Raw genomic sequence first — 51065 nt, forward strand, 5'->3', positions numbered from 1 at the left:
TGTCGGATGCGAAGACGGCCTTCCGCAAGGACATCCACAACTACGTCGAGGAGAACCTCCCGGCCCCGCACACCAAGCTCGACGAGGCCGACGAGGAATCCTTCCCGGCCAGCGACCCGGCGGCACTGTCCTTCGCCGACAACGGTGCGGTGGACATGCGCCCGTCGGCGGCCGGCGGCTCGCACGGCCGGCCCAGCAGGCCGGTCGAGGTGCGCTCGGCCGAGCGCGGCGAGTTCGTCCTCGACCACGGCGCCGTGGTGGTCGCCGGCATCACCTCGTGCACCAACACCTCCAACCCCTCGGTCATGCTCGGCGCTGCGCTGCTGGCGAAGAAGGCCGTCGAGAAGGGGCTGACCACCAAACCGTGGGTCAAGACCAACATGGCGCCCGGCTCGCAGGTGGTCACCGACTATTACGAGAAGGCCGGGCTGTGGCCGTATCTGGAGAAGCTCGGGTACTACCTGGGCGGCTACGGGTGCACGACCTGCATCGGCAACACCGGTCCGCTGCCCGACGAGATCTCCGCCGCGGTCAACGACAACGACCTCTCGGTGGTCGCGGTGCTCTCGGGCAACCGCAACTTCGAGGGCCGCATCTCCCCCGACGTCAAGATGAACTACCTGGCCTCACCGCCGCTGGTGATCGCCTACGGCATCGCCGGCACCATGGACTTCGACTTCGCCTCCGACCCGCTGGGCAAGGACGAGAACGGCAACGACGTCTTCCTCTCCGACATCTGGCCGTCGCAGAAGGAGATCGAGGAGACCATCGCCTCCTCGATCAACCGGGAGATGTTCGCCCAGAGCTATGCCGACGTGTTCAAGGGCGACGAGCATTGGCGCAACCTGCCCACCCCGTCGGGTAACACCTTCGCGTGGGACCCGAAGTCCACCTACGTGCGCAAGGCGCCCTACTTCGACGGCATGCCGGCCGAACCGCGGCCCGTCACCGACATCAAGGGCGCCAGAGTCCTTGCGCTGCTCGGCGATTCGGTCACCACCGACCACATCTCCCCGGCCGGCGCCATCAAGAAGGGCACCCCGGCCGCGCTCTACCTCGAGGCCAACGAGGTGCAGCCGGCCGACTTCAACTCGCTGGGCTCCCGGCGCGGCACCCACGAGGTGATGATCCGCGGCACCTTCGCCAACATCCGGCTGCGCAACCAGTTGCTCGACGACGTCTCCGGCGGCTACACCCGCGACTTCACCCTGCCCGGCGCCCCGCAGGCGTTCATCTACGACGCCGCGCAGAACTACGCCGCGGCCGGTGTCCCGCTGGTGGTCCTCGGCGGCAAGGAGTACGGCTCCGGATCGTCGCGCGACTGGGCGGCCAAGGGCACCCGGCTGCTGGGGGTCAAGGCGGTGATCACCGAGTCCTTCGAGCGCATCCACCGCTCGAATCTGATCGGCATGGGGGTGATCCCGCTGCAGTTCCCGGCCGGGGAGTCCGCGTCGTCGCTGAAGCTGGACGGCACCGAGGTCTTCGACATCACCGGGATCGAGGCGCTCAACACCGGCAAGACCCCGAAGACGGTGCGCGTGACGGCGACCAAGTCCGACGGGTCCACGGTGGAGTTCGACGCCGTCGTGCGCATCGACACCCCCGGCGAGGCGGACTACTACCGCAACGGCGGCATCCTGCAGTACGTGCTGCGCAACATGCTGCGGGCATCCCAGACTTCGGCGCGGTAATCGCCGCTCAGCGCAGAACAGCGCGCCGAAGCCGCCGGCTCAGGCCAGTTCGATGAGGCCCGCGTACTCGTCGGACCAGTGGTCCTCGGTGCCGTCGGGCAGCAGCACCACGCGCTGCGGGTCAAGCGCCTCGGCCGCCCCGGGGTCGTGCGTCACCAGCACCACCGCTCCGCGATAGCTGCGCAGCGCGTCGAGCACCTGCTCTCGCGAGGCCGGGTCGAGGTTGTTGGTCGGCTCGTCGAGCAGCAGCACGTTGGCCGTGGAGGCCACCAGTCCGGCCAGCGCCAGGCGGGTCTTCTCGCCCCCGGACAGCGTCCCGGCCGGCTGGTCGAGCTGGGGCCCGCTGAACATGAAGGCCCCGAGCAGGCCGCGCAGTTCCTGCTCCCCGGTGTCCGGAGCGGCGTGGCGGATGTTCTCCCACACCGTCGCATTGTTGTCCAGGGTGTCGTGCTCCTGGGCGAAGTAGCCGATCTTGCAGCCGTGCCCTGGTTCGAGCCGCCCGGCGTCGGGTTGCTCGGTCCCCGCCAGCAGCCTCAGCAGGGTGGTCTTCCCTGCGCCGTTGAGACCCAGGACCACCACCCGGGAGCCGCGGTCGATCGCGAGGTCCACTCCGGTGAACACCTCCAGCGAACCGTAGTTCTTGGTGAGACCCTTGGCCATCAGCGGGGTCTTCCCGCAGGGCGCCGGGTTCGGGAACCGGATGCGGGCCACCTTGTCGGCCACACGTTCGGCGTCCAGCGCCGCCATCATCTTCTCGGCCCGCCGGAGCATGTTCTGTGCGGCAACGGCTTTGGTCGCCTTGGCGCCCATTTTCGCGGCCTGGGTGCGCAACGCCGCGGCCTTGCGCTCGGCATTGGCCCGTTCCCGCCGGCGGCGCTGCTCGTCGGTGGCGCGGGCGTCGAGATACTTCTGCCAGCCCATGTTGTACACATCGACCTCGCCGCGGACCGCGTCGAGGAACCACACCCGGTTTACCACCTCGGCCAGCAGTTCGACGTTGTGGCTGATGATCACCAGCCCCCCGGTGTGGGCTTTGAGGAAGTCCCGCAGCCAGCCGATGGAGTCGGCGTCGAGGTGGTTGGTCGGCTCGTCGAGAAGCAGTGTGGTGGAACTGCCGGTGCCGGAGTCGCTGGCGGCGAACAGGATTCGCGCGAGTTCGACCCGGCGGCGCTGGCCCCCGGGCCGCGTGCGTAGCGGTTGGGTCAGTATCCGGTCCGGCAGCCCGAGGCTCGCGCATATCCGTCCCGCCTCGCTCTCGGCGGCGTAGCCGCCGAGAGCGGAGAACCGCTCCTCTAGTTGGCCGTAGCGGCGAACGGCCCTGTCGCGTTCGGTGTCGTCGACCACCTCGGCCATCAGCACCTGCTGCTTCTCCAGATCCGCCAGCAGGGTGTCCAGGCCCCGGGCGGAGAGCACCCGGTCTCGGGCCAGCACCTCCAGGTCGCCCTCCCGCGGGTCCTGCGGCAGATAGCCGATCGGACCGCTTCGCACCACGGTGCCGGCGTAGGGGTCCGCCTCCCCGGCGAGGATCCGCATGGTGGTGGTCGTGCCCGCGCCGTTCCGGCCGACCAGGCCGATGCGGTCACCGGGCTGGATCCGCAGCGCGGGCCCCTCGGCGAGCAGCAGCGTGCGCGCCCCGGCGCGGACCTCCAGGTCCGTTGCGGTGATCACGGCGCTCTCCTACCCGGTCTACTTCTCGTCGGTGAAGACCGCGGGCCTCTTCTCGGCGCGCGCGGCAACCGCTTCCTCGAAGTTCGCGGTGAGCAGGCGCACATAGAGCTGCCCGAGGCCCTCGGCCTGCATATGACCCTCCAGGGTACCGGCGTCCAATCCGGTCCACAGCGTGCGCTTGGTCAGTTCGGTGCCGGGCCGGGAGAAGGCGGCGATACGGGAGGCGATCTCGAAACAGGTCGCCAGCAGGTCCGCGGCCGGGACGCGGCGCGACACCAGGCCGATCCGCTCGGCCTCGAGGGCGTCGACGTCACGGCCGGTGAGCATGATCTCGAAGGCCCGCGAGCTGCCGATGGCCCGGGGCAGCAGATAGGACAGCCCGAGTTCGGAGGCGGTCAGGCCGTTGTTGATGCCGGCTGCCCGGAAATACGCGTCGTCGCTGGCCACCCTGATGTCGGCCGCCAGCGCCAGGCACAGCCCGCCGCCGATGGCCGCACCGTTGACCGCGGCGATGATCGGCTGATGCAGCCGGCGCATCGCCAGGATCACCTCGTCGAGGACCTCCATCGACCGCAGTGCGTAGGACGGCCTCGTCAGCCCCTGGACGTGCGGCACCGAGCCCGCCGACTTGTGGTCGGCGCCCGAGGAGAATCCCCGCCCGGCGCCGGTGAGCACGACGACACGCACGTCGTTGTCGTGGTTCAGCCGGGCCAGCGCCTCCTTGAGCGGGACCATGACGTCGAACGCCATGGAGTTCATCCGCTCCGGCCGGTTCAGGGTGACCAGGGCCACCCGGGGTTGCGGACGCTCGACGAGGACGTAACCGGACTCACTCACTGCTGCACGCTATCGCGCGCGGCGGTTCAGAGATCGGTGGTCTGCTCGGCCAGGGCGGCGTCGAGGTCGAAATCGCGGATCTGGCCGATGAGATCCTCCAGGGCCGCCGCCGGCAGCGCACCGGCCTGGCTGAACACCAGGTTGCCCTTCTTGAAGGCCATCAGAGTCGGGATGGCCCGGATCTCGGCGGCCGCGGCGAGCTGCTCCTCGGCCTCGGTGTCGACCTTGCCGAAGACGATGTCGGGGTGCTTGTCCGACGCCGCGGAGAACGTCGGCGCGAAGGCCCGGCACGGGCCGCACCAGGACGCCCAGAAGTCGACCAGCACGATGTCGTTGCCGTTCACGGTCTCGTTGAAGTCTGCTGCGGTCAGGTCACGGGTAGCCATGCCAGGGCCAACGCCCCGGCACCCGCGGATGTTCCCGCAACCGGAAACTCCGGTGGTCCGCCCTAGACCGTGAACCCGAGAGCCCGCAACTGCTCGCGGCCATCCTCGGTGATCTTGTCCGGTCCCCACGGCGGGTTCCACACCCAGTTGATCTTCACACCGTTGACCAGGCCGGCGCCGACTAGCGCGTTGAGCATCTGGTCCTCGATCACGTCGGTGAGCGGGCAGGCCGCCGACGTCAGCGTCATGTCCACGACGGCGACGGCGCCGTCCTGGTCCGGGACCTGCTCCACGTTGATGCCGTAGACCAGGCCCAGGTCGACGACGTTGATGCCGAGTTCGGGGTCGACCACGTCGCGCATGGCCTCCTCGAGGTCGGCCAGCAGCTCGTCGGGAACGGTGTCGGTCATCGCCTCTCCTTCACGTCGTTGCGGGCCTCGGCCAGAGCGGACTTGAACGCCAGCCAGCCCAGCAGGGCACACTTCACCCGCGCCGGATACCGAGACACCCCGGCGAAGGCGATGCCGTCGCCGAGAACGTCCTCGTCACCCTGGATCGTTCCCCGCGAGGTGATCATCTCGCTGAAGGCCTCGACCGTCTTCGTCGCGTCTCCGACGCTCTGGCCGATCACCTGATCGGCCAGCACCGAGGTGGCGGCCTGGCTGATCGAACAGCCCTGGCCGTCGTAGGACACGTCGGTCACCTGTTCGCCGTCGCCGGACAGCGCCACCCGCAGGGTCACCTCGTCGCCGCAGGTGGGGTTGACGTGGTAGACCTCGGCGTCGAAGGGCTCCCGCAGCCCACGGTGGTGTGGGTGCTTGTAGTGGTCCAGGATCACGTCCTGGTACATCTGTTCCAGCCTCATCGCGATCACCGGTCCCCGAAGAAGTCGACGGCCCGGCGCACCCCGGCGATGAGGCGGTCCACCTCCTCGAGGGTGTTGTAGACGGCGAAGGACGCCCGAACCGTGGCGGCGACACCGAATCGGCGGTGCAGGGGCGCCGCGCAGTGGTGCCCCACCCGGACCGCGACGCCGTCGTCGTCGAGCACCTGGCCGACGTCGTGGGCGTGCACGCCGTCGACGACGAAGGACACCGGCGATCGCCGGACTCCGGCATCGGACGGGCCGATGAACCGCACCTGCGGAACCTCGGCCAGTCCCTCCAGCGTGGCAGCCACCAGATGGTGCTCGTGGGCCTGGACCGCGGCCATGCCGATCCGGTCCAGATACCTTGCGGCAGCGGCTAATCCGACCACCTGCGAGATCATCTGGGTACCGGCTTCGAAGCGCTGCGGCGGCGAGCAGTAGGTGGCCGACTCCATCGTGACGGTCTCGATCATCGAGCCGCCGGTCAGAAACGGCGGCAGCGAACCGAGCAGTTCGGCGCGCCCGTACAGCGCCCCGATACCGGTGGGACCGAGCATCTTGTGCCCGGAGAAGGCCGCGAAGTCGACGTCCAGCAACGGCAGGTCGACCGGCTGGTGCGGCACCGACTGGCAGGCGTCCAGAACGGTCAGGGCGCCGACCGCCCTGGCGCGTGACACCAGCTCGGCGACCGGCGCGCCGGTACCGGTGACGTTCGAGTGATGGGTGAAGGCGACGACTTTGACGCGCTCGTCGAGCGACAGCGAGTCCAGGTCGAGGTGCCCGTCGCCGGTGACGCCGTACCAGCGCAGGGTGGCTCCGGTGCGGCGGGCGAGCTCCTGCCACGGGATGAGGTTGGCGTGGTGCTCGAGTTCGGTGGTGACGATCACATCACCCGGGCCGACCGCGCGCCCGAAACGGTTGTCGCCCAGCACGTAGGACACCAGATTGAGCGCCTCGGTGGCGTTCTTGGTGAACACCAGCTCTTCCGGGCGGGCGCCGACGAAGCCCGCGATGTCGGCGCGGCCGTGTTCGAAGGCGTCGGTGGCCTCCTCCATCAGCTGGTGCGCGCCCCGGTGCACCGCGCCGTTGGACGTCGTCACAAAGTCACGCTCGGCGTCGAGCACCGCCAACGGCTTCTGGGAGGTGGCGCCGGAATCCAGGTATGCCAGGCGTTGCCCGCCGCGCATGACCCGATTCAGGATCGGGAAATCCGCGCGGACCTTCTCCAGGTCGCGCAGGCCGAGATCCGCCGAGGCTGTCACCAGGTTCGCCTACGACCCCGCGGTGGCGCGCTGGGTGAACCGCACGTAGCCGTTCTCCTCCAGTTCGTCGGCCAGTTCCGGACCGCCCGACTCCACGATGCGGCCGTCGACGAACACGTGCACGAACTGCGGGTGGATGTAGCGCAGGATCCGGGTGTAGTGCGTGATGAGCAGCACCCCGGCATGCTCGGTCTCGGCGAACCGGTTGACGCCCTCGCTGACCACCCGCAGGGCGTCGACGTCCAGACCCGAGTCGGTCTCGTCGAGGATGGCGATCTTCGGCTTGAGCAGCCCGAGTTGCAGGATCTCGTGGCGCTTCTTCTCCCCGCCCGAGAAGCCCTCGTTGACGCTGCGCTCGGAGAACTGCGGGTCGATGTCGAGTTCGGCCATGGCGGCCTTGACCTCCTTGACCCACAACCGCAGCTTGGGCGCCTCCCCGCGCACCGCCGTCGCCGCGGTCCGCAGGAAGTTCGACATCGACACCCCCGGCACCTCGACCGGGTACTGCATCGCCAGGAACAGCCCGGCCCGGGCCCGCTCGTCGACGCTCATCTCCAGCACGTCCTGCCCGTCCAGGGTGATCGACCCGGCGGTCACGGCGTACTTGGGATGCCCGGCGATGGCGTAGGACAGCGTCGACTTGCCGGATCCGTTGGGGCCCATGACGGCGTGCGTCTCCCCCGACCTGACCGTGAGGTCGACGCCTTTGAGGATCTCCTTGGCGGTGCCGTCGGCGTTGGTGACCGAGACGTGCAGATCCTTGATTTCCAGGGTGCTCATGAGTGCGCTTTCGATTCGGTGATCTGGAGTTCGTGTTCGATGGCGTCGGTCAGCCGGTCGCGGACCGCCGGCAGGGCGATCTTGGAGATGATCTCGCCGAAGAAGCCGCGCACCACCAGCCGGCGGGCCTGCTCCTCGGGTATTCCCCTGGCCTGGAGGTAGAAAAGCTGTTCGTCGTCGAATCGGCCGGTCGCGCTGGCATGGCCGGCGCCGACGATCTCGCCGGTCTCGATCTCCAGGTTGGGCACCGAATCCGCCCGCGCCCCGTCGGTGAGCACCAGGTTGCGGTTCACCTCGAAGGTGTCGGTGCCGGTGGCCTCGGCGCGGATCAGGACGTCGCCGATCCACACGGTGTGGGCGTCGGGCTTCCTGGCGGCCGGATCGCCCTGCAACGCGCCCTTGTAGAGGACGTTCGAGCGGCAGTTGGGCCGGGCATGGTCGACCAGCAGCCGGGACTCCAGATGCTGACCGGTGTCGGCGAAGTACAGGCCGAGCAGTTCGGCGTCGCCGCCGGGCGCATCGAAGCGCACCGTGCCCGACATCCGCACGACGTCGCCGCCCAGCATCACCGCGACGTGGCGCAGCACCGCGTCCTTGCCGAGCCGGGCGTGCTGGGCGCTGACGTGCACGACGTCCTCGGCCCAGTCGGCGATCCACACCACCGTCAGCCGGGCGGCGTCTGCGACGACGAATTCGACGTTGTCGGCGTAGGTGCCGCTGCCGCGCAGGTCGACGACGACGGTGGCCTCGGCCAGTTCCTCGACCCGCACCTGCAGGTGTCCGTATCCGGTCTTGCCGGCGCCGGGACCGGTGACGGTGATGTCCACCGGCATCTGGGTGTGTGCGCCCCGGCCGACGGTGACGATGGTGGCGGTCTGGAACGACGAGAATGCCTGCGCGGCAACCCGATCCGCGGGGACACCGCCCTGCCCGAGGCGTTCGTCTCCGCGCTGGACGGTCTCGACGGTGACACCGGTCTGGTCGGCGACGGTGATCGTGGGATTCCCCGTCGGAGCGGCGGTGCCGTCGTGCAGGCCGCGCAGCCGCTTGAGCGGGGTGAACCGCCACAGTTCGTCGCGACCGCCCGGCACCTCGAAGGCGTCGACGTCGAAGGAGGCGAACTGCTCGCCCTTGTTGACTGCCAGTGTTGACGTCATCAGCCGACGGCGCCTTCCATCTGCAATTCGATCAGCCGGTTGAGTTCCAGGGCGTACTCCATCGGCAGTTCCTTGGCGATCGGCTCGACGAACCCGCGCACCACCATGGCCATCGCCTCGTCCTCGGTCAGCCCGCGGCTCATCAGATAGAACAATTGGTCCTCGCTGACTTTGGAGACGGTGGCCTCGTGCCCCATCGTCACGTCGTCCTCGCGGATGTCGACGTAGGGGTAGGTGTCGCTGCGGCTGATGGTGTCGACCAGCAGGGCGTCGCATTTCACGCTGGAGCGCGACCCGTGGGCGCCCTTGTTGACCTGCACCAGTCCGCGGTAGGAGGCGCGGCCGCCGCCGCGGGCCACCGACTTGGACACGATGTTGCTGGATGTGTTCGGAGCCAGGTGCAGCATCTTGGCGCCGGTGTCCTGGTGCTGCCCCTCGCCGGCGAACGCGATCGAGAGCACCTCGCCCTTGGCGTGCTCACCGGTCATCCACACCGCCGGGTACTTCATGGTGACCTTCGAGCCGATGTTGCCGTCGATCCACTCCATGGTCGCCCCGGCTTCGGCGCGCGCCCGCTTGGTGACCAGGTTGTAGACGTTGTTCGACCAGTTCTGGATCGTCGTATACCGCACGCGGGCATGGGGTTTGACGATGATCTCCACCACCGCCGAATGCAGTGAATCGCTCTTGTAGATGGGCGCCGTGCAGCCCTCCACGTAGTGCACGTAGGAGCCCTCGTCGGCGATGATCAGCGTGCGTTCGAACTGGCCCATGTTCTCGGTGTTGATCCGGAAGTAGGCCTGCAGGGGGATGTCGACCCGCACGCCCGGCGGGACGTAGATGAAGGACCCGCCGCTCCACACCGCGGTGTTGAGAGCGGAGAACTTGTTGTCGCCGGCCGGGATCACGGTGCCGAAGTTCTGCTTGAAGATCTCCGGGTGTTCCTTCAGGCCGGTGTCGGTGTCGAGGAAGATCACCCCCTGCGCCTCGAGGTCTTCGCGGATCTGGTGGTAGACCACCTCGGAGTTGTGCACCACCAGTCCCTCGGCGAGGAAGTTGTGCGGGCCGTCGACCTCGATGTCGAAGACGGGTTCGACCTCGTGGGGTTCGACCGACTTCACCCGCTCGAAGCCGAGCCACTCATTGGTGTGCGCGGCGTTCGACGTGTGGACGCAGGCGCGGCGGCCCAACCGGCCGGTGCGCTCGGGGTTGCGGCACCCGAGCCGTTCGAAGTCACCGGAAATGCCCACGCGCCAGGCGGTCTGGACGCGCTCGGGTGCGTGACGGTGGGGCCGGGTGGACGACCACGGCCCGGCTGCCCGCAGCCCGCAGAGTTCGGCGAGCTCGCGGGCCTGCCCGATGAGCGGTTCGTCAGCGGACGTCAGCATGATCGAGCCGCTGCGCTCGGGCCGCACGTAACCGTCGGCGTCGACCCAGCCACCCAGGAACGCCAGACGCTGGTCGACCGGCAGGGAGTACACCCAGTCCGGAACCCGCTTGGTCGGCGACACTCCGGCAAAGCCGAGTTCGGTGATCCACTCCGTCAGCGCTCTGGAGTTGACCACCACTCGGCCTTCGTCGGCTTCGATGCAGCGCAGGCCGAACAGTTCCCCGACGACCCCGCTCAGCACGGCGCGCAATTCGGCGTCGCTCGCGGGGATGGCGAACTGGACCCGGCAGGCCTTGGTGGACCGATGCAGACTCCCGTCGCCGACGAACAGCCCCAGCAGCCACATCAGATCGACACAGCTGGTGGCCGGGGTCCGCAGTCCGGGCACCGCCGGCAGCCGGGCGGGCGCACCGAATTCGGGCATCCGCCGCGGCACGGCGATGAAGTCCCCGGGACGGATCTCGCCGACGGTCACCCATCGCCGGGCGTAGCGGGCCCGCTGCCGGCCGGGCTTGCGCTCGTCGCGCAGCACCAGCATGGGGTGGTTGTCGGTGGCCCGGACGCTGCGGCGCATGGTGGTGACGGTGTGCGTCTGCCTGGTGTCGGTCTGCGCGGCCGACTTGACCGGGGCCACCACGAAGCACTCGCGATCCTCGTCGTAGGCGAAGACCCTGTCCCCGGGAACTATCTCCTTGATGGGAATCTGTCCGCGATCGGCGGTCCACACCCGGGTGTCCCCGGCCAGGCATTCGTACTGAGCGGCCACGCCGGCCACCAGACGCTGCTTCTCGGCTTCCGGAATGCCAAGGCGGTCATAGGTTTTCTTGATGTCCTCGGGCAGTTCCTCCCACGAGGTCGCCTGCTTCTCGGTGGAGCGCACGAAGTACTTGATGTTGTCGAAGTCGATACCCTCGAGGTCCGAACCCCAGTTGGGCATCGGCTTCTTCTCGAAGGTGCGCAACGCTTTGAGACGGATGTCGAGCATCCACTCGGGCTCGTTCTTCTTCGCCGAGATGTCACGGACCACCGCCTCGGACAGTCCGCGCTGGGCACTGGCGCCGGCCACGTCGGCGTCCGCCCAGCCGTAGCCGTAGCGGCCCAGGGAGGCGATGGTCTCCTCCTGGCTGAGTGGCTGGACCTCCGGGGACGTCGTCATGACGACACTCCTTGCTTGTCGGGTGTTGCCGGGTCGGCACTCGGGCTGAGCGGGACGTGGGTGGTGCAGGCGCAGTCACCATTGACGATCGAGGCCAGCCGCTGCACATGGGTTCCGAGCACCTCGGAGATGGCCTGCTTCTCGGCCTCGCAGAGTTCCGGGAATTCCCGGGCCACGTGGGACACCGGACAGTGATGCTGGCAGATCTCGATGCCCTGGATCGGCCCGCCCACCCGCGTCGCGGTGGTGGCGTAGCCGGCCCGGGTCAGGGCGTCGGCGACCCGCCCGGCGGCGTCTTCGAGGTCGGTTTCGACGCCGGCGCCCGCAGGCGCCACCCCGTCGAGGATGGCGTCGATGCGGCGCCGCGCGAAGGCCTGCACGGCTTGGTCGCCACCGATCTCGCGAAGCTGGCGCATGGCCGCAGAGGCCAGATCGTCGTAGGCGTGTTCGAGTTTTGCCCGGCCGGCGGCGGTGAGCCGGTAGCGCTTGGCCGGCCGGCCCCGGCCGGAGTGCTGCCAGGCCGCGGCCGGCAGCGACTCGGCGTCACCGCCGTCGACCAGGACGTCGAGGTGACGGCGCACGCCCGCGGCGGAGATCCCCAGCTCGCGCCCGATCTGGGCGGCGGTGATCGACCCCGACTCCAGCAGCAGGCGCACGATCTCCCGCCGCGTCTGGCCGTCCTGCACCGACACCCGGTGAACGGGCGACTCGTCGGGCAGGATTTTCACAACAACAGTGTGTCGCAATTGGTAGGCCCGGTCTAGTTAGTGCAGCCTCACTTGCTCCGTCGCCCGGCGCCCGCCTCGGGCCGAACGGCCCTGGCCGGCAGAGCCGATAGAGCACTTCGGCAGAGCCGATAGAGTACAAAAGTGGCTGGCCGCCGGCGTTCCCTGTACTCCACCATCGCCAGCCTGCACGGCGACGAGCGGATCAGTGCCGCGCCGCTCAACGAGGCCGAACTGCGGGCGATGCACCGCACCCGGCTGTTCGGGGCGACCGGCACGGTGCTGATGGGCATCGGGGCGTTGGGTGCCGGCGCCCGCCCGGTGGTCCAGGACCCGACCTTCGGGGTGCGACTGCTCAACCTGCCGTCCCGGATCCAGACCGTCTCACTGACCATGACCACCACCGGCGCGGTGATGATGGCGCTGGCCTGGCTGATGCTCGGGCGCTTCGCGCTCGGGCCGCGGCGCATGTCGCGCAGCCAGCTCGACCGCACGCTGCTGGTCTGGATGGTGCCGCTGCTGATCGCGCCGCCGATGTACAGCAAGGACGTCTACTCCTACATCGCGCAGAGCCAGATCGCCCGGATCGGGTTGGACCCCTACAAAGTGGGTCCGGCACCGGGGCTGGGCCTCGACCATGTCTTCACCCTCTCGGTGCCCAGCCTCTGGCGGGAGACGCCGGCGCCGTACGGACCGCTGTTCCTATGGATCGGCCGCGGCATCTCCAGACTCACCGGGGAGAACGTCGTCGGTGCGGTGCTCTGCCACCGGCTGGTCGTGCTGATCGGCGTCGGCCTGATCGTCTGGGCCACACCACGACTGGCCCAGCGCTGCGGCGTGGCCGAGGTCACCGCGCTCTGGCTCGGGGCCGCCAACCCGCTGCTGCTGATGCACCTGGTGGCAGGGATCCACAACGAGGCACTGATGCTCGGGCTGATGCTCACCGGCACCGAGGTCGCGCTGCGCGGAATCAGCTCTGCCGCCCCCCTGCTGCCACGGCCGGCGCACTGGCCGCACTCCCGGGCGGACTGGTCGCGGTGGGCCCCGCTGGGCCTGCTGCTGGCCGGCACGGTGCTGATCACGATGTCCTCACAGGTGAAACTGCCCGGTCTGCTCGCGCTGGGTTTCACCGCGATGGCGCTGGGGCACCGGTGGGGCGGGAACGTCAAGGCCTTCCTGTCGGCGGGCGCGCTGATGGGTTCGGTCTCGCTGGCGGTGATGGCCGTCATCGGGTGGGCCAGCGGCCTGGGCTTCGGGTGGCTGTACACCCTGGGCACCGCCAACGTGGTGCGCAGCTGGATGTCGCCGCCGACCCTGCTGGCGCTGGCCACCGGCCAGGTCGGCATCCTGCTGGGCCTGGGCGACCACACCACCTCGGTGCTGTCGCTGACCCGCGCCATGGGCGTGCTGATCATCGCGGTTGTTGTCAGCTGGCTGCTGCTGGCGGTGTTGCGCGGCCGGCTGCTGCCGGTCGGCGGACTCGGCGTGGCCCTCGGTGCGACCGTGCTGCTGTTCCCGGTGGTGCAGCCCTGGTATCTGCTCTGGGCGATCATCCCGCTGGCGGCCTGGGCGACCCGGCCCGGATTCCGGATCGCCACCATCGCCGTCACGCTCATCGTCGGCATCTTCGGCCCGACCGCCAACGGCGACCGCTTCGCGCTGTTCCAGATCCTGGACGCCACCCTGGCCAGCGCGGTGATCGTCGCGCTGCTGATCTGGCTGACCCGCAACCGGCTGCCGTGGCGCTACGTCCCGGGCACCGACGAGCGCTACAGCGGCGAGGACCTCCAGACCGGCCCACGCGCCGGCGCCTCGGCCCAGCCTCTGACGCCCACCCCCCGCCCCGACGCCTACGCTGAATACCCGTGAGTTCTGGCTCCCCCGCCCCGGTGCGACTGCGCGGGGTGACCAAGCGCTACGGATCCACTCTGGCTGTGTCCGGTCTGGACCTCGACGTCCGCCGCGCCGAAGTGCTCGCCCTGCTCGGGCCGAACGGAGCCGGGAAGACCACCACGATCGAGATGTGCGAGGGCTTCGCCCGGCCGGACTCCGGGACCATCGAGGTGCTCGGGCTCGACCCGGTCGCCGACAACGCCAGGGTGCGGGAGCGGATCGGCGTCATGCTGCAGGGCGGCGGCGGCTACCCGGCCGCCCGCGCGGGCGAGATGCTCAACCTGGTCGCCGCCTACGCCGCGCGCCCGCTGGACCCGGACTGGCTGCTGGACACCCTGGGCCTCACCGACGCCGCGCGAACCACCTACCGGCGGCTGTCCGGCGGTCAGCAGCAGCGCCTGGCCCTGGCCTGCGCGATCGTGGGACGGCCGGAACTGGTCTTCCTCGACGAACCGACCGCCGGCATGGACGCACACGCCCGGCTGGTGGTGTGGGAACTCATCGCCGCGCTGCGCCGCGACGGCGTGACGGTGGTGCTGACCACCCACCAGCTCAAGGAGGCCGAGGAACTGGCCGACCACATCGTGATCATCGACAACGGGGCGACGGTCGCCGCGGGCACGCCCGCGGAGCTGATGCGCAGCGGCGCCGAGGATCAGCTGCGCTTCACCGCGCCGCGCAAGCTGGACCTCTCGCTGCTCGTCTCGGCCCTGCCGGAGGGCTACCGGGCCACCGAGGCCTCGCCCGGGGAGTATCTGGTCGAGGGCAAGATCGACCCGCAGGTGCTGGCGACGGTGACCGCCTGGTGCGCCCGGCTGAACATCCTGACCACCGACATGCGCGTGGAACAGCGCAGCCTCGAGGACGTTTTCCTCGACCTGACCGGGAAGGAACTGCGGTCGTGACGGCGGAGCTCTTCCCAGCCGGGACCTTCACCCCGGACCCGCGCCCAAGCAGCGTCACCAGCATGCTGGCCGCGCAGTACGCGTTGGAACTCAAGCTGCTGCTGCGCAACGGAGAGCAGCTGCTGCTGACGATGTTCATCCCGATCACCCTGCTGATCGGACTCACCGTGCTGCCACTGGGCGCGTTCGGCGAGCACCGGGTGGCGGTTTTCGTGCCTGCCATCATGGCATTGGCGGTGATCTCGACGGCATTCACCGGCCAGGCCATCGCGGTGGCTTTCGACCGCCGCTACGGTGCGCTGAAAAGACTTGGCGCGACACCACTTCCGGTATGGGGCATCGTCGCCGGCAAGGTCCTGGCGGTCGTGACGGTGGTGTTCCTGCAGGCGCTTCTGCTCGGCGGTATCGGCCTGGCGCTGGGCTGGCGGCCGCAGCCGGCCGGTCTGCTGCTCGGCGCGGCGGTCATCGCGCTGGGCACCGCCGCCTTCACGGCGATGGGCCTGCTGCTGGGCGGCACGCTGCGCGCCGAGATCGTCCTGGCGCTGGCCAACCTGCTGTGGTTCGTCTCCGCCGGATTCGGCGCGCTCACCCTGGAGACCGGCGCCATCCCCCGCGCGCTGTCCTGGGCGGCGCGACTGACCCCGGCCGGAGCGCTGACCGAGGCGCTCTCGCAGGCGACCGCGGTGTCGGTGGACTGGTTCGGCATCGCGGTGCTGACGATCTGGGGGGCGGTCGCGGCGGCCGCCGCCTTGCGCTGGTTCAGGTTCACCTGATGGATACGATTCCGCGCGTGGGCGTCATCCGGCGGCTGGTGGACCGGCTTCCGCTGCCCAGCCTGCGCACCCAGCGCGTCATCGCGGCGGCTGTGCTGCTCAGCCAGGCCCTGATCTCGGTCACCGGCTCGATCGTTCGGGTCACCGCCTCCGGCCTGGGCTGCCCCACCTGGCCGGAGTGCTTCCCGGGCAGTTTCACCCCGGTTCCCCACGCCGAGGTCCCCGTCATCCACCAGGCCGTCGAGTTCGGCAACCGGCTGATCACCTTCGCGGTGGTCATCACGGCGATGCTCGCGGTGCTGGCGGTGACCCGCGCCCGGCGGCGCCGGGAAATACTCGTCTACGCCTGGCTGATGCCGGCCTCCACCGTGCTGCAGGCCGTCATCGGCGGAATCACGGTCCGTACCGGCCTGCTGTGGTGGACGGTGGCGATCCACCTGCTGGTGTCGATGGCGATGGTGTGGCTGGCGACCCTGCTCTACGTCAAGATCGGCGAACCCGACGACGGCATCCCCGTGCAGCGGGTACCGAAGCCGTTGCGGCAGTTGACCGTTCTGGTCGGCATCGCGCTGGCCGCGACTCTGGTGGCGGGCACTCTGGTGACCGGCGCCGGCCCGCACGCCGGGGACAAGAGTCCGCAGCGCACCGTGCCGCGCCTGGAGGTGGAGGTCGTCACCCTGACCCATGCCCACGCCTCGCTGCTGGTCGCCTACCTCAGCCTGCTGGTCGGACTGGCGGCCGGGCTGCTGGCGGTTCGCGCGCCTGTGCCGGTGCGACACCGGTTGCAGATGCTGCTGGTTCTGGTCGCCGCCCAGGCGCTGGTCGGGGTCGTGCAGTACCACACCGGGGTGCCTGCGGTCCTGGTGGCGCTGCACGTCGCCGGGGCTGCGGCCTGCACCGCGGGGACCGCCGCGCTATGGGCCTCGATGCGACAGCGGGCCGAGCCCGAGTCGCTCGCACGCGGACTCGACCTGCAGCGCGAAGCTGCGCTGCCGTAGCTCGCGGGTGGGCTCGTCGAGCTGCCGCCACCCAAGCGAGGGTTCGATCAGCTCCAGCTCGAGCAGGACCGCGTCATCGACACCGCCGATGAGATCGACGCGGGCATAGAGGAACTCGGTGCGCGCGATGCCCAGATGCGACGCGGCAGCGTCCAGCACCGCATGGCCGGTGTCCCACATCTCGAAGTCCGGATCGGCCGGGCTGAGGGTCTCCGACGCGAAGGTCCCGGACGGGTCCAGCTTCGGGTCGGCGCCCGCCGGGGCAAGCATCGGCCCCTTGATGAAGGCGTGCGACTGCTCACCGCCGAGGAATACCAGCGCGGTCTCGCCGCGCTCGACCCGGGCGTCGTAGGGCTGCACCAGCACGCTGCGTCCGGCGGCCAGCAGCGCCTCCGCGTGCTTGGCGGCGCCGGCGGGACCGGCGAACCGGTAGGTGTCGATCGACCCCGCGCCAACCGCGGGTTTGACCACCACCTCGCCGCGCGGCAGTGAGACCGTCCCGCCGGGTTCGACGAACGTCGAGGGCACCGTCGGGATCCCGGCGGCTGCGAGGTCCTCCAGGTAGTGCTTGTCGCTGTTCCACGCCACCACCGGCGGCGCGTTGAGCAGGTTGCGCACCCGTGCGGTCCAGGCCAGGAACTCCTCACGCCGCTCGGCGTAGTCCCACGCCGCCCGCAGGATGACCAGGTCGGCGTCCTCGGTGCGCGGGTCGTCCCAGGCCATCCACCGGGCATGCAGGCCTCGTTTGCGCAACGCACCGACCAGGCCGGCGTCGTCTCCGTCGCCGTCGGGCAACTGCCGGCAGCCGGCCAGCACGATACGCGGATGGAAGATATTCGGCCGGGCCAGCTTCACCGGGACGATGATAGTGACATGCACGCGGTCGAAGTCGCCCAGACGGGCGGTCCGGAAGTTCTCCAGTACGTCGACAAGCCGTTGCCGAAGCCGGGGACCGGCGAGGTGCTCATCGCCGCCGACGCGATCGGTGTCAACTACATCGACACCTACTTCCGCTCCGGCCTGTATCCGCGCGAACTGCCGTTCGTGGTCGGCACCGAGGTATGCGGCACGGTGTCGGCGGTCGGCGAGGACGTGGCCGCGATCGCCGTCGGCGACCGCGTGGTCACCGCCAACGCCGTCGGTGCCTACGCCGAATACTGCTGCGCACCAGCAGATTTCGTAGCCTACGTGCCGGACTCGGTGCAGTCCGACCACATCGCCTCGGCTCTTCTGAAGGGTATGACGGCGCACTATCTGATCAAGTCGGTCTACCAGGTGCAGCCCCGCGATTTCGTCCTGGTGCACGCCGGAGCGGGCGGCGTCGGCCTGATCCTCACCCAGTGGGCAACCAGCCTGGGCGCACGGGTGATCACCACGGCGTCCACGCCGGAGAAGGCCGGACTGTCCCGCCAGGCCGGTGCCGTCGAGGTGCTGGACTACCCCGACCCGGATGCCCCCGCCCGGTTCGCCGCCCGGGTGCGCGATCTGACCGACGGCCGCGGGGTGGCCGCGGTCTATGACGGGGTGGGAGCCTCGACGTTCGACGCGAGCCTGGCCAGCCTGGCCGTCCGCGGCACGCTGGCGCTGTTCGGCGCCTCAAGCGGGCCGGTGCCGCCGGTGGACCCGCAACGGCTCAACTCGGCCGGATCGGTGTACCTCACCCGCCCGAATCTGGCCCACTTCATCCGCACGCCCGACGAATTCGCCTGGCGCGCCGGCGAGCTGATCGACGCCGTCGCCGACGGATCGATCGTCATCACCGTCGGGGGTCACTACCCGCTGGCCGACGCCCGGCGCGCGCACGAGGATCTGCAGGCCCGCCGGACCACGGGTTCGATCGTTCTGCTTCCCTGAGAGATGTTCAGCCCGCGATGATCCGGACTCCTCATCCGAACAGCAGCGGCAGCGGGATGACCGAGTCGACGGCCAGGGCGCAGAACACCGCGGCCAGATAGTTGTTCGAGTGCAGGAACAGCCGCAGCGGCTTGACCGGATCGCCGCGCAGCACGCCGGCGTGCAGCGTGTGGGCCATGGTCAGGAACCAGGCGCCCGCGGCCGCCGCGACCGCGGCGTACAGCCAGCCCGCCGCCGGAACCAGCGCCAGTGTGGCGCCGACCGTCAGCCAGGTGTAGATGACGACCCGCCGGGTGACCTCGCGTTCGGTGGCCACCACGGGCAGCATCGGCACGCCGGCGGCGGCGTAGTCCTCTTTGTATTTCATGGCCAGCGCCCAGGTGTGCGGCGGCGTCCAGAAGAAGATGATGGCGAACATCGCCAGCGCCTGCCAGCCGATCGTGCCGGTGACCGCCGACCAGCCGATCATCACCGGCATGCAGCCCGCCGCCCCGCCCCAGACCACGTTCTGCGAGGTGCGGCGTTTGAGCAGCAGGGTGTAGACCAGGACGTAGAACGCGATGGTGGCCGCGGCCAGGTGGGCGGAGAGCAGGTTGGTGGTCCACCACAGCCAGAAGAACGACCCGACCGACAGCGCCAGCCCGAACACCAGAGCGTGGCTGCGGGGCACCACCGCGCGGGCCAGCGGCCTGCGCTCGGTGCGCTTCATGACCTTGTCGATGTCGGCGTCGGCGACGCAGTTCAGCGCGTTGGCCCCGCCGGCGGCCAGCATCCCGCCGAACAGCGTGTTGAGGATCAGCACCAGGTCGACGTGACCCCGGTCTGCCAGCAGCATGGCCGGAATCGTGGTGACCAGCAGCAGCTCGATCACCCGCGGTTTCATCAGCGCGAGGTAGCCCAGCGCGGAGCTGCGAAGGTGGCCGGTCGCGGCGTCGGGTCCGCCGGCCTCGCCGACCAGGCGGGTCTCGCGCATCCTCACGGATTAACTCCTCCCGGGCCGGCCGTGGGCCGCCCCAGCATCTACTACACAGGATGGTAGACCGCGACGCAGCCGATTCGGTACTGCACGGCCGATTCCCGGCCTAGGGTGGGCAGCAGTACCGGGCATAGCCAACTCGACCTGTCCAGGAGTGACTTCGTGACCACGCTCGAAGATATTTCCACGCTGACCCAGCCACACCACCCCGGCGACTGGACCGATCTGGACTCCCGGGCCGTCGACACGGTCCGGGTGCTCGCCGCCGACGCCGTGCAGAAGGTCGGCAACGGCCACCCCGGCACCGCGATGAGCCTGGCGCCGGTGGCCTACACCCTGTTCCAGCGGGTGATGCGGCACGATCCCAACGACACCGCCTGGCTGGGCCGGGACCGCTTCGTGCTGTCCTGCGGGCACTCCAGCCTGACGCTGTACCTGCAGCTGTACCTGGGCGGGTTCGGCCTGGAGCTCTCCGACATCGAGGCGCTGCGCACCTGGGGCTCGAAGACACCGGGCCACCCGGAGTACGGGCACACCCGCGGCGTGGAGATCACCACCGGCCCGTTGGGCCAGGGCCTGGCCTCGGCGGTCGGCATGGCGATGGCCTCCCGCTACGAGCGAGGGCTGTTCGACCCGGACGCCGCCCCCGGCGCCAGCCCGTTCGACCACTTCATCTATGTGATCGCCTCCGACGGGGACATGGAGGAGGGCGTCACCAGCGAGGCCTGCTCGCTGGCGGGTACCCAGCAGCTGGGCAACCTCATCGTGATCTGGGACGACAACGAGATCTCCATCGAGCACAACACCAAGATCGCCTTCACCGAGGACACCGCGGCCCGCTACGAGGCCTACGGCTGGCACGTTCAGCGGGTGGACGGCGGCGAGAACGTGGCCGGCATCGAGGAGGCCATCGCCAAGGCGAAGGCCGTCACCGACAAGCCGTCGTTCATCGCCCTGCGCACCATCATCGGCTACCCCGCGCCCACCAAGATGAACACCGGCGGGGTGCACGGCTCGGCGCTGGGCGCCGAGGAGGTGGCCGCCACCAAGAAGGTGCTCGGTTTCGACCCCGACAAGAGTTTCGAGGTCACCGACGAGGTGATCGCCCACACCCGCAAGCTTCTCGACCGCGGCCGCGCCGCCCATCAGGCCTGGCAGTCCGACTTCGACGCGTGGGCCGAGCGCGAGCCCGAACGCAAGGCGCTGCTGGACCGGCTGCTGGCCGGCCGGCTGCCCGACGGCTGGGAGTCCGCGCTGCCGCACTGGGAGCCCGGCTCCAAGGCGGTGGCCACCCGGGCCGCCTCCGGTGACGTCCTGTCGGCGGTGGGGCAGGTGCTGCCTGAGTTGTGGGGCGGCTCGGCCGACCTGGCGGGCAGCAACAACACCACGATGAAGGGCGCGAAATCCTTTGGGCCGCCCTCGATCTCGACCGAGGACTGGACCGCCGACTGGTACGGACGCACGCTGCACTTCGGGATCCGGGAACACGCCATGGGCGCGATCCTGTCCGGGATCGTGCTGCACGGCCCGACCCGCGCCTACGGCGGCACGTTCCTGCAGTTCGCCGACTACATGCGCGGCGCCGTCCGGCTGGCCGCGCTGATGAACATCCCGGCGATCTACGTGTGGACGCACGACTCGATCGGCCTGGGCGAGGACGGTCCCACCCACCAGCCGATCGAACACCTCGCCTCGCTGCGGGCGATCCCCCGGCTGTCGGTGGTGCGTCCGGCCGACCCCAACGAGACGGCCTATGCCTGGCGGGCGATCCTGGAGCGGACCGGCGGCAACGGCCCGACCGGGCTGATCCTGACCAGGCAGGGCGTGCCGGTGCTGGAGGGCACCAGCGCCGAAGGCGTCGCGCGCGGCGGCTACGCGCTCAGTGGCAAGCCGGGAGATGCCGACGTGATCATCATCGCCACCGGCTCGGAGGTGCAGCTCGCCGTGGAGGCCGCCGGGACCCTGGGCGGCAGGAACGTCAAGGCCGCCGTGGTGTCGATGCCCTGCGTGGAGTGGTTCGAGGCCCAGCCGCAGTCCTACCGGGACAGCGTGCTGCCCCCGGGTGTGACCGCCCGCGTCGTCGTCGAGGCGGGCATCGCGCAGAGCTGGCACAAATACGCCGGCGACGCCGGCGAGATCGTCTCGATCGAACGCTTCGGCGAGTCGGCCGACGACAAAACCTTGTTCCGCGAGTTCGGGTTCACCCCCGAGGCGGTCGTGGCCGCCGCGGAACGGGCACTTGGCAACTGACCCCAACCATCCCCCAACCATCGAAGAAAACCAGGAGATCTCATGGCCCAGAATCCCAACCTCGCGGCGCTGTCCGCGGCGGGTGTCTCCGTCTGGCTGGACGACCTGTCCCGCGACCGGCTGCGCTCGGGGAACCTGCAGGAGCTGATCGACACGATGAGCGTCGTCGGCGTCACCACCAACCCGTCTATCTTCCAGGCGGCGCTGTCCAAGGGCACCGCCTACGACGCCCAGGTCGCCGAACTGGCGGCGCGGGGCGCCGATGTCGACGCCACCATCCGCACCGCCACCACCGACGACGTCCGGCAGGCCTGCGACGTGCTGCGCCCGCAGTGGGAGGCCTCCGACGGGATCGACGGACGGGTGTCGATCGAGGTCGACCCGAGGCTGGCCCACGACACCGACAAGACGATCCTTCAGGCCATCGAACTGTGGAAGATCGTCGACCGGCCGAACCTGCTGATCAAGATTCCGGCCACCAAGGCCGGCCTGCCGGCCATCACCGCCGTGCTCGCCGAGGGCATTTCGGTGAATGTGACGCTGATCTTCTCCGTCGACCGCCACCGAGAGGTGATGGACGCCTACCTCGCCGGCCTGGAGGCGGCCAAGGCGGCCGGTCACGACATCTCTAAGATCCATTCCGTGGCCTCGTTCTTCGTCTCCCGGGTGGACACCGAGATCGACAAGCGCCTGGAGGCGATCGGATCCGAGGAAGCGCTCGCGCTGCGCGGGCAGGCCGGCGTGGCCAACGCCCGGCTGGCCTACGCGGCCTACGAGGAGGTGTTCACCGCTCCGCGCTACGCCGCTCTGGTCGATTCCGGCGGCCGGGTGCAGCGCCCGCTGTGGGCCTCGACCGGGGTCAAGAACCCGGACTACTCCGACACCCTCTATGTCACCGAACTGGTCGCCGCCCACACCGTCAACACCATGCCGGAGGCGACGATGAAGGCGGTGGCCGACCACGGCGCGATCCGGGGCGACACCATCAGCGATACGGTCACCGCCTCGCAGGGGGTGTTCGACAGCATCGCCGCGATCGGGGTCGACCTCGAGGACGTCTTCACACTGCTCGAGGACGACGGCGTGATGAAGTTCGAAAAAGCCTGGGAGGAGCTGATCGAGGCAACCCAGGCCCAATTGGACGCCGCCAAGAAATGAGCCCCGAACCGACCTCGGCCACCACGGCCGCCCCGGGCAAATGGCACAACCCGCTTCGCGACAAGCGCGACAAGCGGATGCCGCGTATCGCCGGGCCGTGCAGCGTGGTGATCTTCGGTGTCACCGGGGACCTGTCCCGCAAGAAGCTGATGCCGGCGATCTACGACCTGGCCAACCGGGGTCTGCTGCCGCCGTCGTTCGCCCTGGTGGGCTTCGCCCGCCGGGACTGGGCCGACGAGGACTTCGCCAAGATCGTCTACGACGCGGTCAAGCAGCACGCACGCACCCCTTTCCGCCAGGAGGTGTGGGACCGGCTGTCGGAGGGATTCCGCTTCGTGCAGGGCAGTTTCGATGACGACGCGTCGTTCGCGCGGCTGGCCGAGGCGCTGGAGAAACTCGACGTCGACCGGGGCACCGGCGGCAACCACGCCTTCTACCTGTCGATTCCGCCGAAGTCCTTCCCCGAGGTCTGCGAGCAGCTCAAGAAGTCCGGTCTGGCCTCCCCGAAGGACGGCCACTGGAGCCGGGTGGTGATCGAGAAGCCGTTCGGTCACGACCTGGAAAGCGCCGAAGAACTCAACAAGGTGGTCAACAGCGTGTTCCCCGAGGAGTCGGTGTTCCGCATCGACCACTACCTCGGCAAGGAGACGGTGCAGAACATCATGGCGCTGCGGTTCGCCAACGAGCTGTTCGAGCCGACCTGGAACAGCCACTACATCGACAGTGTGCAGATCACTATGGCCGAGGACATCGGCCTGGGCGGGCGGGCCGGCTACTACGACGGCATCGGCGCGGCCCGCGACGTGATCCAGAACCATCTGCTGCAGCTGCTGGCGCTGACGGCGATGGAGGAACCGGTCAACTTCGGCCCCGAGGAGGTCAAGGCGGAGAAGATCAAGGTCCTCGCGGCGACCAGACTCGCCACGCCGTTCGACCTGACCAGCTCCCGCGGGCAGTACGCGGCCGGGTGGCAGGGCGGGGAGAAGGTGGTGGGCCTGCTCGACGAGGACGGCTTCTCCAAGACCTCGACCACCGAGACGTTCGCCGCGATCACCCTGGAGGTCGACACCCGGCGCTGGGCGGGCGTGCCGTTCTACCTGCGCTCCGGAAAACGCCTGGGCCGCAGGGTGACTGAGATCGCACTGCTCTACAAGCGGGCTCCGCACCTGCCCTTCGATGCGACGATGACCGAGGAACTGGGCCAGAACGCCCTGGTGATCCGGGTGCAACCGGATGAGGGCATCACCATCCGGTTCGGCTCCAAGGTGCCGGGCAGCACCATGGAGGTCCGCGACGTGAACATGGACTTCTCCTACGGGTCGGCCTTCGCCGAGGACTCCCCCGAGGCCTACGAGCGGCTGATCCTCGACGTGCTGCTCGGAGAGCCGTCGCTGTTCCCGGTCAATGCCGAGGTCGAACTGTCCTGGAAGATCCTGGATCCGGTGCTCGAGTACTGGGCCGCCCACGGCAAGCCCGATCCGTACGACTCCGGTTCGTGGGGACCGGATTCGGCCTTCGAGATGCTGCAGCGCTCCGGCCGGGAATGGAGAAGACCGTGATGAGCGGACGTGGAGAGCGGGGTCAGCTGAAGTGATTGTCGACCTTCCCGACACGACGACCAACGAACTCAACAAGCGCATCACCTCGCTGCGCGAGGAAGGCGGCGCGATCACGCTGGGCCGGGTGCTGTCCCTGGTCGTGGCGCCCGACACCGAGGACATCGTCGAGGACGCCATCGAGGCCGCGGTCGCATCCAGCCGCGAGCACCCCTGCCGCGTCATCGTCGTGGTCCCCGGCGACCGGCTGGCCGCCGAGGCGCGGCTGGACGGCCAGTTGCGCGTCGGCGGCGACGCCGGCGCCGGCGAGGTGGTGGTGCTGCGCACCCACGGGCCGCTGGCCGGGCACTCCACCAGCGTCGTGCTGCCGTTCCTGCTGCCCGACACGCCGGTGGTGGTCTGGTGGCCGGGGGCGGCCCCGGAGGTACCCGCAGCAGATCCCCTGGGCCGCTTGGCGATTCGGCGGATCACCGACGCCACCGGGAGTGAGAACCCGTTGGCTACGCTGCGCAGCCGCCTGGCCGGCTACACCCAGGGTGACACCGACCTGGCGTGGAGCCGAATCACCTACTGGCGGGCGCTGCTGGCCTCCGCACTGGACCAGCCGCCCTACGAGCCGATCACCGGGGCGGTGGTCTCCGGCCGGGCCGAGGAACCGGCCCTGGACATCCTGGCCGGCTGGCTGGCCAGCCGCATAGACGGCACGGTGCGCCGGGAGGTCGGCGACCTCAAGGTCGAGTTGCTCCAGCCGAGTCAGACCATCACCCTGAGCCGTCCGCAGGACGGGTCGACCGCCACCCTGAGCCGGACCGCACGCCCGGACGCCCAGCTCCCGCTGGCGCGGCGGGAGACTCGCGAGTGCCTGGCCGAGGACATGCGCCGGCTGGACGCCGACGAGGTCTACCACGAGGCACTGGCCGGCCTCGCCAAGGTGACGTACCCGGGTGGCTGAGGCGAAGGTCGAGGTCGACACCTACCCCGACACCGAGGCCCTGGTGCAGGCAGCCGGTGACCGGCTGGCCGGTGCCATCGCGACGGCCATCGCCGAGCGCGGGCGGGCCACGGTGGTGCTCACCGGCGGCGGCACCGGAATCGGGCTGCTGAAGGTGCTGGGCACCCACCCGGTGGACTGGGAACGGGTGCAGCTGTTCTGGGGCGACGACCGCTTCGTGCCGCACGACGACGACGATCGCAACGAGAAGCAGGCCCGCGAGGCCCTGCTGGACCATGTCGGCATCCCGGCTGCCAACATCCACCCGATGTCCGCCAGCGACGGCGAGTTCGGCGACGACCTGACCGCCGCTGCCCGCGGGTATGAGGCCGCGCTGGCCGATGCGGCCGAAACCGGCGAGCCCACGCCGGTTTTCGACGTGCACCTGCTCGGCATGGGCGGTGAAGGCCACATCAACTCGCTGTTTCCGCACACCCCGGCCGTCCGCGAGACCGGTCGGATGGTGGTCGGGGTGTCCGACTCCCCCAAACCCCCGCCGCGCCGTCTCACGCTCACCCTGCCCGCCGTGCGGCGCTCCCGGCAGGTATGGCTGGTGGTCTCCGGTGCGGCGAAGGCCGACGCGGTCGCCGCCGCGATCGCCGGCGCGGCCCCCGACGACGTGCCCGCCGCCGGAGCCCTCGGTCTGGAGCGGACGATTTGGCGTCTTGACTCCGCGGCGGCCGGCGCACTGTCAGACTGAGTGCCATGGACGAGAAGGCACGCCCCCGCAGCCCGGTCGACCGGATCCGGACCCTGGCACAGGCGGCACTGAACGCCGACGAGACGGTCGACCAGGTCGACCACGTGCTCGACGACCTCGAGGAGAGCCTGGCGGGTCTGAACACCGCGGTGCGCGGACTGGAAGGTTCGCTGGACTACTTCGACAAGACCCTCAGCAGGCTCAACGACACCCTCGGGCAGTTGGAGGGCATCGTCAACCGGGTGGAACGCATGGTCGACGTCGCCGAGTCGGCTATGTCGCCGGTGGTGGCCACCGAGGCCGCCGTCCGCGGGTTGCTCAACGCGATCCGCGGACGTTAGCCGCTGTTCCGCAGGGCTGAGGCCAGCCCGCTCATCGTGAGCAGGATCCCGCGCCTGACCAATTCGCCGTCGTCACCGCGGCGGTACCGGCGCAACAGTTCGACCTGCAGGTGGTTCAGGGGTTCCAGATAGGGGAATCTGTTGAACACCGAGCGGGCCAGCGCCGGATTGTCGGCCAGCAGATCGTCCTGACCGGTGACCAGCCCGTGCATCGCCACGGTCCGCTCGTGCTCGGCGCGGATCATCCCGAACACCCGCTCGCGCAACTCCCTGTCGTCGACGAGTTCGGCGTAGCGCGCCGCCAGACCCATGTCTGACTTGGCCAGCACCTGGGCCATGTTGGACAGCACGGTGCGAAAGAACGGCCACCTGCCGTACAACTCGCGCAGTACGCCCAGGCGCTCCCGGCCGTCCCCGTCGGCGATCCAGCCCTGCAGCGCGGTGCCGGTGCCGTACCAGCCGGGCAGCATCACCCGGCATTGACTCCAGGCCAGCACCCAGGGGATCGCGCGAAGGTCGGAGATCGAGGCGGTGGCCTTGCGATTGGTGGGCCGGCTGCCGATGTTGAGCGACCCGATCTCGCTGACCGGCGTGGACTGCTCGAAGTAGTCGACGAATCCCGCCGTGTGGTGGACCAATTCGGAGTAGGCGTGCCGGGCGCGGGCGGCGAGATCGTCGAGCACCCGGTAGGCCGGACCGGCGCCGGCGCCGAGACCCTCGACATCGAGGAGGGTGGACTCGAGGGTCGCGGCGACCAGGCTCTCCAGGTTGCGATGGGCGATGCGCGGCTCGGCGTACTTGGCCGCGATCACCTCCCCCTGCTCGGTCAGCCGCAGCGAACCGTTGACCGCGCCCGGCGGCTGGGCCAGGATCGCGTCGTAGCTGGGGCCGCCGCCGCGGCCGATCGTCCCGCCACGGCCGTGGAAGAGCCGCAACCGGATCCCGGTCCGGCGGGCCGCTTCCACCAGGTCGAGTTCGGCGCGGTAGAGCGCCCAGTTGGCGGCCAGGTAGCCGCCGTCCTTGTTCGAGTCCGAATAGCCGAGCATGACCTCCTGGGTGCCGTCGCGGGCGGTCACCACGGCCCGGTAGACCGGCACCTCGAGGGCAGCCTGCAGAATCGCCGCGCCGCGCTGCAGGTCGTCGATGGTTTCGAAGAGCGGCACGATGCCGACCGGGGCGTAGGCCGTCCCGGGCGCCGAAAGGTCGAGCAGCCCGGCCTCTTTGAGCAGCAGAGCGGCTTCCAGCAGGTCTGAGACCGACCGGCACATCGAGATGATGTAGGTGGGGACAGCCTCCGCGCCCAGTGTGCCGACCGCGCTGGCCGCCGCGGCGACGATGTCGAGCTCCTTGCGGGCCAGTTCGGACAGCTGGGCACCCGGGCCGACCAACGGCCGGCGAGTGGACAGTTCGCCGGCCAGGACCGCGACCCGCTCGCCCTCGGACAGCGAACGGTAGTCGGGGTGCACTCCGGCCCACGCCAGCAGTTCGGCGACCACCTCTTCGTGGGTCTCGGAGTTCTGCCTCATGTCCAGACCGCACAGGTGGAATCCGAAGGCGTCCAGGGTGTCTCGCAGCCGGGCCAGCCGGTCATCGGCCAGCGCAGCGCTGCCGTGCGTGCGCAGCGACGCGTCGACCACCGCGAGATCGCCGGCCATCTGCCCGGCCGTCCGGTAGGGCGGCAGCCCGAGGTCGAGCACATGCTCGGGCATCCGGTCCAGTATCCCCGCGGCCGTCGCGGTCAGCCGCGCGCGCACCACCCGGACCGCCCGCCGGTAGGGCTCGTCGGCCCGCGCCTCCTCGGTGCAGGACGACGCAAGCTCGTCGAGCGCCCCGTCGACCCGGACCAGCCGTGCCGACATGGACAGCTCGCGCTCGAGCAGGGCGAGTTCGTCGAGATAGTGGGCCAGCGCGGTGTGCGCGGCGCTGCCGGTCGCCAGCGCGACCACCTCGGCGGTGACATTGGGGTTGCCGTCGCGGTCACCGCCGATCCACGAGCCGGGCCGCACGATCGGGCGCTCCAGCAGGCCGGCGTCCGGCCAGCGATCGCGCAGCGCGTCTCGCACCGCGGCGTTGACCCGGGGCACGACGTCGAAGAACGCCGCCGGGTAGTACCGCAGCCCGGACTCGATCTCGTCGGCGACCTTCAGGCGGGACAACCGGATCAGCGCGGTCTGCCAGAGGGTGAGGATCTCGCGGCGCAACTCCGCCTCGATCGGCCTGCCGTCGTCGGTCTCCGCGTGCCCGTGCAGCCGCAGCCGCATCAGCCTGGTGATGTGGTTCTGGGTGTCGAAGACGGTGCGCCGGCGGGTCTCGGTGGGGTGCGCGGTGATCACCGGCGACACCAGCGCCCCGCGCAGCGCGTCGGCCACGGCTCCCGCCGAAAGGCCTGCCGCGTCGAGTTTCCGGTAGGTCGCGGCCAGGGTGCTGTCCAGCGGGGCTTCCCCGGCCGCGAGGTGAATCGCCCTGCGCCGTTCGCGGTGGATGTCCTCGGCTACGTTGGCCAGCAGCGCGAAATGGCTGAACGCCCTGATCACCGGGATCGCCAGCTGGATGTCGATCCCGTCGAACATCGCGGCCAGCTGCGCCCGGTCGATCTCCGAGCGGCGCACCCGGAAGGACTCCACCCGGGCCCGTTCGACGAGTTCGAAGACGGCCTCGCCGTTCTGTTCGCGGACGGTGTCGCCGAGCATGGCGCCGAGCAGCCGGATGTCCTCGCGCATCGGCTCGGTGGCCTCGCGGCCCACCTTGGTGCGGTACACCGAGCCGATGGGGTCCAGGGCGTCGGTGTCGGAAGGGTGCGCCATGGCGTCAAGTATCGGGCAGAATCGCTGCCCATGCCGCGCCCCGCCGTCTTCGTCGCCCGCCGGGTGATCACCATGGATCCCGACAACCCGGACGCCACCGCGGTCGCGGTGTCCGACGGGCGGATCACCGGCGTCGGGGCCGCGGGCGAACTCGACGGCGACATCGACGACACCTTCTCCGAGGCGGTGCTGCTCCCCGGACTCATCGACCAGCACCTGCACCCGATCCTGGGGGCCGCCACCCTGATCACCGAGGTCATCGCGGTCGAGGACTGGATGCTGCCGGACCGGACGTTCCCGGCCGCGCGCAGCGCCGAGGAGTACCGGCGACGGCTGACCGAGGCGGAGCGACGGCTCGCCGCACCCGACGAGTGGCTGTTCTCCTGGGGCTACCACGCACTCTGGCACGGCGATCTGGACCGGGCGGCACTCGACGCGGTCAGCCCCACCCGGCCGATCGTGGTGTGGCAACGCTCGTGCCACGAGTTCTTCCTCAACACCGCGGCGATCACGGCGCTGGGGCTGACCGCCGAGCAGATGGCGGGCAGGGGACCGGCGAGCGGCATGGTCGATTTCGCGGCCGGGCACTGGTGGGAGTCCGGGATGAACCTGCTGCTTCCCTGCCTGGCTCCGGTCCTGATGTCACGCGAGCGGCTGGCTGCCGGGTTGGACCAGCTTGTGGCCTACCTGCACGCCAACGGGGTGACGGCGATCAACGAACCCGGGATTATGTGGGCCGCCGAGCCGTGGGACCTGTACCAGCAGATTCTTGGCGCCGACGAAACACCCTTCGGCTCAACGTTTCTCGTCGATGCCCGTGGCCAGGCCGATTCAGGCCTGGACCCGGCGGCCGCGGTGGCCGACGCCGAGGCGCAAGTCGCGCGGGCCTCGAAAGGCAAGGTCCGCCTACTGCCCAGGCAGGTGAAGTTGTTCGCCGACGGGGCCATCATCAGCCAGCTGATGCAGATGCGCGAGCCCTACCTCGACGACGCCGGCCAACCGGACCTGTGCCATCACGGCGAGTGGATGATGCAGCCCGACGTGTTCCGGGAGTTCGCCCGCGTCTACTGGAATGCCGACTGGCAGCTGCACATCCACGTCAACGGCGACGCCGGCCTGGACCTGGTGCTCGACACACTCGAGCAGTGCATGGCCGAACACCCGCGTGCCGACCACCGCACCGTTATCGTGCACTTCGCCAATTCGGCCGAGGAGCAGATCGACCGGATCGCCGCACTGGGCTGCATCGTGTCGGCCAACTCCTACTACCCGGTGGGCTTCGCCGACAAGTACGCCGAGCACGGACTGGGCGCCGGGCGGGCCGACGCCATGGTCCGGGCGGCGTCGGTGCTGCGCCGCGGTATCCCGTTGTCGCTGCACTCCGATCTGCCGATGGCCCCGGCCGAACCCCTGGCGCTGGCGTCCTACGCGGTGAACCGGCGCACCCCGGCCGGCCGGGTGGCCGGTCCGGAACAGCGCATCAGCGTCCACGACGCGCTGCGCGCGGTAACGGTCGAAGCCGCCTACTCCTGGCGGCTGGAACGCGAACTGGGCAGCATCGCAGTCGGCAAGGCGGCGAACTTCACGGTTCTGGGCGAGGACCCCTACGCGGCGGATCCGGCCCGGCTGGCCGACATCCGGATACTCGGCACGGTCTACGGGGGCCGCTGGTTCCCGGCCGGTGCTAGGAGGTGTACTTGATCAGCAGGGCCGTGCCGACGATCCCGACCAGCCAGATGCCGGTGATGAACAGTGTGAGCCGGTCCAGGTTCTTCTCGACCACGGTGGACCCGGACAGGCTGGACTGAACCCCACCGCCGAACAGCGTGGACAGGCCTCCGCCCTTGGCCCGGTGCAGCAGAACCAGCAGCACGACCAGCAGGCTGGTGACGATCAGCAGGATCCGCAGGGCGAGCATCATGGCGGTCAGCCTACCCGGCCCGGCGGGGGTTTCCGGCGACCGGGTCAGGGCAGAGGGCCGCCGGCGGCCGTCGCCGCCAGGATCGCGAACTGCTCGCCATCCAGCGACGCACCGCCGACCAGCGAGCCGTCCACGTCCGGCTGGAGCACCAGCTCACCGGCGTTCTTGGCGTTGACCGACCCGCCGTAGAGAACCCGAATACCGTCGGCCACCTGGGGCGAGGTCATTCCGGCCAGTTCCGACCGGATGGCGGCGCAGACCTCCTGCGCGTCGGTGGCGCTGGCCACCCGCCCGGTGCCGATGGCCCACACCGGCTCGTAGGCGATCACTGTCTGGGCGAGTTGCTCCTGGGACAGCCCCGCCACCGACCCGCGCACCCTGGCCAGGTTGTAGTCGACGTGCTCCCCGGCCTCGCGGACCTCCAGACGCTCCCCGACGCACACGATCGGGGTGAGCCCGTGCCGGAACGCGGCGGCGGCCTTGGCGGCGACCAGCGCGTCGTCCTCGTGGTGGTAGGTCCGCCGCTCGGAGTGCCCGACGATGACGAACGTGCATCCGAGCTTGGCCAGGAACGCTCCGCTGATGTCCCCGGTGTAGGCGCCGGAGTCGTGCGGTGAGAGGTCCTGGGCGCCGTAGGTCAGCCGCAGCTTGTCGCCGTCGACGAGGGTCTGGACGCTGCGCAGGTCGGTGAACGGCGGGATGACGGTGACGTCGACCTTGTCGTAGTACTTCTCCGGCAGGGCGAAGGCGATCTTCTGCACCAGGGCGATGGCCTCGAAGTGGTTGAGGTTCATCTTCCAGTTGCCCGCGATCAGCGGTTTACGGGACACCACGGGTCTCCTTAGCGGTTCAGTTGAGGATCTCGATCCCCGGGAGCGTCTTGCCCTCCAGGAACTCCAGTGAGGCCCCTCCCCCGGTGGAGATGTGGGAGAAACCGTCCTCGCGCAGGCCGAGCTGGCGCACCGCGGCGGCCGAGTCGCCGCCGCCCACCACGCTGAAGGCTCCCTTGGCGGTGGCGGCGATGATCGCCTCCGCGACGCCCCTGGTGCCCGCGGAGAAGGCCGGGAACTCGAAGACCCCCATCGGGCCGTTCCAGAAGATGGTGCGGGCGTTGGACAGCAGGGCGGTGAACCGCTGCACCGACTTGGGCCCGATGTCCAGGCCCATCTTGCCGGCCGGGATATCCCGGACCGCAACGGTTTCCGGCGGTGAATCGGCCTTGAACTCCGAGGCGACGACGACGTCGACCGGCAGGTGGATCACGTCGCCGTACTCCTCGAGCAGCCCGCGGCAGGTGTCGAGCATCCCGTCCTCCAGTAGCGACTTCCCCACCGGGATGCCTTGGGCGGCAAGGAATGTGAAGCACATGCCGCCGCCGATGACCAGACTGTCTGCCTTGCCGGCAAGGTTCTCGATCACGGCGAGCTTGTCGGAGACCTTCGACCCGCCGAGCACCACCGCGTAGGGGCGTTCGCCGGCCTTGGCGAGCTGCTCGAGAACCTTCACCTCGGCCGCCACCAGGGTTCCCGCGTAGTGCGGCAACAACGTGGCCACGTCGTAGACCGAGGCCTGCTTGCGGTGCACCACGCCGAATCCGTCGGAGACGAATGCCCCGTCATCGCCGACGAGTTCGGCCAGGCCGGCGGCCAGGGCCCGGCGTTCGGCGTCGTCCTTGCTGGTCTCGCGAGGGTCGAATCGGATGTTCTCCAGCAGCAGGATGTCGCCGTCGGTCAGGCCCTCGGCGCGGGCCAGTGCGTCCGCGCCCACCACGTCGCCGGCCAGTTGCACGTGCCGGCCGAGCTTCTCGCCGAGCACCTCCGCCACCGGCGCCAGCGAGTACTTCGGCTCGGGGCCGCCGCTGGGCCGGCCCAGGTGCGCGGTGACGACGACCTTGGCGCCCGCGTCCGAGAGCGCCTTGAGGGTGGGCACCGAGGCGTCGATGCGGCCGGTGTCGGTGACGGCGCCGTGCTCGTCGAGCGGGACGTTGAGGTCGCAGCGCACCAGCACACCGCGACCCCGGACACCGTCTGCGAGCAGGTCGGCGAGGCTCTTGACTGCCATCGGCTACAGCGACTTGCCGACCAGCGCGATGAGGTCGATCAGGCGGTTGGAGTAGCCCCACTCGTTGTCGTACCAGGACACCACCTTGGCCTGGTTGTCGATCACCTTGGTCAGACCCGAGTCGAAGATCGAGCTGTGCGGGTCGGTGACGATGTCACTGGAGACGATCGGGGCGTCGTAGTACTTCAGGATGCCCCGCATCGGACCCTCCGCGGCGGCCTTGAGCGCGGCGTTGATCTCCTCCACGCTGGCCGACTTCTTGAGCTCCACGGTCAGATCGGTGACCGAGCCGGTGGGGATCGGCACCCGCAGCGCGTAGCCGTCGAGCTTGCCCTTGAGCTCGGGGAGCACCAGGCCGATGGCCTTGGCCGCCCCGGTCGAGGTGGGCACGATGTTCAGCGCGGCCGCCCGCGCGCGGCGCAGGTCCCGGTGCGGGGCGTCCTGCAGGTTCTGGTCCTGGGTGTAGGCGTGGATGGTGGTCATCAGGCCGCGTTCGATGCCGAAGGTGTCGTTGACCACCTTGGCGAGCGGCGCGAGGCAGTTCGTGGTGCACGATGCGTTGGAGATGACGTTCTGGCTGCCGTCGTACTTGTCGTCGTTCACACCCAGGACGATGGTGATGTCCTCGTCCTTGGCCGGTGCGGAGATGATGACCTTCTTCGCGCCCGCCTCCAGGTGCCCCCGGGCGCGGGCGTCGGTGAACAGCCCGGTGGACTCGACCACCACGTCGACCCCCAGCTCGCCCCACGGCAGGGCGGCCGGTCCGTCCTTGATCTCCAGCGCGCGCACCTTCTGGCTACCGATGACGAGGTAGTCGCCGTCGACGACCACTTCCTCGGACAACCGGCCCAGGATGGAGTCGAACTTCAGCAGGTGGGCCAGGGTGGCGTTGTCGGTGAGGTCGTTGACCGCGACGATCTCGATGTCGGCTGCCTTGCCCTCCGCCCACTTGGGGAGCCCGAGTTCCTGGGCCATCCGCCCCATCGCCTCGATCTTCTTGCGTGCGGATAGGGCCCGGTAGAAGTTGCGCCCGATGCGCCCGAAACCGTTGACGCCAACCCGGATCGTCACGTTGTCTCCTCCAGTTGCTTCGCGGATGCCACCGGCCAGCCTAGTGGGCGGGATCGTCGGGGCGGGTCGGAACCAGAACCTTCCCGGGGCGGGCGTACCGTCGGAGTATGAGCCTGGCCAGAGCGCTGCCGCTGCCCGTCGATCTCGACGTCGGCAAAGTCCGGGAACGCCTGGGTGAGGGTTTGTTCGCGATGGTCGCCGGGCCGGAGGGACCGCGCAACCGGGAGCGCATCCACGGTGCGCCCGGGCCCCGCTGGTTCGGACCGGACCGGCCGATACGCCAGGTGAACGCCGACGCCGCGATGTTCGTCGGCGGCCTGCGAGCCCTGCTGCTGCAGTCGCTGCACCCTCTGGCGATGGCCGGGGTCGCCCAGCACTCCGACTACCGCGGCGACCCGTGGGGCCGGCTCCAGCGCACCAGCACCTTCCTGGCGGTCACCACCTTCGGCACCGCCCGCGACGCCCAGCGCGCGGTGGACAAGGTGCGCGGCATCCACCGGCGGGTGCACGGCACCGCCCCCGACGGCCGGGCCTACCGCGCCGACGATCCGCACCTGCTGGAGTGGGTTCACATCGCCGAGGTGGACAGCTTCATGACCGCCTACCAGCAGTACGGGGCCAGGCCGCTGGACCAGGCCGGCCGCGACGCCTACGTCGCCGACAGCGCGCGGGTGGCGTCCGCACTCGGCGTGAAGAAACCGCCGCGCACCGAATCCGAACTGCGCGAACGCATCCAGGCCTACCGGCCCGAGTTGCGCAGCACCGAGGCCGCCCGGGACGCGGCCCGCTTCCTGCTGATCACTCCACCGCTGCCGTTGCTCGCGCGCGGGCCCTACGGGGTGCTGGCCGCCTCGGCGATCTCGATGCTGCCGGCCTGGGCCCGGTTGCCGCTTCGGCTGCCCTACCTGCCGCCGGTAGAGGCGACGGCGATCCGGTTCGCCGGCCGGGTGCTCGTCGGCGGAATCCGCTGGGCGCTGACCGCCAATCCGGTGCCGGCGCCGGAGCCCTCGAGCTAGGCGTCCTCGAGCAGGTCGGGGGTCACCGCCGATTCGGTGTCGGGGATGCCGTCCTGCTTGGCTTTGCGGTCGGCCATCGACAGCAACCGCCGGATGCGTCCGGCCACAGCGTCTTTCGTCATCGGCGGGTCGGCGAGCCGGCCCAGTTCCTCCAGCGATGCCTGCCGGTGCTCCACCCGCAGCCGGCCCGCGTTGGCCAGGTGATCGGGCACCGTGTCGGCGAGGATCTCCAGAGCGCGTTCCACCCGGGCGGCCGCGGCGACCGCGGCGCGCGCCGACCGCCGCAGATTCGCGTCGTCGAAGTTGGCCAGCCGGTTGGCGGTGGCGCGCACCTCGCGCCGCATCCGCCGCTCCTCCCACACCAGCCGGGTGTCCTGGGCCCCCATCCGGGTGAGCAGCGTGCCGATGGCCTCACCGTCCCGGACCACCACCCGGTCGATGCCGCGCACCTCCCGGGCCTTGGCGCCGACCCCCAGCCGGCGGGCTGCGCCCACCAGCGCCAGGGCCGCCTCCGGACCCGGGCAGCTCACCTCCAGCGCCGAGGACCGGCCCGGTTCGGTCAGCGAGCCGTGCGCCAGGAAGGCGCCCCGCCAGGCGGCCTCGGCGTCGGCGATGGAGCCGCCCACCACCTGGGCGGGCAGCCCGCGCACCGGCCGGCCCCGCATGTCCAGCAGCCCGGTCTGGCGCGCCAATGCCTCACCGTCCTTGGCCACCCGCACCACGTAGCGGGTGCTCTTGCGAATTCCGCTGGCGGACAGCACATGTACGACCGAGGCGTAGCCGTAGAGATCGTGGATGTCCTTGCGCAGGCGCCGGGCGATACTGCCCATGTCGACCTCGGCTTCGACGACCACCCGGCCCGAGACGATGTGAAGCCCGCCGGCGAAGCGCAGCAGCGATGCCACCTCGGCGCGCCGCGCGCTGACCGAGTTGATCTGCAGACGGCTCAGCTCGTCTTTAACCTCGGCGGTCATCGCCACGGTCGCTCACCTCCCGGTCCGTCTCGGTGTTGGGCGGCGGCGCCCCGTGGTGGGACGGCAGTCGGCACCGTCGTCGTCGGAGGCTCCGCACCCCTCGAGCGCACCGCCTCCAGCACCGCGGCCAACTTCGCCGGGTCGTGCAAGGCCGTACCGGGCCTGGACACGTCGGCGAAGGTGACTTCGGCCTCCAACACGCCGGCGGTGCGGCGGAGTTGGTCGCGCTCGCGCTGCGAGGGCACGCGAGACACGTCGACGATAATGTCATGAACGGTGAAGCCGGGGGCGTGCTGGGCCAAAACGTGCAAATGCCGTTCGGCTGAGAAGCCGGCCGTCTCACCCGGTTCGGCGGCGAGGTTGAGCACCACGGCCCGCCGGGCCGGAGTCGCGTTCAGCGCGGTGGCCAGCCCGGGGACCAGCACATGGGGAATCACGCTGGTGAACCACGACCCCGGTCCGAGCACCACCAGATCCGCCGCCAGTACCGCGTCGACGGCCTGGCGGGTGGCCGGCGGGTCCACCGGCAGCAACCGGACCCGCCGGACCTTGCCCGGCGTGGTCGCGACCGCGACCTGACCCCGGATCACCCGGCTCATCCGGGGGTCGCCCTCCAGTCCGGCGACGTCGGCCTCGATCTGAAGAGCGACCGGGCACATCGGCAGCACCCGGCCCTTGACCGCCAGCAGCCGGCCGAGTTCGTCGAGGGCTGCCACCGGGTCGGCCAGCACCTCGTTGAGGCCGGCCAGCAGCAGATTGCCGATCGGATGGCCGGCCAGCGCGCCGCTGCCGCCGAATCGGTGCTGGATGATGGTGGCCCACAACCGGCCGTGCGGACTGTCGGATGCCAAGGCCGCCAACGCCATCCGCAGGTCACCGGGCGGCACGATCTCGAGTTCGGAGCGCAGGCGGCCCGACGAGCCGCCGTCGTCGGCGACGGTGACCACCGCCGTCACATGCGGGGTGAGCCGCCGGGCCGCCGACAGCGTCGCGTAGAGACCGTGGCCGCCTCCCATCGCAACGATCCGCGGTGCGATGCCCACGGTTCCCTCGACGCTGAATTCCGGATAGGTCATTCGCGCCCCAGATCGCGGTGCAGGACCCGGACCGACAACTGGCGGTTCTCGCCGAGCAGGCCGGCCAGCGCCTCGGCGATCGCGACACTGCGGTGTTTTCCGCCGGTGCAGCCGATGGCCACCGTCATGTAGCGCTTCCCCTCCCGCAGGTATCCCTCGGCCACCAATTTCAGGAGTCGATGGTAGGTCTGCAGGAACTCCGTCGCCCCGGGTTGGGCGAGCACGTAGTCACGCACCGCGGGCGACTGCCCGGTCAGCGGGCGCAGTTCGTCGACCCAGTGCGGGTTGGGCAGGAACCGGACGTCCATCACCATGTCGGCATCCATCGGCAGGCCGTACTTGAATCCGAAGGACTCCACCGTGACCGCCGTCTGCGCGACGGTCTCACCTCCGAACGCGTTCTCGATGCCCGCCCGCAGTGCCGGCACCGACAGCGCCGTGGTGTCGATGATCAGGTCGGCTCCCGCGCGCACCGGGGCCAGCATGGCCCGCTCGGCGGCGATGCCCTCGGCCAGAGTCTGATTGCCCTGCAGCGGATGACTGCGCCGGTTGTTCTCGTAGCGGCGGACCAGGATCTCGTCGGAGGCCTCCATGAACAGCACCCGCGGGGTGATGTTGCGGGTCGCCAGGTCCTTGCGCACCGCGTCGAGGTCGCCGGTGAAGCCGCGGGAGCGGACGTCCATCACGACCGCCAACTGGGTGATGCGAGACCCGGCAGCCAATCCGAGATCGACCATCCGGGCGATCAGTTCCGGAGGCAGGTTGTCGGCGACATACCAGCCGAGATCCTCGAGCACCTTGGCGGCGGTGCCCCGGCCGGCGCCGGACAGTCCGGTCACGAGCACGACGTCGATGCCCGAACCGCCATCGCCCCGCGCCTCGTCGGGGACACCGTGTTCGGTCATCGGAAGCTCAGTCATGGGGATTGCTGAGCATCATCGCCCACCGCGCTCGCAGGTGCATCGGAAGTGGCTGGATCCGCGGCCGCGCCACCGAGGGCCTCGAGGACCGCCGCGGCCGTCGCGGCCCCGATGCCGGGAACCTCGGTGATCTCCTCGACGCTGGCCCGGCGCAGCCGTGCCAGCGAACCGAAGTGGGTGACCAGCGCGCGGCGCCGGGTCTCCCCCAGCCCGCGCACGGAGTCCAGAGCCGAGGCCGTCATCCGCTTGGACCGCTTGCTGCGGTGGTAGGAGACGGCGAAGCGGTGCGCCTCGTCGCGGACCCGTTGCAGCAGATACAGACCCTCGCTGTTGCGCGGCAGGATCACCGGGTCCGGGTCACCCGGCACCCAGACCTCCTCGAGTCGCTTGGCCAGACCGATGGCCGCGACGTCGGTGACACCCAGTTCGTCGAGCACCGCCTGGGCGGCGTTCACCTGCGGGGCACCGCCGTCGACGACGAAGAGGTTGGGCGGATAGGCGAACCGGCGCGGCTTGTCGGCATCGCCGGTCCCGGCCTCGTCGCCGGGGCGGCGGTGCCGCAGGAACCGCCGGCGGGTGACCTCCGCGATGGACGCCACGTCGTCGGATCGGCCGTCCCCGGCGGCCTCCCGGATGGCGAAGTGCCGGTAGTCGGACCTGCGCGGCAGACCGTCCTCGAAGACCACCAGCGAGCCGACCACGTCGGTGCCCTGGACATGGCTGATGTCGATGCACTCGATGCGCAGCGGGGCTTCGGCCAGGCCGAGGGAGTCCTGAATGCTCTGCAGGGCAGCCGATCTCGCGGTGAAGTCACCGGCCCGCTTGAGCTTGTGCTGCTGCAGCGCCTCCTGCGCGTTGCGGTGCACGGTGTCGGCCAGTGCGCGCTTGTCGCCGCGTTGCGGAACCCGCAGCGCCACCCGGGAGCCGCGCAGGCCGGACAGCCAGGTGGTCAGTTCCCCGGCATTGGCCGGCAGGCAGGGAACCAGCACCTCCCTGGGCACCGGATTGGCCGATTCGTCCGCGGCGCCGCCGGGATCGGCCCCGGGCGGGCCGCCCAGTTCGGCTTCGGAACCGTAGAACTGGGTGAGGAACTGCTCGACCAGCGCCGACTGGGTGGAGTCACCGGGGTCTCCGGGTTTCTCGACGATCCAGCCGCGCTGACCGCGCACCCGGCCGCCCCTGACGTGGAACACCTGGACCGCGGCCTCCAGGGCGTCGTCGGCGAAGGCGACCACGTCGGCGTCGGTGCCGTCGCCGAGCACCACGGCCTGCTTCTCCAGTGCCCGGCGCAGCGCACCCAGGTCGTCGCGCAGCCGGGCTGCCCGCTCGAAGTCCAGTTCGCCGGCCGCCGCCGTCATCTGGCGCTCCAGGTCGCGGGCGAACCGGTCGGTGCGGCCGGACAGGAAATCACAGAAGTCCAGCACGATCCGGCGGTGCTCCTCGGCGCTGACCCGGCCGACGCAGGGCGCCGAGCACTTGTCGATATAGCCGAGCAGACACGGCCTTTCGATCTGGCTGTGCCGCTTGAAGACTCCGGCCGAGCAGGTACGCGCCGGGAACACCCGGGTCAGCAGGTCCAGTGTCTCCCGGATCGCCCAGGCGTGCGAGTACGGCCCGAAGTAGCGCACGCCTTTGCGGCGCGGACCCCGGTAGACCATCAGGCGCGGGTACTCCTCGTTGAGCGTGACGGCGAGCACCGGGTAGGACTTGTCATCGCGATAGCGGACGTTGAACCGCGGGTCGAACTCCTTGATCCAGTTGTACTCCAGTTGCAGCGCCTCGACCTCGGTGGTCACTACCGTCCACTCGACCTTCGCGGCGGTGGTGACCATCTGGCGGGTACGCGGGTGCAGGCCTGCGATGTCGGCGAAATACGACGTGAGCCGACTGCGCAGGCTCTTGGCCTTGCCGACGTAGATGACCCGGCCGTGGGCGTCTGAGAACCGGTAGACCCCCGGCTCGATCGGGATCGACCCGGGAGCCGGCCGGTAGGTCGCGGGATCGGCCACGCCCAGTAGGTTAGTACCGCGCGGATCAGTCGAGGTCGGGCCGGTAGCGCGCCATCAGGGCGCGAACCGTCTCCATCGCCTCGACCGCGCGCTGGCGGTCGGCCAGCTGGATGGCCAGCACCGGGACGTACTCGTATGCCTGCAGGTCGACCCGGGCCCAGCGCTTGCCGGGCGGAAAGGTGAAGTCAACCACCTCCGGCCACGGAATCAGCCTGTCGTCGAACACGTTTCGCACCGACAGGCCGGCCCGGCCGACTCGCAGCCGCGGCCGGCCGAGCACGAACGCGATCACCCCGGCCAGGGCGAAGGCCAGTCCCGCCATGGCGATCTGGTCGGCAACCCGCAGAATCGCCCCGGATGTCCGGTTGTTGAGGATCGCCACCACGATCCCGGTCAGTGCGATCAGGGCGGCCAGCACATAGGCCGCCCGCGGGACCACTCGCGGCCTGAACTCGGCGTCCCACTGCCCTTCGGTCATGCCCGCAGACGGCTCATGCCCGCAGATGACGAAGTGTGAGCGCGGTGGACAGCGCGGCCGCACATGCCTGGGCACCCTTGTCCTCCGCCGATCCGGGCAGGCCGGCGCGGTCCACGGCCTGCCTCTCGTTCTCGGTGGTGAGCACGCCGTTGGCGACCGGGGTGGCGGCGTCCAGTGAGACCCTGGTCAGTCCCTGGGTGACCGCGTCGCAGACATAGTCGAAATGCGGCGTCTCGCCGCGGATCACCACCCCGAGTGCCACTACGGCGTCGTGACTGCCCGCCAATTCCTGTGCGACCACGGGGATTTCGATCGCGCCGTGCACCCGCACCACCGTGGGGTCGGCGATTCCACAGTCCCCGGCCACCCGGCGGGCGCCGTCGAGCAGGGCGTCGCAGATCCGCGGGTGCCAGGTGCTGGCGACGATGGCGAGCCGAAGGCCCGAGGCGTCCATTTCCGGAACCTCGGGAACACCCGAGGCGCCGCTCACAGGGCGCCGCCGAACTCACCGGGCCGTCCGCCGTCGTAATCCTCCAGGCCGGAGAGCTCGTGACCCATCCGGTCGCGCTTGGTCTTGAGATAGCGGATGTTCTCGGAGGTGGCCCGGACCGGAAGCGGCACCCGCTCGACGACCTGGAGTCCGTATCCGTCCAGACCCACCCGCTTGGCGGGGTTGTTGGTCAGCAGCCTCATGGTGCGCACCCCGAGGTCGACCAGGATCTGCGCGCCGATCCCGTAGTCGCGGGCGTCGGCGGGCAGACCGAGTTCGAGATTGGCGTCGACGGTGTCGGCGCCGGCGTCCTGCAACTGGTATGCCTGCAGCTTGTGCATCAGGCCGATGCCCCGGCCCTCGTGACCCCGCATGTAGAGCACGACACCGCGGCCCTCGTTCGCGACCAGCTCGATGGCCGCGTCCAGCTGTGGACCGCAGTCGCAGCGCCGGGAGCCGAACACGTCTCCGGTCAGGCACTCCGAGTGCACCCGGACCAGCACGTCGCGCCCGTCGTTCTGCGGCCCGGCGATGTCCCCGCGCACCAGGGCGACGTGTTCGACCTGCTCGTAGATGCTGGTGTAGCCGACGGCGCGGAACTCGCCGTGGCGGGTCGGGATGCGCGCCTCGGCGACGCGTTCGACGTGCTTCTCGTGCTTGCGGCGGTACTCGATGAGATCGGCGATGGAGATCAGCGCCAGCCCGTGCTCGTCGGCGAACACCCGCAACTCGTCGGTCTGGGCCATGGCGCCCTCGTCCTTCTGACTGACGATCTCGCAGATCGCCCCGGCCGGCTGCAGGCCGGCCATCCGGGCCAGGTCGACGGCGGCCTCGGTGTGGCCCGGCCTGCGCAACACGCCGCCGTCCTTGGCGCGCAACGGAACCACATGGCCCGGCTTGGTGAAGTCGGCGGCGGCACTGGACGGGTCGGCCAGCAGACGCATCGTGGTCGCGCGGTCCGACGCCGAGATGCCGGTACCCACGCCCTCCCTGGCGTCGACGGTGACGGTGTAGGCGGTCCCGTGCTTGTCCTGGTTGACCGCGTACATCGGAAGCAGGCCGAGCCGGTCGCAGATCGCTCCGTCGAGTGGCACACACAGATAACCGGAGGTGTAGCGGACCATGAAGGCGACCAGTTCCGGGGTCGCCTTCTCGGCGGCGAAGATCAGGTCGCCCTCGTTCTCGCGATCCTCGTCGTCGATCACGACGACGGCCTTGCCCGCAGCGATGTCGGCGACCGCCCGTTCGACGGTGTCCAGTCTCGTCATCGGGGTGCCGCCTGCCGGTTTCCTGGTAGTTAGATGGTGTTCCCAGTATGAACCACGCGGACGGGGCACCCGAACGCCGTCCTGACGGGTCCGGCCGCCGGCGAGCCGGTTCGGCTGTTCAGCCCTGGTAATCTGCCGTAACGGTCGGCTGATTCCCGGGGGTGTGGTGCGCGCTTCGAAGTCGACCCGTCACATGCGGCGGCTTGCCGCCGTTGCCGGTCTCGGTGTCGCGCTGTGCACCGGCGGAGGCGTCGCCGCCGCCGACGACGGCACCCAGAACGCGCCGGCGAAGCCCGATCGCGCGGCGAACGCGGCCGCACCGGTCCCGTCCGGACCGGGACGGGGTCACGCTGCCCGCCGGCAGGCCGCGAGAGTGCCCGCGGCCGACGCGACGCCGGGGCCACCGCGCCCGGCGTCGTCAACCGGGATCGGCCGGCGCACGACCGACGGGCCTCTGCGCCGGATCTCGACGGGTCCGAAGAGGGCCTCTCCCGTGCGGACCGCGCCGAACCCGGCGAAGCCCTCGGCGGACCTCGGGCGCCCGCTCCCGGCGGCGCCGCCCGCGGACGCGGCGCGGCCGAGCAGGAGCGCCCATCGGCTGGCTCCCGCGACGAACCCCCTGACCACTGCCACCGTGGTAGGCACGGCCCTGACGAACGTGATCCAGTTCGGGGTGCTGCTGACGGTCTCCGCCCTCAGCGCCGCTCCCCCGGGTCCGTTCACCGCCACTCCGGCGTTGCGCCTCAACGGTTTCGACATCGTCCCCGCTTCCACGGCGCAGGTCACGTCGCTCTACGGGCGGTGGGCGTACATGCCGGGCGCACCGGGCTTCATTCAGGGCCGGCAGAACTTCAGCGTCGTCGACCCGAAGACCGGCGCCACGGCGGGGAACTTCGACGCGCTGGTGAGCCGAGGTAACGGGATCGGTTACACACAGTTGCTGGTGACGTCGACCGGCGGCGCCGCCGACGGGCCGGTCCCGCCGGTCGGATCGCTGATCAGCAGCCTGCGACTGGGGCCGGTCGGGTTCTCCCACTCAGCCCTGCCAACCCCGTCGGGCAACGCGGTGTCGTTCAAGATCACCACACCGTTCGGCGAGGCCCCGGTGCCCTTCCCGTTCGACAACGCCAAGGGAATCGGCGACCGCACGGTGGACAACCGTCCGATGCGGCTCGGCAACGGCTACAGCATCGCCCCCGCGGACCCCGCCGGTGAAACCATCACCGCGACAAGCGGAATCATGCCGGGGTTCATGACCGTTCAGGGCAATCAGGTCTTCAGCGTCTACGATCCGAGCGGGCACCCGGTCGGCAGTTTCGACGGGGTCTTCACCACCACCTCCGATCTGTTCTTCTACACGCAAGCCGTCATGGTGACCGCCAACGAGGGGGTCAATGTCGGCTCCCTCCCCGGTCAGGTGCCCCCGGTCGGGTCGGTGTACAACGTCATCTACTTCGGCGCCGACGATCGCTTCCTGCTCTACTCGGCGCTGCCGGCCCCCGATGGCGCGGACGTCTCGGTGATCAGGTCGGACCGGGGCACGGTGACCGCCAGTGCCCTCACCCTGATCGACGCGACGTCACGGCCGGACATGCCGCTCTCGGGTGTCGGCGGGGTCCGGTTCGTTCCGGTGTCCGAACTGAAACCGACCGGCGTGAACGGACTTCCGCCCAGGGAGGTCGAGATTCAGGGTGACCAGCAGTTCGACGTCTACGGATCGGCCGGGGCAAGGATCGGGACCGTCGACGCCGACGTGTTCACCCAGTGGGACGCGTTCGGCGTGCACAGCACCGCACTGCTGATCACCCGAGTCGCCCAGGGCGGCGACGACGTTCCGCCCGCCGGGTCGATCTTCAACTTCGTCAGGTCCGATCGCGGCGGATTCGGCTCCGCGCACTCCACCGTTCCACGGCAGTCCGGAAACCTGACGTCGTTCACTCTCGTGACACCGTGGGGGGACGTCCCGATGCCCGCCACGTTCGTTCCCGTGGGACGCCGCACGCCCGTCGTGTTCAACAGCCCCTTCGCTTAAGTCGGGGCAGTGAGCCGCAAAGGGCCGTCGTCGCCCGGCCACTAGGGTCAGTCCCCGTGTCCGCGCGTGAAGTGTGGCGACGAATCGTGCCCTCGCGCACGATTCCGCGCACGCGGTGGCGCAATGAGGGGTCGCGGTGGCGAACCCGCCCGTCCACCGTCGTCGTGCTGGTCCTTGGTCTGTGGCTGTTCGGCACGGGAGAGGCGCTGCTCGTCGACGCCGGCCTCGGTAACGCGCCCTGGACGGTATTCGCCCGGGGCATCTCGGTGCGCAGCGGTATCGCCATCGGGTTGGCCACCTTTCTCATCAGCGTGATCGTGCTGCTGCTGTGGATTCCCCTTCGTGAGCGCCCGGGTCTGGGCACCGTCGCGAATCGGCCTGGGAAGTGGGCTCTACCTCACCACCAATCTCGGACCCGGCCCGCGCGACGGTCTGATGACCGGAATCCATGAGCGCGCCGGGATCGCCGTCGCTCCCGTGCGGCTGGGCATCGAGGTCGTCGTGCTGGCCATCGGCTGGGCATTGGGCGGCACCGTGGGCATCGGCACCCTCCTAGCGGCTATCAGTGCTGCCCGAGCCGTCTTCGGCGGACAACAGCCGTTCCACATATTTGGCGATCACGTCCACCTCGAGATTCACCCGGGTCCCGGTCCCAGCGCTGCCCAGGGTGGTCAGTCCCAGGGTCGTCGGGATGAGCGACACCTCGAACCAGTCCTCGCCCAGTCCCGACACCGTCAGCGACACCCCGTCGACGGTGATCGAGCCCTTCTCCACCACATAGCGCGACAGCGACGCCGGCAGCGAGACGCGCACCACCTGCCAATGCGGAGAGGGTGTGCGCGAGATCACCTCCCCGGTCCCGTCGACGTGGCCCTGGACGATGTGGCCGCCGAGCCGGCTGTTGAGGGCCGCTGCGCGCTCCAGGTTGACCGGCCCGCCGGGCCTCAGCGCCGCCAGGCTGGAACGGTTCAGCGTCTCGCCCATCACGTCGGCGGTGAACCGGCCGTCGGCCGCTACCTCCGCGACGGTCAGACACACGCCGTTGACGGCGATCGAATCGCCATGGCGCACATCGGATGTCACCAGCGGGCCGCGGATGGTCAGCCGTGCCGAATCTCCGAGATGCTCCACGGCGACGACTTCGCCGAGCTCCTCCACGATGCCGGTGAACACCTGCCTAATCTAGCCGCTTCTCGCCGTGGAACACCGCCGCCGGGTTGTCGTTGAAGTTGTCCACCCGCCGGTAGCCGGAGGCCTCGTAGAAAGCCTGGGCGTGCGGCTGGCGCTCACCGGTGTCCAGGCGGGCGAGCCGGTAGCCCATTCCCCGCGCCGCGTCCTCCAGGGCCGCCAGCAGCGCGCGGGCCACCCCGGTTCGTCGGGCCGACGGCACCACGTACATCCGTTTGATCTCGCAGGCCCCGTCGGGCAGCCGTTTGATGCCGCCCCCGCAGACCGCCACGCCGTCCCGGTAACCGACCAGGTAGAGCCCACCCGGCGGGCCCAGTTCGGCCGGGCCGGCCCTGGGCATGTCCGGGGCTTCGAGGTCGAGTCCCTCGTACAGATCGCGCATCTCGGCGACCATCGCGGCCACCAGGTCCGCGGCGTCGCCCGTGCCTGCCGGCACCGGCCGAAAAGCGAGGTCACCTGCCATGCGCTCAGTCATATCGAGCAGGTCACGACCGCGCAACCCCGGCCTCGCCGGCGCGGGCGGGCGCGCCCGACCCACTACGATGCATGCCATGTCGACGATCCGCCGCATTATCTCCGTCCTGACGGTCATGCTCGCCGCCGCCCTGTTCGCCGCGGGCTGCTCGAAGAAGGCGTCCGAGCCGCTGCCGGACGCCGCCGGGCTGATCCAGCAGTCCGTTCAGTCGACCAAGGCGCTCAAGAGCGCGCACCTGGACATCTCGGTGGGCGGGAAAATCGACGGCCTGCCGGTCAAGACGCTGGCCGGCGACCTGAGCAACACACCCAGCACCGCCTTCAAGGGCAATGCCAAAGTCACCATGGGCGGGGCCGACATCGACGCCGAACTGGTGGTTCTCGACGGCACTCTGTACGCCGCGCTGACCCCTAATAACTGGCTGGACATGGGCCAGGCCGCCGACGTCTACGACCCCTCGGTGATCCTCAACCCGAGCACCGGCCTGGCCAACATGCTCAGCAACGTCTCCGGGGCGAAGTCGGAAGGCCTCGACACCGTCGGCGGCGTGCCGACGGTCAAGATCACCGGCATGGCGGCCCCGGATGCGGTGAACAAGCTGATCCCGCAACTCAAGGCTGCCGCCCCGCTGCCGGCCACGGTGTGGATCGAGAAGGACGGGCCCCATCAACTGGTGCAGGCCCAGATCGAACAGAGCGCCGGCAACACCGTGGCGCTGACGCTGTCGGAGTGGGACAAGCCGGTCACCGTCACCAAGCCGGCGGTGTGATGCAGCAGGCGCCGCCGGCCGCCGTCGCCGACCGCACACCGGGGACCGGGCGCAGCCGCCGGATCGCCATCGGAGCCGGCAGCCTCGCGGTCCTGCTCGGGGCGCTCGACACCTATGTCGTCGTCACGATCATGGTCGACATCATGAAGTCGGTCGGCATACCGCTGAACAAGATCCAGCAGGTCACCCCGATCATCACCTGGTATCTGCTCGGCTACATCGCGGCCATGCCGCTGCTGGGCCGGCTGTCCGACCGATTCGGGCGCAAGCTGGTGCTGCAGGCCAGCCTGGCGACCTTCGCGGTCGGCTCGGTGGTGACCGCACTGTCCAACGACCTGACCGTGCTGGTCATCGGCCGGCTGATCCAGGGCATTGCCAGCGGCGCGCTGCTGCCGGTCACCTTGGCCCTGGCCGCCGATCTGTGGGCGGCACGCAGCCGGGCGGCGGTGCTCGGGGGTATCGGCGCCGCCCAGGAACTCGGCAGCGTGCTGGGGCCGCTGTACGGCATCGGCGTGGTGTGGCTGCTCAACACCTGGCGCGACGTGTTCTGGATCAACCTGCCGCTGACCGCGATCGCGATGTTGCTTATCCACATCAGCCTGCCCTCCCATGAGCGCAGCGCCGAACCGGAACGGATCGACGTCGTCGGCGGTGTGCTGCTGGCGGTGGCGCTGGGACTGGCGGTGTGGGGCCTGTACAACCCGGCGCCCGACGGCAAGCAGGTGCTGCCCAGTTACGGTCCCCCGCTGGTGATCGGCGCGGTCGCCGCGGCAATCGCGTTCGCGGTGTGGGAACGCTTCGCCAAGACCCGGCTGATCGACCCGCACGGCGTGCGGTTCGGCCCGTTCCTGGCCTCGCTGGGCACCTCGATGTGCGCCGGCGCCGCGCTGATGGTGACCCTCGTCGACGTCGAACTGTTCGGCCAGGGCGTGCTGGGCAAGGACCAGAACGGGGCGGCGCTGCTGCTGCTGCACTTCCTGGCCGCGCTCCCGGTCGGCGCGCTGCTCGGCGGCTGGCTGGCCACCCGCGTGGGCGACCGCGCGGTCGCGGTGACGGGCATGCTGATCGCCGCCTACGCCTACTGGCTGGTCTCGAAGTGGGGCGTCGACGTCCTCTCCGCCCGCCACCAGCTCGGCCCGGTGTCCCTGCCCACCTTCGGCACTGACCTGGCCCTGGCCGGTTTCGGCCTCGGGCTGGTGATCGGCCCGCTGACCTCGGCGGCGCTGCGGGTGGTGCCCTCGGCCCAGCACGGCATCGCCTCCTCGCTGGTGGTGGTGGCCCGGATGACCGGCATGCTGATCGGCGTCGCCGCGCTGACCGCGTGGGGGCTCTACCGGTTCAACCAGATCGTGGCGACCCTGCCGCCGGCTACCGGCGACAGCCTGGCGGCCCGGGTGGCCGCCGAGGGGCAGCGCTACCGCACCGCGTTCGCGATGCAGTACGGCTCGATCTTCTTCATCACCACGATCGTGTGCCTGGCGGGGGCGGCGATCGCGCTGTTCATCGGGGGCCGGAAAGCGCAGGCCGCTGATGACGACGCGTCGCACTAGCCTGCCCGCGCCCGCGGGAGGGCAAAGCCGAAATGGCCGAAGCCTTCGCCGGGCGGCCGGGCGGGTCGGTACCCTCGCCCCCATGCAGGTGACGAAGTGCTGATCGCTGCACTGCGCGACCTGCAGTGGCGCAAGCGGCGTTTCGTCATCGCCATCGTCGGCACCGGACTGGTCTTCGCGATGACGCTGGTGCTCACCGGGCTGGCCAACGGCTTCCGGGTGGAGGCCACCCGGACGGTGGACTCGCTTGGCCTGGACGCCTTCCTGGTCAAGACCGGCGCCACCGGCCCGTTCCTGGGCTCCTCGGCGTTCCCGGCCACCAAGTTGCAGGTACCCGGGGTCAAGACGGCGGTGCCGTTGGTCTACGGCAGCGCGACCATGCCCGAGAAGGGGTCGGCCCGCAGCGTCAATGTCTTCGGGGCCCCCGAGCGCGGACCCGGGATGCCCGCCATGGAGCAGGGCCGGGCGCCCACCGAGCCGCATGAGGCCGCGGTCTCGTCCACCATGCGCCAGCCCATCGGCGCCACCATCGAGGTGGGTTCGCGCAACCTGCAGATCGTCGGGATCGTCGACGACTCCACCGCGCTGGCCGGCCAGCCCAACGTGTTCCTGACCGTCAACGGCGCCCAGACTCTGCTGTTCTCCGGTCAGTCGCTGATCTCCTCGATCGGGGTGATCGGTCCGCCGGAGCGCGCGCCGAGCGGGTTCAAGGTGGTCAACCGCACCGGCGCGATCGACGACCTGCTGCGCGCGCTCACCGGAGCCCGCAAGGCGATGAGCCTGATGGCCGGGCTGCTGTGGGTGGTCGCCGCGATGATCGTCGGCTCGATGATCTACATGTCGGCCCTGGAACGCACCCGCGACTTCGCCGTGTTCAAGGCGGTCGGCGTGCCGACCCGTTCAATCCTGGCCGGGCTGGCGATGCAGGCCATCATCGTCGCGGTGCTCTCGGCGCTCCTCGGCGGCGTGCTGTCGGTGCTGCTGGGTCCGTTGTTCCCGATGCGGGTGGACATCCCGCGCATCGCATTCATCCTGCTGCCGGTGGTCGCGGTCACCATCGGGGTGCTGGCCAGCCTCGCCGGGCTGCGCCGGGCGGTGGTCGTCGATCCGGCCGTGGCATTCGGAGGACCCTGACATGGCCGATCTGCGAATCAAAGACCTCGTCGTGGAGTACGCCAGCGGCGAGGACACCGTGCGCCCCATCAACGGACTCAGCCTCGACGTCGCCGAGGGCTCGCTGGCAATCCTGTTGGGGCCCAGCGGATGCGGGAAGACGACCCTGCTGTCCTGCCTGGGTGGAATCCTGCACCCGACCGCCGGACGCATCGAGTTCGGTGATATCGACCTGACCAAGCTCGACCCCAGGGCGCTCTCGGAGTACCGGCGCAACACCGTCGGCATCGTCTTCCAGGCGTTCAATCTGGTGCCCAGCCTGACCGCGATCGAGAACGTCATGGTGCCACTGCGGGCGGCCGACGTCCCGCGCAAGCAGGCCCACGACCGGGCCGCCGAGTTGCTGGACCGGGTGGGCCTGGCCAAGCGCATCCACCACCGCCCAGGCGACCTCAGCGGCGGCCAGCAGCAGCGGGTGGCCGTAGCGCGGGCGATCGCGCTGGACCCGCCGCTGCTGATCGCCGACGAGCCGACGGCACACCTGGACTACATCCAGGTCGAGGAGGTGCTGCGGCTGATCCGGGAGCTGGCCTCCGGAGAGCGGGTGGTGGTGGTGGCGACCCACGACACCCGGATGCTGCCGCTGGCCGATCGGGTGGTGGAACTGGTGCCGCACATGTCGGCCACCGAACACGAGCCGGAGACGGTGCAACTGGCGGCCGGCGAGACGCTCTTCGAGCAGGGCACCATGGGCGACGCCATCTATATGGTGTCGACGGGCGAGATCGAGTTGGTCCGCGAATTGCCCAGCGGCGAGGAGGAAATCCTGAAGCTGGCCACCGCGGGCGACTACTTCGGCGAGATGGGCCCGCTGTTCGCGCTGCCGCGTTCGGCCAGCGCCCGGGCGCGCACCGAGGCCACCGTGGTCGGCTATACCGTCCAGGCCTTCCGCGAGATGCTCGGCGCGGGCGGGTCCCGCGACATCATCGAGCACAAGTCACTGCACAGCGGGGGCTAGAACGGCGGTGTTTCGCCGGGAACCAGGCTGAGCAGCACGTCCGGTCCGATCCGCTCGACGCCGTCGTAGCGCCAGCGAAGCGCGTCGGCGATGGTGGCGACCCCCACGTCGTCGACGGCCGTGACGGGACCGCCGAGCAGGATCGGCGCGACGTAGGCCAGGATCCGGTGCACCGCCCCCGCCCGCAGGAACGCCCCGGCCAGCGTCGGACCGCCCTCCAGGAGCACGTCGGTCCGGTCGGACAGCGCCCGGATCACCTCGTGGGGGTCACGGGTCCGCAGCAGCATCGTTGGCGAATCATCATTGAGCACAAGGGATTCCGGTGGAATCTCACGCTCGCCGACAACGACCCGCAGGGGCTGGCGCTGCGCGGTCGTGCCGTCGGGCGCCAGGATCACCGCTCCGACAGGCGGGTTCGGGTAGGTCGAGCCCTTGACCCGCCGGGCCTGCTCGACGGCCAGAGCCATCGCGGCGGCGATCCGCTCGGGTGTGGTCATACCCGAAGGTGCGGTGAGGC

Annotated in this window: 47 protein-coding genes and 1 pseudogene; 21 read left to right on the forward strand and 27 right to left on the reverse strand. The window is 70.0% G+C overall.

All coding sequences use genetic code 11. The features are described 5' to 3' along the window. On the forward strand, positions 1–1691 hold a 1691-nt coding region (locus tag ACKOQ4_RS12225; RefSeq protein WP_526292158.1), incomplete at its 5' end, for an aconitate hydratase. Between the two features lie 39 nt (positions 1692–1730). On the opposite strand, the gene ACKOQ4_RS12230 is transcribed toward ACKOQ4_RS12225, so the two are convergent. The 10 genes from ACKOQ4_RS12230 to ACKOQ4_RS12275 form a co-directional block, all read right to left on the reverse strand. Further along, complete coding sequence (locus tag ACKOQ4_RS12230; protein WP_526292160.1) at positions 1731–3359, reverse strand: ABC-F family ATP-binding cassette domain-containing protein; 1629 nt, start codon at positions 3357–3359, stop codon at positions 1731–1733. Between the two features lie 18 nt (positions 3360–3377). Further along, a complete protein-coding gene (locus ACKOQ4_RS12235) occupies positions 3378–4196 on the reverse strand; it encodes an enoyl-CoA hydratase (protein ID WP_526292162.1) in 819 nt (272 codons plus the stop codon). Between the two features lie 26 nt (positions 4197–4222). Next, entirely contained in the window at positions 4223–4582 is a 360-nt protein-coding gene (trxA, locus tag ACKOQ4_RS12240; RefSeq protein WP_526292164.1) for a thioredoxin, read from the reverse strand. A 62-nt stretch (positions 4583–4644) separates the two neighbouring features. Beyond that, the gene (locus ACKOQ4_RS12245) at positions 4645–4992 is read right to left on the reverse strand and encodes a metal-sulfur cluster assembly factor (RefSeq protein WP_526292166.1); all 348 of its coding nucleotides are present in this window, start codon (positions 4990–4992) and stop codon (positions 4645–4647) included. Further along, on the reverse strand, positions 4989–5453 hold the full coding sequence (gene sufU, locus ACKOQ4_RS12250; RefSeq protein ID WP_526292240.1) for a Fe-S cluster assembly sulfur transfer protein SufU: 465 nt from the start codon (positions 5451–5453) through the stop codon (positions 4989–4991). The genes ACKOQ4_RS12245 and sufU overlap by 4 nt, the downstream gene beginning before the upstream one ends. Next, positions 5453–6688 (reverse strand): cysteine desulfurase, encoded by a 1236-nt coding sequence (locus ACKOQ4_RS12255; protein WP_526292242.1) that lies wholly within the window; start codon positions 6686–6688, stop codon positions 5453–5455. Before ACKOQ4_RS12255 ends, sufU begins: the two co-directional genes overlap by 1 nt. Positions 6689–6721: 33 nt before the next feature. Further along, positions 6722–7492: a Fe-S cluster assembly ATPase SufC gene (sufC, locus tag ACKOQ4_RS12260; RefSeq protein ID WP_526292168.1), complete on the reverse strand. Its 771-nt coding sequence runs from the start codon at positions 7490–7492 to the stop codon at positions 6722–6724. Next, entirely contained in the window at positions 7489–8649 is a 1161-nt protein-coding gene (gene sufD / locus ACKOQ4_RS12265) for a Fe-S cluster assembly protein SufD (protein WP_526292170.1), read from the reverse strand. Before sufD ends, sufC begins: the two co-directional genes overlap by 4 nt. Next, positions 8649–11195 (reverse strand): Fe-S cluster assembly protein SufB, encoded by a 2547-nt coding sequence (sufB, locus tag ACKOQ4_RS12270; RefSeq protein ID WP_526292172.1) that lies wholly within the window; start codon positions 11193–11195, stop codon positions 8649–8651. The genes sufD and sufB overlap by 1 nt, the downstream gene beginning before the upstream one ends. Next, positions 11192–11923, reverse strand: coding sequence for a helix-turn-helix transcriptional regulator (locus ACKOQ4_RS12275; RefSeq protein WP_526292174.1), 732 nt, complete (start codon positions 11921–11923; stop codon positions 11192–11194). Before ACKOQ4_RS12275 ends, sufB begins: the two co-directional genes overlap by 4 nt. A gap of 141 nt (positions 11924–12064) precedes the next feature. Between ACKOQ4_RS12275 and mptB the strand changes: the two genes are divergently transcribed. The 4 genes from mptB to ACKOQ4_RS12295 are packed head-to-tail and all read left to right on the forward strand — an operon-like array spanning position 12065 to position 16489. Beyond that, positions 12065–13789: a polyprenol phosphomannose-dependent alpha 1,6 mannosyltransferase MptB gene (gene mptB / locus ACKOQ4_RS12280; protein ID WP_526292176.1), complete on the forward strand. Its 1725-nt coding sequence runs from the start codon at positions 12065–12067 to the stop codon at positions 13787–13789. Next, positions 13780–14718 (forward strand): ABC transporter ATP-binding protein, encoded by a 939-nt coding sequence (locus ACKOQ4_RS12285; RefSeq protein ID WP_526292244.1) that lies wholly within the window; start codon positions 13780–13782, stop codon positions 14716–14718. Before mptB ends, ACKOQ4_RS12285 begins: the two co-directional genes overlap by 10 nt. Further along, positions 14715–15491 carry an ABC transporter permease gene (locus tag ACKOQ4_RS12290; RefSeq protein WP_526292178.1) on the forward strand — a complete coding sequence of 259 codons (777 nt, stop codon included), beginning with the start codon at positions 14715–14717 and terminating at the stop codon, positions 15489–15491. The genes ACKOQ4_RS12285 and ACKOQ4_RS12290 overlap by 4 nt, the downstream gene beginning before the upstream one ends. Further along, the gene (locus tag ACKOQ4_RS12295; protein WP_526292180.1) at positions 15491–16489 is read left to right on the forward strand and encodes a COX15/CtaA family protein; all 999 of its coding nucleotides are present in this window, start codon (positions 15491–15493) and stop codon (positions 16487–16489) included. The genes ACKOQ4_RS12290 and ACKOQ4_RS12295 overlap by 1 nt, the downstream gene beginning before the upstream one ends. Here ACKOQ4_RS12295 and ACKOQ4_RS12300 read toward each other — a convergent pair. Next, complete coding sequence (locus ACKOQ4_RS12300; protein WP_526292182.1) at positions 16406–17344, reverse strand: ATP-grasp domain-containing protein; 939 nt, start codon at positions 17342–17344, stop codon at positions 16406–16408. The genes ACKOQ4_RS12295 and ACKOQ4_RS12300 overlap by 84 nt on opposite strands. A gap of 18 nt (positions 17345–17362) precedes the next feature. Between ACKOQ4_RS12300 and ACKOQ4_RS12305 the strand changes: the two genes are divergently transcribed. Then, complete coding sequence (locus ACKOQ4_RS12305) at positions 17363–18343, forward strand: quinone oxidoreductase family protein (RefSeq protein WP_526292184.1); 981 nt, start codon at positions 17363–17365, stop codon at positions 18341–18343. A gap of 31 nt (positions 18344–18374) precedes the next feature. Here the strand turns inward: ACKOQ4_RS12305 and ACKOQ4_RS12310 are convergent, their stop codons facing one another. Further along, positions 18375–19322, reverse strand: a complete 948-nt coding sequence (locus ACKOQ4_RS12310) for a heme o synthase (RefSeq protein WP_526292186.1) — start codon at positions 19320–19322, stop codon at positions 18375–18377. Positions 19323–19481: 159 nt separating this feature from the next. Between ACKOQ4_RS12310 and tkt the strand changes: the two genes are divergently transcribed. Genes tkt through ACKOQ4_RS12340 form a run of 6 tightly spaced genes read left to right on the forward strand, consistent with a single transcriptional unit; the run spans position 19482 to position 26315 of the window. Further along, positions 19482–21569 carry a transketolase gene (gene tkt / locus ACKOQ4_RS12315; RefSeq protein WP_526292188.1) on the forward strand — a complete coding sequence of 696 codons (2088 nt, stop codon included), beginning with the start codon at positions 19482–19484 and terminating at the stop codon, positions 21567–21569. 42 nt (positions 21570–21611) lie between these two features. Continuing rightward, positions 21612–22727 (forward strand): transaldolase, encoded by a 1116-nt coding sequence (tal, locus tag ACKOQ4_RS12320; protein WP_526292190.1) that lies wholly within the window; start codon positions 21612–21614, stop codon positions 22725–22727. Further along, the gene (gene zwf, locus ACKOQ4_RS12325) at positions 22724–24286 is read left to right on the forward strand and encodes a glucose-6-phosphate dehydrogenase (protein ID WP_526292192.1); all 1563 of its coding nucleotides are present in this window, start codon (positions 22724–22726) and stop codon (positions 24284–24286) included. Before tal ends, zwf begins: the two co-directional genes overlap by 4 nt. A 31-nt stretch (positions 24287–24317) precedes the next feature. Next, a complete protein-coding gene (gene opcA, locus ACKOQ4_RS12330; protein ID WP_526292194.1) occupies positions 24318–25235 on the forward strand; it encodes a glucose-6-phosphate dehydrogenase assembly protein OpcA in 918 nt (305 codons plus the stop codon). Beyond that, on the forward strand, positions 25228–25974 hold the full coding sequence (gene pgl / locus ACKOQ4_RS12335) for a 6-phosphogluconolactonase (RefSeq protein WP_526292196.1): 747 nt from the start codon (positions 25228–25230) through the stop codon (positions 25972–25974). Before opcA ends, pgl begins: the two co-directional genes overlap by 8 nt. Positions 25975–25979: 5 nt before the next feature. Further along, positions 25980–26315: an ATPase gene (locus ACKOQ4_RS12340; RefSeq protein WP_526292198.1), complete on the forward strand. Its 336-nt coding sequence runs from the start codon at positions 25980–25982 to the stop codon at positions 26313–26315. Here the strand turns inward: ACKOQ4_RS12340 and ppc are convergent. Then, a complete protein-coding gene (gene ppc / locus ACKOQ4_RS12345) occupies positions 26312–29119 on the reverse strand; it encodes a phosphoenolpyruvate carboxylase (RefSeq protein WP_526292200.1) in 2808 nt (935 codons plus the stop codon). The two genes, ACKOQ4_RS12340 and ppc, sit on opposite strands and share 4 nt — an antisense overlap. A gap of 30 nt (positions 29120–29149) precedes the next feature. Between ppc and ACKOQ4_RS12350 the strand changes: the two genes are divergently transcribed. Beyond that, positions 29150–30820, forward strand: coding sequence for an amidohydrolase (locus ACKOQ4_RS12350; protein ID WP_526292202.1), 1671 nt, complete (start codon positions 29150–29152; stop codon positions 30818–30820). On the opposite strand, the gene secG is transcribed toward ACKOQ4_RS12350, so the two are convergent. Genes secG through gap form a run of 4 tightly spaced genes read right to left on the reverse strand, consistent with a single transcriptional unit; the run spans position 30804 to position 34172 of the window. Continuing rightward, positions 30804–31040 carry a preprotein translocase subunit SecG gene (gene secG / locus ACKOQ4_RS12355; protein WP_526292204.1) on the reverse strand — a complete coding sequence of 79 codons (237 nt, stop codon included), beginning with the start codon at positions 31038–31040 and terminating at the stop codon, positions 30804–30806. The genes ACKOQ4_RS12350 and secG overlap by 17 nt on opposite strands. Positions 31041–31084: 44 nt before the next feature. Continuing rightward, entirely contained in the window at positions 31085–31870 is a 786-nt protein-coding gene (gene tpiA / locus ACKOQ4_RS12360; RefSeq protein ID WP_526292206.1) for a triose-phosphate isomerase, read from the reverse strand. 19 nt (positions 31871–31889) lie between these two features. After that, positions 31890–33101 carry a phosphoglycerate kinase gene (locus ACKOQ4_RS12365; RefSeq protein ID WP_526292208.1) on the reverse strand — a complete coding sequence of 404 codons (1212 nt, stop codon included), beginning with the start codon at positions 33099–33101 and terminating at the stop codon, positions 31890–31892. A gap of 3 nt (positions 33102–33104) precedes the next feature. Further along, positions 33105–34172 (reverse strand): type I glyceraldehyde-3-phosphate dehydrogenase, encoded by a 1068-nt coding sequence (gene gap, locus ACKOQ4_RS12370; protein WP_526292210.1) that lies wholly within the window; start codon positions 34170–34172, stop codon positions 33105–33107. A 107-nt stretch (positions 34173–34279) separates the two neighbouring features. Here gap and ACKOQ4_RS12375 point away from each other — a divergent pair, with 107 nt between their 5' ends. Beyond that, positions 34280–35188, forward strand: coding sequence for an oxygenase MpaB family protein (locus tag ACKOQ4_RS12375; RefSeq protein WP_526292212.1), 909 nt, complete (start codon positions 34280–34282; stop codon positions 35186–35188). Here ACKOQ4_RS12375 and whiA read toward each other — a convergent pair. Genes whiA through ACKOQ4_RS12410 form a run of 7 tightly spaced genes read right to left on the reverse strand, consistent with a single transcriptional unit; the run spans position 35185 to position 42403 of the window. Continuing rightward, positions 35185–36168: a DNA-binding protein WhiA gene (gene whiA / locus ACKOQ4_RS12380; protein ID WP_526292214.1), complete on the reverse strand. Its 984-nt coding sequence runs from the start codon at positions 36166–36168 to the stop codon at positions 35185–35187. The two genes, ACKOQ4_RS12375 and whiA, sit on opposite strands and share 4 nt — an antisense overlap. After that, the gene (gene yvcK, locus ACKOQ4_RS12385; RefSeq protein WP_526292246.1) at positions 36159–37199 is read right to left on the reverse strand and encodes a uridine diphosphate-N-acetylglucosamine-binding protein YvcK; all 1041 of its coding nucleotides are present in this window, start codon (positions 37197–37199) and stop codon (positions 36159–36161) included. Before yvcK ends, whiA begins: the two co-directional genes overlap by 10 nt. A gap of 35 nt (positions 37200–37234) precedes the next feature. Continuing rightward, positions 37235–38143: an RNase adapter RapZ gene (rapZ, locus tag ACKOQ4_RS12390; protein WP_526292248.1), complete on the reverse strand. Its 909-nt coding sequence runs from the start codon at positions 38141–38143 to the stop codon at positions 37235–37237. An 11-nt stretch (positions 38144–38154) separates the two neighbouring features. Next, positions 38155–40167, reverse strand: a complete 2013-nt coding sequence (gene uvrC, locus ACKOQ4_RS12395) for an excinuclease ABC subunit UvrC (protein WP_526292216.1) — start codon at positions 40165–40167, stop codon at positions 38155–38157. A 25-nt stretch (positions 40168–40192) separates the two neighbouring features. Further along, positions 40193–40645: a PH domain-containing protein gene (locus tag ACKOQ4_RS12400; protein WP_526292218.1), complete on the reverse strand. Its 453-nt coding sequence runs from the start codon at positions 40643–40645 to the stop codon at positions 40193–40195. Positions 40646–40658: 13 nt separating this feature from the next. Beyond that, on the reverse strand, positions 40659–41135 hold the full coding sequence (ribH, locus tag ACKOQ4_RS12405) for a 6,7-dimethyl-8-ribityllumazine synthase (RefSeq protein WP_526292220.1): 477 nt from the start codon (positions 41133–41135) through the stop codon (positions 40659–40661). Further along, positions 41132–42403: a bifunctional 3,4-dihydroxy-2-butanone-4-phosphate synthase/GTP cyclohydrolase II gene (locus ACKOQ4_RS12410; RefSeq protein ID WP_526292222.1), complete on the reverse strand. Its 1272-nt coding sequence runs from the start codon at positions 42401–42403 to the stop codon at positions 41132–41134. Before ACKOQ4_RS12410 ends, ribH begins: the two co-directional genes overlap by 4 nt. A 634-nt stretch (positions 42404–43037) precedes the next feature. On the opposite strand from ACKOQ4_RS12410, the gene ACKOQ4_RS12415 reads away from it, so the two are divergent. From ACKOQ4_RS12415 to ACKOQ4_RS12425, 3 genes and pseudogenes are all read left to right on the forward strand, one after another. Further along, positions 43038–44435: a hypothetical protein gene (locus tag ACKOQ4_RS12415; RefSeq protein ID WP_526292224.1), complete on the forward strand. Its 1398-nt coding sequence runs from the start codon at positions 43038–43040 to the stop codon at positions 44433–44435. 56 nt (positions 44436–44491) lie between these two features. Continuing rightward, complete coding sequence (locus tag ACKOQ4_RS12420) at positions 44492–44887, forward strand: DUF6198 family protein (protein WP_526292226.1); 396 nt, start codon at positions 44492–44494, stop codon at positions 44885–44887. Further along, positions 44868–44945: pseudogene (locus tag ACKOQ4_RS12425) on the forward strand (hypothetical protein); the annotation flags it as partial. The gene ACKOQ4_RS12420 and the pseudogene ACKOQ4_RS12425, both read left to right, overlap by 20 nt. Before the next feature lie 42 nt (positions 44946–44987). Here ACKOQ4_RS12425 and ACKOQ4_RS12430 read toward each other — a convergent pair. Together ACKOQ4_RS12430 and ACKOQ4_RS12435 are read right to left on the reverse strand one after the other, a co-directional pair. Beyond that, on the reverse strand, positions 44988–45608 hold the full coding sequence (locus tag ACKOQ4_RS12430) for a riboflavin synthase (protein WP_526292228.1): 621 nt from the start codon (positions 45606–45608) through the stop codon (positions 44988–44990). Positions 45609–45612: 4 nt separating this feature from the next. Further along, positions 45613–46059: a GNAT family N-acetyltransferase gene (locus tag ACKOQ4_RS12435; protein ID WP_526292230.1), complete on the reverse strand. Its 447-nt coding sequence runs from the start codon at positions 46057–46059 to the stop codon at positions 45613–45615. 106 nt (positions 46060–46165) lie between these two features. On the opposite strand from ACKOQ4_RS12435, the gene ACKOQ4_RS12440 reads away from it, so the two are divergent. The 4 genes from ACKOQ4_RS12440 to ACKOQ4_RS12455 all read left to right on the forward strand — a co-directional run bounded on the left by ACKOQ4_RS12440 (position 46166) and on the right by ACKOQ4_RS12455 (position 50548). Next, complete coding sequence (locus tag ACKOQ4_RS12440; RefSeq protein WP_526292232.1) at positions 46166–46867, forward strand: LppX_LprAFG lipoprotein; 702 nt, start codon at positions 46166–46168, stop codon at positions 46865–46867. Continuing rightward, positions 46867–48417: an MFS transporter gene (locus ACKOQ4_RS12445; protein WP_526292250.1), complete on the forward strand. Its 1551-nt coding sequence runs from the start codon at positions 46867–46869 to the stop codon at positions 48415–48417. The genes ACKOQ4_RS12440 and ACKOQ4_RS12445 overlap by 1 nt, the downstream gene beginning before the upstream one ends. A 96-nt stretch (positions 48418–48513) precedes the next feature. Continuing rightward, a complete protein-coding gene (locus tag ACKOQ4_RS12450) occupies positions 48514–49551 on the forward strand; it encodes an ABC transporter permease (protein ID WP_526292234.1) in 1038 nt (345 codons plus the stop codon). Position 49552: 1 nt separating this feature from the next. Then, positions 49553–50548 (forward strand): ABC transporter ATP-binding protein, encoded by a 996-nt coding sequence (locus ACKOQ4_RS12455; protein WP_526292236.1) that lies wholly within the window; start codon positions 49553–49555, stop codon positions 50546–50548. Here the strand turns inward: ACKOQ4_RS12455 and ACKOQ4_RS12460 are convergent. Further along, a partial coding sequence (locus ACKOQ4_RS12460) for a RibD family protein (protein ID WP_526292238.1) occupies positions 50545–51065 on the reverse strand: 521 nt, incomplete at its 5' end. The genes ACKOQ4_RS12455 and ACKOQ4_RS12460 overlap by 4 nt on opposite strands.

This window comes from Mycobacterium sp., from assembly GCF_046095365.1.
Classification (GTDB): Bacteria; Actinomycetota; Actinomycetes; order Mycobacteriales; family Mycobacteriaceae; genus Mycobacterium.

What these genes read in the sequence shown, in the direction of transcription:
- ACKOQ4_RS12305 (WP_526292184.1), top strand. Translation starts at nt 17,363, where the DNA reads ATGCACGCGGTCGAAGTCGCCCAGACGGGCGGTCCGGAAGTTCTCCAG.
- ACKOQ4_RS12340 (WP_526292198.1), top strand. Translation starts at nt 25,980, where the DNA reads ATGGACGAGAAGGCACGCCCCCGCAGCCCGGTCGACCGGATCCGGACC.
- sufD (WP_526292170.1), bottom strand. Translation starts at nt 8,649, where the DNA reads ATGACGTCAACACTGGCAGTCAACAAGGGCGAGCAGTTCGCCTCCTTC.
- ACKOQ4_RS12445 (WP_526292250.1), top strand. Translation starts at nt 46,867, where the DNA reads ATGCAGCAGGCGCCGCCGGCCGCCGTCGCCGACCGCACACCGGGGACC.
- zwf (WP_526292192.1), top strand. Translation starts at nt 22,724, where the DNA reads ATGAGCCCCGAACCGACCTCGGCCACCACGGCCGCCCCGGGCAAATGG.
- ppc (WP_526292200.1), bottom strand. Translation starts at nt 29,119, where the DNA reads ATGGCGCACCCTTCCGACACCGACGCCCTGGACCCCATCGGCTCGGTG.
- rapZ (WP_526292248.1), bottom strand. Translation starts at nt 38,143, where the DNA reads ATGACCGAACACGGTGTCCCCGACGAGGCGCGGGGCGATGGCGGTTCG.
- ACKOQ4_RS12350 (WP_526292202.1), top strand. Translation starts at nt 29,150, where the DNA reads ATGCCGCGCCCCGCCGTCTTCGTCGCCCGCCGGGTGATCACCATGGAT.
- sufC (WP_526292168.1), bottom strand. Translation starts at nt 7,492, where the DNA reads ATGAGCACCCTGGAAATCAAGGATCTGCACGTCTCGGTCACCAACGCC.
- ACKOQ4_RS12410 (WP_526292222.1), bottom strand. Translation starts at nt 42,403, where the DNA reads ATGACGAGACTGGACACCGTCGAACGGGCGGTCGCCGACATCGCTGCG.
- ACKOQ4_RS12295 (WP_526292180.1), top strand. Translation starts at nt 15,491, where the DNA reads ATGGATACGATTCCGCGCGTGGGCGTCATCCGGCGGCTGGTGGACCGG.
- ACKOQ4_RS12455 (WP_526292236.1), top strand. Translation starts at nt 49,553, where the DNA reads ATGGCCGATCTGCGAATCAAAGACCTCGTCGTGGAGTACGCCAGCGGC.
- ACKOQ4_RS12365 (WP_526292208.1), bottom strand. Translation starts at nt 33,101, where the DNA reads ATGGCAGTCAAGAGCCTCGCCGACCTGCTCGCAGACGGTGTCCGGGGT.
- ACKOQ4_RS12245 (WP_526292166.1), bottom strand. Translation starts at nt 4,992, where the DNA reads ATGACCGACACCGTTCCCGACGAGCTGCTGGCCGACCTCGAGGAGGCC.
- tal (WP_526292190.1), top strand. Translation starts at nt 21,612, where the DNA reads ATGGCCCAGAATCCCAACCTCGCGGCGCTGTCCGCGGCGGGTGTCTCC.
- ACKOQ4_RS12440 (WP_526292232.1), top strand. Translation starts at nt 46,166, where the DNA reads ATGCATGCCATGTCGACGATCCGCCGCATTATCTCCGTCCTGACGGTC.
- ACKOQ4_RS12400 (WP_526292218.1), bottom strand. Translation starts at nt 40,645, where the DNA reads ATGACCGAAGGGCAGTGGGACGCCGAGTTCAGGCCGCGAGTGGTCCCG.
- sufB (WP_526292172.1), bottom strand. Translation starts at nt 11,195, where the DNA reads ATGACGACGTCCCCGGAGGTCCAGCCACTCAGCCAGGAGGAGACCATC.
- secG (WP_526292204.1), bottom strand. Translation starts at nt 31,040, where the DNA reads ATGATGCTCGCCCTGCGGATCCTGCTGATCGTCACCAGCCTGCTGGTC.
- ACKOQ4_RS12375 (WP_526292212.1), top strand. Translation starts at nt 34,280, where the DNA reads ATGAGCCTGGCCAGAGCGCTGCCGCTGCCCGTCGATCTCGACGTCGGC.
- trxA (WP_526292164.1), bottom strand. Translation starts at nt 4,582, where the DNA reads ATGGCTACCCGTGACCTGACCGCAGCAGACTTCAACGAGACCGTGAAC.